This window comes from Photobacterium sp. S4TG1 (genome assembly GCF_036040035.1).
Classification (GTDB): domain Bacteria; phylum Pseudomonadota; class Gammaproteobacteria; order Enterobacterales; family Vibrionaceae; genus Photobacterium.
In genome coordinates this window covers 57,672-114,350 of the sequence record NZ_JAYXUH010000012.1, presented here as the reverse complement: position 1 = coordinate 114,350, position 56,679 = coordinate 57,672, and the positions used below count along the sequence as shown (strand labels likewise).

Sequence of the window (56,679 nt, the reverse complement as noted above, 5' to 3'; positions counted from 1 at the left end):
AGCGGTAAAGGTCATCCAGGTATTAACGGTGGCCCTCAGGGTGATGTTTATATTCAGATGAATATTCGCCCTCACCCACGCTACACTCGCGAAGGTAATAACCTACTTTGTAAAGCAACCACTGATTTTGTTACCGCAGCCTTAGGCGGTAAAGTGGAAGTCAATACATTAGGTGGTGCAATCAGTTTGAAAATACCTGAAGGTACGCAAACTGGTCGTAAATTCCGTCTAAAAGGTAAAGGTGTTACCGATCGTAAAGGCAACACAGGTGATTTAATCGTTCAACTTATCATTGAAACACCACTCAACCTTAGTGATCGTCAAAAAGAATTACTGAATGAGTTTGCAGCAGCTTAACCTAAATTAGGTGACGCTCTGTCTATAATAAAGCCAATATCAACGAATATATTTATTCCTTGCTATTGGCTTTTTTGCATTCAATTTAGATTAAAAGTAGGAAGACTCTATGCTGAAAAAAATCATTACTACTGGCTTATTAGTGATTACGGGCATCAGCTTTACCACTTCTTGTGTATTTGCCGCTAACATCACCGACATTAATAACGCGGTGGAGAATAGTCGTCATTTACTTGAAGGCGAAACATTTACGCTTGATCAACCTTGCCGATTCTTTAATGATTACAGCTATAAACTTTACCATTGCCAAACGATGATTGCCCCGCTGGCACTGGTCAATGACAAAACATTAGCGGCAACGAAAGAAACAGATAACCTATTACACCGTCAAATTTCATTTGTACGCAAAGAAGGTGGATTTGCGATATTTAGATTACTGCCAGTTTCACCACAATCTGAAGTAGAAGAAAGTAACGACAATAGCAGCAATACTCCACCAGCTGCGGCAAAAAAACAGTTATCTATTTTAGGTTTTAAGAGTAGCCATAAAGAACAAAAATGAGTGAATAATCGCTCTTTTAAAATACGCAGCCTATTATTTGCTGCGTATTTATGGTGATCTAAAATATGGAATCAGAAGAGTGTTTAATCTTTATTTTGCATTTGTTTTTTAAGGCGTGCTAAGTTGATTGGGTTTGAGCGAACAGTAAAAGTAATATGCTCATACTCATACTCTTCTTTGGTCACACTCATGCTTGAGCGAATTTCACCAATAATTCCGTTGGCAGTGTATGGCACGATGATTTCATCTTCAATCATCTCATTCTGTGCAATATTAACGATATATTGATGTAATTTAGTTATATCAGCGGGATTACGGGTTGATGTCATCACAGCATCAGGGAACTCAACCATCAATGCCTGTTGTTGTTCCTCACTCAATTGGTCTGATTTATTTAACACCAATTGCTTCGGAATATCATCCACACCTACTTCGTGTAGCACTTCATGTACAACATCAAGCTGTGAACGGAAAGAAGGATCTGATGCATCAACCACATATAACAATAATGAAGCATCATGCGCTTCTGCCAATGTTGAATGAAATGACGCGACTAAATCATGTGGAAGCTTTTTAATAAAACCAACCGTGTCAGAGACTAAAATACGTGGTTGAGTTATCGGTTGTAATGCACGCACAGTAGTATCAAGGGTGGCAAACAATTTGTTTTCAACTAGTACTTCACTGCCTGTTAGTGCACGCATCATTGATGACTTACCAGCATTGGTATAACCCACTAATGCGACACAGAACAATTCTGAACGTTGAGCACGACGACCTTTAAGCTCATCTTGAACACTCGCGAGCTCACGTCGTAGTTCTGCTAATTGGTCACGAATTTTACGACGATCAAGTTCAAGTGTGGTTTCACCTGCCCCCTTACCCATTTGACGTTCTTTATTACCACTGGTTGATTCACGTAAACGCGGCGCTAAATAGTTAAGGCGTGCAATTTCAACTTGTAGTCGTGCAGTACGAGTACGCGCATGACGACTAAAGATTTCAATAATAATACCGGTACGATCAAATACCTCGACACCCAGTTGATTTTCAACATTGCGCAATTGTGATGGACTTAAATCACAATCAAATACCACCACATCAGCACTACCAAAAGGTAAATCTTCAGACGGTAGTTCGCTAAAAAGCATCTCATCGACAATGTCATCATCATCGTCAAAATCATCCACAAAACCTTGGTTACCTGTAAGATGTGCTATTTCGGCCATCTTGCCAGAACCCAATACATTCATACGTTGAGTTGAACTGAGTTTTTGTGATTGAGTTCCAACGACTTTAAAACCAAGCGTAGTAACAAGACGAGCTAATTCAGCCAGTGATGCTTTGGCTTCATCACCTTTAAACTGCGGTGTTTGGATTAAAATAAGTAAAGCACGATTTTGTGAGGCTTTTGCTGTTAATTGCATAATTTTCTATACGTGCACATACGTACACCCTATTTTTATATTTGTTTCATCCTACGCTGTTATCAATCAGCTTTATATAAAAATAGACTGTCGTTTAGGTTATCACTTAACCATCTACACCTTTTTTCCCTCTTTTCGAAGATAACGCTGAGTATTAGCGGTTAATATTGCTGTTAATTGTGCTATCGACATTTGGTGATGCTTAGCCAAAGCCGCGATCACAGCAACCACCATACTCGGTTCACCAACCTCTCCGTTATATTTACATGGCGCATCAGATTCAACTAACATCATCGATAGCGGTATATTCTGCACAAATTGCCAATAATGATCATCGACAAAAATCCACGGACTCACTGAAATAAAATGTCCTTGTTGCTGTAACAGGGCTAATTGTATCGTAGTACCTTCGTACCAATGAAATAAAGCCCCTATTACACTGTATTGTTGTAATATAGGTAATGCTAACTCGATATCATCTTCCACCACATGTAAATTAACAGGCAGGTCATAGTCCGCTGCTATAGCAACAAACCGAGCCATTAGTTGTGCACCTTGCTGTTTTATATGTAGCTTTTCGGTTGCTGTTTTATCATCAAGATAAAAGAACGGTATACCAATCTCACCAATACCACTCAACAAAGTATGATGCTGATGGATCAACGCAATCACCGCTTCTATCATTGTTTTATCAGTAGTAACTTCAGGGTGTATACCTAAAAACAATTCAATCGAATTAGGATATTGTTGCTTTAATTTCAATAGTTGCTGAGCGCTATTAAGCGTCATTGATACCGCGCCTATTTTATTACCCGCAGCAATAAAAGAAGCTATATTTTCAGGTGCAACCGATTCTAAATGGCAATGAATATCTGTGATCATAATAATTAATAATATCCTAGCGTTATTCAAAAAAATGAAAGTTTTAGTCATTATAGATTACTAAAATTATTCTAATAACCATTAATATGCAAGATAACTCTTTGAATAGTGATTTTTCTTTAAACCTGCAGCGTTAATATCAAAATTAGCCCTCTTACTTTAAGGATTGTATTCATATTGCTAAAATTTAGGCTTTTAATATAAATCCCTTTAATTATATTATTTTTAACCAAAAAATTTATTTACTATAAATAGACAGTCAAATAATCAATAATCCATTATTCCCTCATAAATATTCATATAGATTATTATTCTAAATCATCTAATAACTAAAAATAGTCATGTTGTTAATATAAAGAAAGATAATGAGAGTAAAATAAAACTCTTACGTCAATATATTGACATATAATAGTTATCAGTATCGATGCTCATTAAATGACTATCACACTTTATTTTTAACAGCCTATAAGAATGTATATAATAATGAAGAAAAAAAACAAACAAATACTTATAAACCTCATAAATATTAGCTTAGCAAGCTTTTCACTTCATGCATTAAGTGCAGAAAATAGTAATTACTATCAAGACCATAATAGCCATTTTATTGGCTATACATCAGATGTTGATGCCTTTCCATATATGGATGATAATGGTAGCTATGCCAATATTAATCGAGATAATTGGGAAGGATTTATTAATGATAAAGGAGAAATCGTTCCAATAATAGGTGATGTCACGGCCATTACTAACACATTTTATTATAAAACACCTGATTGTAGTGGCACTCAATATGTGAAATTATCCCCTTCGCGAAGATATAATGAAGGTGTAAAAGGTTATATATTTGAACAATCGCCAAAGACAGAAAAGATACGCCAATATACAATAGAACGCGATCTATTTGATTTGGATTGTATGAACGATCTTTTTGGTGATGAGGCCGTATCTCAATCAGTAATTAATGCTGATGGAAATTTGATCTGTACCGAATCAGAGCAACAAGTATTACGTACAGAGTGGGATAAAGCCATTAATGCAACAGCAGAAGAACGCAACAAGTACGGTGAACAAATTAGTGCGACATTAGATAGAATTACGGATCTCGTAAGAGATCAACCTTTAGTCCTTGCAAAGGTTAATGGTGAAGGTATAGATATAACCCATCGTTACCCTTGGATGGGATTTAAAATTGACGAAAAGCATAATGTAACAGCTTATATAAAAGGTGCTGATTTTAGTCAACCGATCGAGCTCGTTAATGTTGAACATTTACCACAACCACTACAAACCGTATATCCTCGAACTTCACATGAAGTGACCGTCCATATTAGATATAATAATGATCTGAGTTATGTAAATGTTTCTCAAGGTCTCGATATAACGGAAGGCCAAATAACAGTAAATAAACCATCAAAAGGTATATACGATATTAGCTTTCCCGAAGCTTTTGTTCCTAAACAAAGTAATATTAATGTATTGCAATTATTATGCTCTATAAATAGTGGTGCTGATATTTACGCAGCAAACACAACTATTGGCTATCATAAACTTGACCATAAAAATATTATTCGCGTAACAACAAGTTTAAAAGGAAAGCCATTTGATAGTGATTTTTCTTTAAATATTCAGCATTAAAGAAAAAAAAGCCGCTTATTTTTCCCTATTACCTAGGAAGAAATAAGAAGCTTTTTATTACCATTAATTCGATACTATTATTTAGCTGGTGCTACTGAGGGTGTCGTATCTGATGTTACAACAGCAGCTTTAGTTACCGCCTGTGTATTTAATTTTGGTTCCGTGGGTGCGGTAATTCCTGCTTGCTGAAATTGCTGCTGCATAGCTAACATTTGCTGTTGTTGCTGATGCATTAACTTCGCCATATTCGCTTGCATTGTATTAAAATCACTTGGACTGCCCATTGTATTCCAAGAATTTGCAAAAGCTTGATTCATTTCAAGTTGCTGTTTCTGCATCGCATCAAAAAAGTGTTTATCTACTTTTTGATTATGGTTATTACCCTGAAATTGCACAATTTCATAATGGAATGGACCTTGTGGGGTTTGTAATACACCTTTAGTTATACTCTTCTCACCATCTTTGGTTTTAATTGTATTGGTGGTTTGATCAGGTAAAACCTTTGTATTAGCTTTTGCTATCATTTGACGATCAACACTTTGAATCCAACCTGTATTACCATTGGTTGTATCGCCTACTTTTTCCCAACCTTTATTTTGATAAATGGTAATTAACGGCACATCTGATTTAATTTTTTCAACCACAGGAGAAGTAATGCTTGGGTTTTCATACACTTTAATGGTTTGAATACTACTATCAGCCCATGCAGCAGTACTTAGACAAGTAACAGCTACAATACCTGTAATTGCCATCGCTAAACGTTTCATATCAACCTCTCATGCATATTTACTTAATTTAAAAATAGATTAAAAACGGTGACTATAAATAAGCAAATTTTTCTATTATATTAAGCTCTGAAAATGAATTTAAAATGAATAACACCACCTTTATATTGTTAATAATCATACAGAAATGAAATATAACTAATTAAAAATAGAATTATTTATAAAAATAAATTTCTGCCGTTAATAATAACGACAGAATTGACGATCAATCTTGCTTAATAATAATTTCACGAGGATAATGCTTTTCTTGCTCATTAATCTCATATTCAGATGTACCTTGGCCTAAATCACCAATTGGTGCTTCGGTAGCAACATCAATACTCACGCCAAATTCATGCTCACGCGCTTTAAATGCATCAAAGATCTTTTTTTCTGCAACAGTTAATCGTGTAAGATCTTTTCCTTCAAGAGTAAGCACTTGATCTAATAGTTTTTTATCTTCAGGTGACATAATAACCAGCCTTTCTTATATAAGTATTACATTATATTTATATACGATACGCCATTAAGGTTAATATACTAGTAACTTATATTGTATGAACTTGAGCAATTAATTTTCATTTGTGATCCTTTATTTTTGCAAGCTCGTGTTAACGCCATTAGTAATAAGTTTACGCAACCATTGGTGGCTAGGATCTAAATCAAAATGTTTATTCCATAATAATAAATAACCACCAGGCTCTAATTCAATCGGAATAGGACGAATAACTAAATCAGTATTTTCAATCATTGCAAGTGCAGGGCCTGAGGGATAACACATAAATAAATCACTCTGCTCACATAACTTCGCTGCAGCATAAAAATCCGTCATATTAACGGCATTATCAAGTTGCTTATTCTCAAGCGCTAATATTTCATCAAGCAACCATCGCTTTAACCCGCCAATACTGACTTGTAAATGGCGGTATCTTAAAAATGCATCTAAATTCCAAGGCTTAGTCAAAGCTGGATGCCCTTTACGCATTAAACATACAGGATAGTCACGGGCTAGTTCAATATAATTCAACGAGGAAGGTACATTACGATAATGGCTAGCTGAACGCTCATCCCACTCAAAAATACCAATTCCAAAATCAATTTCACAACGCAGTAAACGCTGTAAGCTATCATCATTCCATGTTTGACTGGTTAAACTAATATCCGGTGCTTGCTGAAGCATCTGCGGCATAAAGCGAGGATAAGTTAATGAGTATGCCGTTTCGACTAGATCAATATGAAATTGACGCTGACTAAGTGCAGGATCAAACAGTTCAGCACGTGTTAACTGGTTAATTTGTTGTAAAATATCTGATACAGAATCAGACAGAGATAACGCTTTAGGTGTTGGACGTAAACCATAAGGTGTCCGCTCAAATAAAGGATCGGCAAATGTTTGACGTAATTTAGCAAGCTGCTTACTTACTGCTGATTGACTAAGGTGGAGTCGTGCTGCTGTCGCCGTAACACTTTTTTCCTCCAACAATACATTCAATATTCGCAATAAATTGATGTCAAAGTTTTTCATTTACAACTCCCTTATCATCATTCTAAATCAGACACATATATCACAGTGTTAACACGCGACTACGCAGATGTTGATGTGCTGAATCGGAAATATCATTACCCCACGCTTGGCGCTGTAATTGTTGTGCAGCAACCAAAGTCGAACCAGAGCCAAAAAAAGGATCTGCAACGATATCGCCAACAGTTGAACTCTGCTCAATTAATGTTGTTATCAATGGCACTGGCTTTTCTGTAGGATAACCACGATAAACGCGCTTACATTCAAGTACATCAGGAATAGATAAGTTCGCTAATTTACGCTTACCTTTTTCAAAGAAAAGAATAAATTCATAACGAGCTCGATAATGATATCCCATTCCTATTGCGACTTTATCCCACACGATTGGTTTCCAAAACTTAAACCCAACTTGCTCCGCAATGGGTTTGATATAAAACATGGTTTCTTGATCACAAAAAAGATAGAAATGGCTGTTAGGCTTTAAAACACGATAGGCTTGTTCTAATAGCATTTGAAATCGTTGATTAGGGAAGATATCAAACCACTGGTTACTTGAAGACTTGCTATTTTTTAGCCGCGTGGTTGTACCAATTTTACGATGCTTTTCTAACGACTCATACGGAGGATCAGTGATCAAAAGATCGATACTATTATCGGCTAATGAAGACAGCCACTCGACGGCATCTTGTTGATATAATTGCATTGAAAAACCCACACTAAACATTAAAAAACCATAACGCCTACTCATTAATGAATAGGCATTACTTACGCTAAGTGTTGTAGCAAAAAAAGATCAATATAGATAGCAACAAGCATCTAAACACCGGTAATTTTACTCAACTGTATTATTTACCATCATTGTGAGTTTTCTTGCTTCACGTTGGCAAAGTGGCGTTAAACGGGCCATATTATTTGTTATAAAATTATCAACGAAAGCCGCATCAACATCTCGATAAGTATTTAGTACTTGTCCCATCGCTTGTTGTACTAACTGTGATTTATCCGCTGCTAGAAATAAAATCGTCTCACAAAGAAGCGTAATATTTGTCTGTTGTTTATGGTGTAGGTGCGCTAATACTGACGCCCTTTTTAACCAAACACTGTCAGATTCACGCCATTGAATAAGATAACGTTCTAAATCTGGCTCTTGAAGTATCACCTTACCAATAAGGTTCGTCACAAGACGATCTAATGTATCAACATTGTCCGCCGTTTCTAACATTTCAAGATATACATCAAAAGAAGCGAGTGTTTGATATTCAGGGTAATACTCACCAGCATCTAATGCCAAATAGCGTTCTTCTCGATAAACTCCCGACCATAACCACAATAATAAGCGATGGTAGTTTTCAATATTATCAATACTGGTATGCGCAATCGCTAATTGAAATATTTTATGCCGTTTTTCAGGACTAACACCATAAAAGAGTTGTTGACTATTAAGATCATACTGCATTTTTTTTGCAACAAGTGTACTGCCTTCAGCCACTAAATGTTGCTGCATAAAGATAACCATTGGTATAACTAATGACATAGCCGTTCCTCTTTGTTATCTCTCATTACTGCTGAACATTAAGGCATGTAATGGTTAATAACTTTATTATAATCAATATTGTTATGTTTTTTGATTGATAAAAACAAGTATTCCGACTTTTTCATATTGCGACCTAAATCTCAAATCATTTATGCTATTTTCATGCAATTTACACCACTAATATTCAAATGGGAATGATACTCGTTTATATTTGCATTGTAAGTTTGCATTTATCACAGTTCAAAATAATAACCATTCTCATTAGTATTCACAAAAATCATTCTTTATGGGTATCATTGTGAAAACTAAGCTTAAATTCCTTACACTTTGTGCTGCTACTCTTTGGTCACTAAACTCTTTTGCAGCCACTTATCCCATTACCGTAACCGATGTGGCAGGACGTACTATTACATTTGACCACCAACCACAAAATATAGCCCTCTCAACTAGTCGTATTTTTCCTTTACTTGAAATTATTTATCAACAAAATGCAGCTAAGCACCTTGTTGCTGCTCGCGATGATATGCAGTTCTCTGCACCAAGTATGTATGCCAATTACATCAAACACTACCCTTCACTCAAGCATGTTCCTAAAATTGGGCTTATAAAATCAGGGGAATTTGATGCGGAACGATTCATTAATTTAAAACCAAAACCTGATTTATTTATCGTTGATCTCTCCAATATTAAATTGGCACAAGATAACGGTTTATTAAAAAAATTAGCCGATGCTGAAATTAAAGTTATCGCGGTTGATTTTCGTGAAAACCCAGTCGAAAATACAATTAAATCAGTTGAGAGTGTTGCCAAAGCTGTTGGCCGAGAAAAGCAAGGACAAGCCTTTGCCCATTACTATCAGGATCATGTTGACTATTTGAAGCAAACGCTTGCTCAATACCCTAATCTTACTCCCAAACGTGTCTTTATTGAACGTGCAGCAGGTTACAGTGACTCATGTTGTCGCACATTTGCAGGTGGTAATATGGGGGCTTATATTCCATATTTAAAAGCGATTAATATTGCAGATAAACCTTTAAAAGGTGCAGTGACCGGTCAAATGTCACCAGAAACAGTGATCACAGCTCGCCCAGATGTTTATATTATGCAAACCACTGGTTGGATTAACGATAAAGGCCAGCCAACGCATGGTATTCCATTAGGTTATACACCTAACCCTGCTGCGATAAAAACAGCCACATCAGCATTAATGGGGCGCAATTGGTTACAGGCTGTCAGTGCTTATCAAACCAAAAATATCTATTCGATTTACATGCCTTTTTACAACTCACCGTATAACTTAGTCGCGATGGAATATTTTGCTAAGTGGATCCATCCCAATGTCTTTAAAAATTTAAATCCCGAGAAAACCTTTGAAGAAATGAATAAGCAGTTTGGTCATCGAACTATCAGTGGTGATTTTGGCCAAAATAACTTTAAGGCTATGCAATAATGACCTCAATTCGACTTGAGTTAAAGACACACAACATTCGTAATCGTAACAAGAAAATGGCCTTAGCTATTTTCTTGGTACTGAGTATTCTTTGTGTTATTGCCGATATTTTCATTGGCTCACAAGGACTGACTTTTACTCAAGTGATCCACGCTCTCATTCACCCTCAAACGAGTGATATTGCCAGTAAAATTATTGTCTGGGATATTCGCATGCCAATGGCACTGATGGCACCATTAGTTGGTGGTGCTTTAGCTTTAGCTGGTGCGCAAATGCAAACAACATTAAACAATCCTCTCGCCGATCCTTATACATTTGGTGTTTCAGCTGCGGCAGGATTTGGCGCATCATTAGTGATCACCAATGTTGTTGCCATACCCTTTATTCCTGCACAATATCAAATCGCATTAATGGCATTTCTAATGTGCTTATTAACAACCTTTTTAATTGCGGCGATTTCATCAGTAAAACGAATTTCAATTGAAGGAGTAATGCTATTTGGTATTGCAGTCATGTTTGCGTATGACAGTTTACTTACTATGATGCAATATGTTGCCAGTGAGACACAGCTACAAACATTGGTATTTTGGCAAATGGGATCACTTGATCGCGGTAGTTGGGCTAAAATCACGGTGTTGGCGATTGTATTGCCAATTGTATTATTGATCATGATGAAAGATGCATGGCAATTATCAACCCTCAAAATTGGCCATGAGCGCGCTCAAGCGATGGGAGTCAATGTTAAGCGCTTACGGATTAAAACCTTATTATTGGTATCCGTCATTACATCTTTAGCAGTTTCATTCGTCGGGGCTGTTGGCTTTGTCGGGCTGGTTGCTCCTCATATTGCACGTATGGTCTTAGGTGAAGATCAGCGTTACTTCTTACCAGCTTCATTCCTTGTTGGTGCAGTACTGCTTGAGCTTGCCTCTATTGCAAGTAAGAGCATTATGCCTGGTATTATTTTACCGTTAACCGTTGTGATGTCGATCATCGGTATTCCTTTCTTTATCTATCTGATCATTAAAAAAGGTGGACGTTTTTAATGGCACTTACAATTAATGATATTTCAGTCGCATTTGACAATAAAACAATCTTAGATAACTTATCACTGCCAGCCATTGCGTTGGGCGAAATGGTGGCGATTATTGGTAAAAATGGTGCTGGTAAATCAACTTTACTGCGACATATTACGCAGAATCTACGTCAACATTCACATCAAATTTTATTGCATAGTAAGCCATTAACCTTAGAAAGTATTGGCTACTTACCTCAAGATCATCGTATTTCAGCCACCATTACAGTAGTTGAATTATTGATCACGACCTTAAATATGGGATCACACTCTTTATTTGCTAAAGCGAACAGTACCGAAAAAAGCTTACAACTATTAAAGCAAATGGGAATTTTACACTTAGCCAATAAAGTTTGTACTGAATTATCTGGCGGTGAAAGCCAAATGGTAGGACTTGCACAGGCTGTTATTAACCAACCTCAAGTACTGATACTTGATGAGCCAACTTCTGCTCTTGATATGCATAACCAAATGAAGCTTCTTGATTTTGTGAGAAAATATAGTCAAGAAAGCCAAGCCTGTGTATTAATGGTTATTCATGATCTTAATTTAGCCATTCAATATTCAACCAAAGTTGCCGCCTTACACCAAGGTAAACTCTTTGCTTATGGCGATCCAATAACCACAATTACACCACCTTTAATTTGGTCGGTATTTGATGTTGATTCACACGTTGCTATTATCGATGATCGGCCAATTGTCATAGCAAAATCAACCCATCGACCACATTAGATCAACATTAAATAAACACACTATATTAATTACGCCTCAGCAGCCTGAGGCGTAACAATGTATCTACCCGTTGGTTGCCATCACAATTTTTTTAGCCAAAGACATCGCTAAATTATTATCATAATAAGCGGCTTCATTAATAAAATGAGGATATGCTTCATAATCACCTTGCCAATACACTTGTGTGCCATCAAACAAAGTAAAGATCGGATCACCATTACGTAGTGGTTTAAAATCATTATCTTGTACAGATCGGTGTACCATGCCAATGCGCTGTCCTTGCTCATCCACTGGTAATGACAGAGTTTCATGGTAACGGAATGCTTCATAACTTGGAATTAATGGAATAATCTCGTTGGTATTATGCAAATGAACAAAATCAAGAATATGTGTTGTCATTTCATTCATCCAATCAAGGATATCTTGTCGAATCACCGATTGTGGCTGCGGTCCGACTTCAACAATCACACCTTGTGATGCGATGGTACTAAGGAAATGATTTTGTTCAACTGGAGTATGATCTTCAAATACCACGACAGCATCGGGCATCTGCATTTTAATATAGGCTCCCATCTGACGATTAAAGCTATCCGATTGCAGTAAAATTAAAGATGGTCCCATATTACTGGTGGTATTATGTAGATCGATAATAAAATCAACACGTGCATTACCTTTTGGACCGAGCTGTTGATTGATTGCTTTAGCGCGGCTCTGTTCATAGCTTGCCAGATTATTATTGGCTAAATCAGCTAAAGTAAACTGACGGTTTAAATCATGGTCAACATAACGTTTATTATCATCATGTGCTTTAGGGTTCGCAAATACAGTTTCAACGCTAAAACTATCGCGTTCTAATACGGTTGATTGTTGCCATTTGCGTAACAAGTAAATGCCACTAAATTCATTGCCGTGTGTACCACCAACAATCGCTACCTTTTTTATTTTACTCATCCTTGTGTCCTAATATATTCACTGATAAACCTCAGTGTACTGACTTTAATTTCTTTTGGAAGTCTATTTATTAGACAAAAAAGTGATTATATATCACTAAATTGGGCGAGTTTGAGCCAATTTTAAATAGGAATGAAGTTGACCATTTTTATATTCGATAGCCGAATGAATATTAACATAGCGATTAGCATATACAGCACAACGATAGCAATTATCCCCCTTGATAATTTCAATCTCGATAACACCATCGACTAATTGCCACTGCCCTTGAGTATGCAGCCGATTAAATAGCGTATATTCATCTAAAGTTCCATCAGCATGTAAACGCAGTTCAGTGATATACCCTGCACTGCAAGTTTTAATCCAATACTGTTGATAGATTTCTTCAGGTTGAAAATTACGCTTCGTCTCTAACCAGAGATTCATCACGGGCTGTTGCTCAGCCCCTAATACGGGTAATTGATCGATCTCAAGTAAGCGTACGCGTTCAGTTTCACGATAAAATAATTGTAACAGTTGCAACGTCTTTTTTTCAAACATCCTTGTTCACCAAATAAGCAGCGCATGTGTTGATCAGTAATCTATTCATTTACTGACCTAGAATAATATTTTATTTTAATCGATAGCGACAATGGCGCCTAAAAGCTCGTATGATAATGCAGTCAATATCACATTAAATTTGCCACAAAACAAACACTCATCACCTCATGTCTTTTTTGTTATTACATTTGCACTTTACCACGTAATTGCTTGGTCTTACCCCGTTGATTTTTCTTGTCCATTCTTCGCACCTGAGAACCTTTAGTTGGTTTTGTAGCGCGACGAGCTTTTTGCACCGTCATTACACTCTGAATCAACTGTGTTAAGCGTGATAAAGCTTCTTCTCTATTCATTTCTTGAGTGCGGTGTTGTTGGCTCTTTAAAACAATCACGCCATCTTTAGTAATACGGCTGTCTGAGAGTTTTAGTAACCGTTCTTTGTAAAACTCAGGTAAAGATGACCGCTTGATATCAAACCGCAAATGAATAGCACTCGATACTTTATTAACGTTCTGCCCACCAGCACCTTGAGCGCGAATTGCCGTTAATTCAATCTCCCAATCACCTAAACTGACAGCATTAGAAATCACTAGCATCAATATTTACCTCTTTTTAACGCTGCTATTATACTAGCCAATACTACCACACTCATTACGCGAATAAGTATCAACCAACATCACCAACGAATAAGAGTTATTTGGTAAATATAAAAAAGCCTGATCTATTACAATAGATCAGGCTTTTATTAAGATAATAAAACGCAAATATGATGCTTATTAAGCCGTAATTAATATTGTGAATTAACTACAACTTCCTCACCATAGATGCCATTCTTAGCAATCGGACGGTTAGTTGAGTTAGCTGGACGCATAACACGAATACCCACAGCACCCGCATCACGAGCTGCGGTAATATCACCATCAGAATCACCATAATATACTTTAATATTTTCAGCTTTTATGTACGGTGTTTTAGTATTTGTCGTTTTACTAGAACCTGCAAAAATAACTTTATTCATATGCTTAATACCAAACACGTCTTTTAAATATTGCGTGGTAATTTCACATTTTGATGGATCGCGACCAGTAATAAAGTAAATATCATCACCACGCTTTTGGTGCATAGCTATTAATTCTTTACCTATTTGTTTGGGAATACTGAATTTCTCCCATTCACAATTCATTTTATCCCAGAATTTCTGATCTTTTAAATAGCTAAAATTGTTTGGAGAAAAGACTTGTTTGCCACGATAAAAACCTGGAGAGCTAAATAATACAGTATCATCAACATCAAAACCTACCGCCATTGGTGGTTTGCCTTTTAATTGCTGAGCAATTTGATCCACAGTTACCCAATGAACACTTTTAGGCTGTCCCATTTGTGTTAATTGAATAGTGCTGTATCCTGTTTCAGTCGCAGGCACTTTTGGCTCTGCCATTACAGAACTAGAAACAAGACTCAAAGCAAGCAAAGAAGAAATAGTAATCGCAGTAAATGTCTTTTTCATTTTAGAATCAATAATCAAAAAATTGAATTGATAATCTAACGATTCATATTTATATATAAAGTGATAGTTATCACATTAAACCGTTATTTTATCTGGAATATAAGATTCATAAAAAATAAACGCAAAAAATAACACGTAATTGATTTGGTGAAATTTAACCAAACATATTAATATTTACTACTTTTCATTGCTAATAATTGACATTTTATTGAAATAACTTGAACTAAGTTACTTTATTATTACTCTTACTAATATTCTAACCAATAAATATTTATAGTGATTGATAATACGATGAAAAAATTACTTCTACCTATTATGCTAGGTGCATTACTTACCGGTTGTAATGAAACAACTGCAAATAACAGTGACAACTTTACTGTTCAACAAAAAGCACAAATTGAGCAAATTGCGAGTCAATATATTATTAATCATCCCGATGTATTAGTAAAAGCATCTCAAACATTGCAGCAACAGCAGATGCAAGCTCAACAAGTTGAAGCTAAAAAAGTCGTGATTGCAAATGCTAATCAACTTATAAATGACAAAGCAACCCCATTCATCGGTCCAAAAGACGCAAAAGTAAATGTCATTGAGTTCTTTGATTATCAATGCATGTACTGTTCTAAGATTGCTGATACCGTCAAGCAATTAGAAGAAAAAAAACCAGATGTGAAGTTCATATTTAAAGAAACACCTATCTTTGCATCGCGTTGGGAGGCTTCAAAATATGCCGCAGATATGGGTAATTGGATCTACCAACAAAAAGGTGGAGCAACATACGCTAAATACCATAATGCCGTATTTGCAACAGGTAAAGATGAAGGTAAATTAACCAAGAAAGATATTAATACTATCGCAACAAGTGTTGGTGTTGATGTATCTAAATTTGATGCAAATAATACCTTTATGAATAACTTTGAGTTATTTAGTAAATTAGGTTTCCAAGGCACTCCTGCATTAATTGTGATGCCAACAACTAATATCACTACTGATAATATTACTATTATTAACGGTTATAATCCTGATGCGCTTAAAAAAGCCATCAGTGATCTGCAAACAAGCACTAAATAATAGCCAAATTGAAACAACAAGATAGAACACAACAAGACTTAATATTATGTCTTGTTGTGTTATTACTTAAATATTAAGCTTAGTAATACTGAAACATCTTTTGTACGTCTTTATAATTCTTTGTTTGTGTTAGTGATAGCATTAATAAAATACGTGCTTTTTGTGGATTGAGTGTTCCAGCTGCAACAAAACCATATTTCGCATCATCAATTTCAGCAGCTAGTGTCGTAGAACCTGTAGGAACTCGTGAACTACGTACAACCATTGTCCCCTCTTTACTTGCTTTGGCTAATTCATCAAAAATAGCTTTATACATATTACCGTTACCCACACCAGCACTGACAATACCATCAAATTTAGCATTCACTAACGCAGTTACAGGTAATGCTGACGCATTGGAGTAATTATAAACGATGCCTACTTTTGGTAAGGTGGTCAGCTTCGATACATCAAAATGTGTTGCTGTTGTATGATGACGCTCAGGCGCACGTTGATAAATAACATCACTATTATGGATATAACCTAATGAACCAAAATTAGGCGATCGGAAAGTATCAACCGCTGTCGTGTTTGTTTTTGTAACATCACGTGCATCTAACACGGTATCGTTCATTGCAACTAATACGCCGCGTCCTTTTGAATCTTTATCTACCGCCGTTACAACAGCGTTATATAAATTAGCCGGACCATCTGCACTCACTGCAGTTGAAGGTCGCATAGCACCAACAAGCACAACGGGCTTATCACTTTTAATTGTAAGATCAAGAAAATAAGCAGTTTCTTCCATAGTATCAGTACCATGAGTAACAACAACGCCATCAACATCATCTTGCGCTAAGAATGCATTAATACGTTTTGATAGAGTCAACCATACTTGATCATTCATATCTTGCGAGCCAATATTTACAACCTGCTCGCCGCTGATATCCGCTATTTTTGTCATTGAAGGTACAGCGTTAATTAATGATTCAATGCCAACTTGACCCGAGGTATAAGCTGATTCCGTTACCGATTGCCCAGCACCGGCAATGGTTCCACCCGTTGCTAAAATTTTGATATTAGGTAAATCAGCAGCAACAGACATTGAACTAACACATAAACCAGCAACAAGCATAGCAATACAGACAGGATTTTTATTCATCACTCACACCATAAGTTATATTGTTAATATTTATTTACGGTATGGATAATATTATTAATAGAATATTTTTTTGCGCTTAATGTCACTATTTATGCAGAATGAGAGTGACCATAATCACACAAAAGACACCAACGCTATTATTGGAATTAAAAGACCATCATGAACCAAACACAAACAAAACATTTTTATAACAACCATTCAAAAACTATGTAATTGCCATTATAGGATCAATGCTATAACAATCCGTTTGGCATTCATCACCAATGGTTGTATTAATATATTGTAATAATATTTCGGTATTCTCTGCTTCCCAAACACATTGAAAATAGCCTTCTTCCACATAAATAAAAGTAGAATGCAATAGCATTTTATTAGGTAATTCGCGCTCAAAAAAAGCAATCTCATTAATATTTTGTTGTTGATTAAGAAGATGATGCTGACTGACAAAAAACATTACCTACACCTTGTAAAAATAATCATGGGTTAAGTGTAGACATAAAATAATCAAACTTTTCCATTTATATCAAATATAGCGTTTACAAAAATATTCCTGTTGGCGCTAAATTTAGGCATATAGTTATATATTCAGTTAATTTTGCGTAATTAAATTAATGACTATAATGACTTATGTGTTAGAAATTATTAATGATGGTTTTTATATTTACATTTTTGGATTGTTATTTAAACAATGACACCAATAATGCACAAATTACCTCCACTAGATATTTAGCTACCAGATTTTATAAGGGGTTAACAATCATTTTACTGTATCCTAGACATCTTTTATGTGCTCGCCGCTATAATGCGACCAGCTGAACAAATGCTCCTTACTTAGACATTTTTATGCATTTCAACCAAAATATACCAGTACGCTTCCCTAAGGGGATTTTCGCAATGTGGAGTGTTTATAGCTTCACAGGTGCCGCTATTCTTGCTTCAATCGTGTTTTCACTGTTGTTGTTTTTATCTATTGATGACGATCCCTTAATGAAATTCCTTTTTGGCGGCTTGGCTGTCATTTTTGAATTGGGGAAATTTTTTGCATGGTACGAAGTTGGAGAACGCAAAGCGCGACGCAACTACAGTGGCACTTTCACCGCCTTTACCTTTTATGCCGTACTAGCTGCAATTTCTATTGGTGGCTCGGTGGGAGGGATAAACAGTGCCACGAATAAAGCCCACAGCGAAGCTAATGTGCAACAAAGTAAGATCAATGCATTTAATATGCAAATTCAAGCCATTGAAAAACAAATTGACCTTAACAATATTGCTGCTGAAAAATACATTCAAATGGAGCGTATTGCTTCTGGTGTTACTCGTATCCAAAAAGAAAACGAAGCATTACGTAAGCAACAACAACAAATCGCAATTGAACGTGATACTACACCCATTGTTGGGCAAGGTTCTGTTCTTGGTTTAATTGATAGTCTTGCGACAACTTTTAATGTAAGTAACCAAGCAGCACAACTGGGATTAGTTATTTTCCTATCAGTATTGCTTGATTTCTTTGCTGCTTTTTTTGTTGGGTTGATTGGTGAAGAAAATCGCTTCCGCTATCAATTTAAACGTCAACAGCTTATGTCAGTTAATGGCTATAATCTTCAAGATCAGCCGCAATTATTGAATCATTTTGACCCATCAATGGTGGGAACATCATCCATTACAGATATTGATGATGCTGACGAAATTATTGTAGAAGAATTGGAGCCAGAGTTACCAAAAACGCCATATGAACAAGCGGTGGAAGCGCTGAGTAAAAACCAAGTTAATTGCAGTAAACGTGCTGTTAGCCAATTACTCAAGCTTACCGCAGATGAAGTCGATGCTATTTTTCATCAGCTACTTGATCAAGGTATTGTAAGTAAAAAGCCAAACAATCATTATCAATGGCACGGTATACAACAGCTCGCAAACTAAGCTCTCTTGATCGTATCATAAATACAGAAGTCCAAAACAGATAGGTATGTTTTGGACTTTTTTATACCCCAAAAGTGCCAATACCGACATATAATTTACGCATAATTAAGAATCGTTATTTTTAATTTGGAAAAATTTACAAATTTTCATTTATCTAAAGCACTTCATCATAATTACAGGTAAAATTGCGAAACTTTATTTCAGAAACATGCTTTCTAATGATCACTTTTCATCGTTTCAAGCAATTTTGTACTCATTCATTTATTGCTGTCAGCACTTTGACCCTATTTGGCTGTGCACAACCATTATCAATGACAAAAACAGCTACCTACAGTAACGTTGATAACTACAACACTATTTTATTAAAAAAAACATTACCTTATATTCAAGCGAATCCTAACAAGACAGCATTTTATCCTCTTGGTGATGGACAAGCCGCTTTGCTTGCTCGATTAGCTATTATTGAAAGCGCTCAAAAATCGGTAGATGTTCAATATTATATCTATCGCGATGACGCAACCAGTAACTTACTTACATGGTATTTATATCAAGCAGCAGAACGCGGTGTACGTGTACGTCTTCTATTAGATGATATGCAAAATCGTGACGACCAAGCATTAGCTAATTTATCTGCGCACCCTAATGTCGAAGTCCGTTTATTTAATACTTTTGGTAATCGTAGTTTTAAGCCATTAAGTTTTTTAACTGATTTTGATCGTTTAAATAGACGTATGCATAATAAAGCAATCATTGCCGATGGTGTCTTTGCCATTACAGGTGGACGTAATATTGGTGATGAATATTTTTCTGCTAATAATAGCGTTGAATTTGGTGACTTTGATTTATTGATGATGGGTAAAATTATTCCTCAAGTCGCACGACAATTTGATGAATATTGGAACAGTAGACCCGCAACACCGATAGAAATGTTAGTCACTGAGGCGAATTTACCTACCACAGATCAACTGCAGCAATGGAAAAAAGCACAAAAGCAGTATTTGAGCTCTGATTATGCACGCTCACTAAAACAGCATCCTATGGCGAAAAAATTATCTAATCAAACCTTGCCATTCTATTGGGCTGATGCTGAACTTGTTTATGACACACCTTACAAAATAAAACACAGCCAAGATAATTTATTATTGCATCATTTATCAACAATGATTAGCCAAGCTAAAACGGATTTTTTGCTTATTTCGCCGTATTTTGTACCGACTGAAGCGGGAGTAAAAGCCCTTGTAAAAGCCGCTAAACGTGGCTTAAACATTACAATAGTTACCAATTCATTAGCGTCAAATGATGTGTTTGCCGTGCATGGCTGGTATGCAAAATACCGTAAAGACATGCTTGAAAGCGGCATTAAGCTTTATGAAATAAAAACCGATCCTAAAATAAAGAAAAAACACTCATGGTTAGGCAATTCTCGTTCAAGCTTGCATGCTAAAACATTTATTATTGATCGTAAAAAAGTCTTCGTTGGCTCATTTAATTTTGATCCAAGATCTGCTTATTTAAACACAGAGTTAGGTGTCATTGTCGATTCTCAACCCTTCTCTGATATTTTTTATGCTGATTTAGATCGCCTTTTAGAAAAAAGTGCTTATCGCTTATCTCTAGATAACAATAATGACATTATCTGGACGGATGATACTAATGGAAAGCAATTTGACTCAGAGCCAGATAGTGGCGCAATGCTTAAAATAGGAGCATGGCTGGCTGGTGCGTTACCAATAGAAAAACACCTATAAAAAAGCCCTTCATGAATAACACCATGAAGGGCCAATAATATAAAAACAGTACTGACTTAGCCTTTGCTACGTAGTGCTGTTTTTTTAGATGCATGCTTTTCAATATATTCGATAATCATACCGGCAATATCTTTACCTGTTGCTTTCTCGATACCTTCAAGGCCTGGTGATGAGTTAACTTCCATCACTAGTGGGCCACGTTCTGAACGTAGTAAGTCAACACCAGCAACACTTAATCCCATGATTTTTGCAGCAGCAACTGCCGTCTTACGCTCTTCAGGAGTAATTTTAACTAATGCAGCACTGCCGCCACGGTGCAAGTTAGAACGGAATTCACCTTCAGCACCTTGGCGTTTCATGGCAGCGATCACTTTATCACCGATAACGAAACAACGGATATCAGCACCGCCCGCTTCTTTAATGTATTCCTGCACCATGATATTTGCTTTTAAGCCCATAAATGCTTCAATGACACTTTCAGCTGCTTTGCGTGTTTCAGCTAATACAACACCAATGCCTTGCGTACCTTCAAGTAGCTTAATCACTACCGGTGCACCACCGACCATATCAAGTAGGTCTTTAACATCATCAGGCTTACTTGCAAAACCTGTCACAGGCATACCAATACATTTACGTGATAATAACTGCATTGAACGCAATTTATCGCGAGAACGACTAATCGCAACAGATTCGTTAACTGTATAAACACCCATCATTTCAAATTGGCGTAATACTGCTGTACCGTAAAACGTCACTGATGCACCGATACGTGGAATAACGGCATCAAAATCCACTAAATCTTCACCTTTAAAGTGAATAGAGGGTTTTTGAGAATTAATGTTCATATAGCAACGAAGTGCATCAATCACCTTGATTTCATGGCCACGCAGCTCTGCCGCTTCAATAAGGCGAGACGTTGAATACAATGACTGATTACGAGATAAGATACCGATTTTCATTACTATTACTTTTCCTTGCTTTGAATAAGGTAAGAGGCTTCTGGATCAACAATAATACGGCCATGCATAGCTGTTCGTCCGAGTAACATACGAAATGCCATATTGTCACGGCTTGTTAGCGATATTTCGATTGGCCATTGCTGACCATTAAAATCAATCGTTGAAACGATAAAGTAGCGTAATTGTTCATCGCCACCTGAGTTTCTTACAACACGTTTGTCAGCCACTTTTGCCATACAAACCTGTTCGATGTCTGTGTTATTGTGAATAGGATGTAACCAAAATTTCACCCATAATTCATCATCTTGAGTAAATTCTTCAATTTTGAAGGTATGAAGACAAGAGCTACGAGCCCCAGTATCAATTTTTACATGAATATCATCGACACCAAGATCAGGCAAAGCGGCGATTTCACGCCAACCAACAATAAATTTATTATTTTTATTCACAATTGTTTCTTTATTCATCATTACAATAACCCAACTTCCTAACCAGTTAATTTAAATGCTCAAAAAGACAATAAACATAACTGATATCTATAAGATCTAATTATAAATAATGGTAAGTATATTATTTAGCCAATTATCTATAAACAAGGAAATCATTAACTAACTGAGCACTAAGTTGACCTGAATCAGTGCCAATAACGGTGGTAAAATCACCGTAAGATGATTGTTTTTTAGTATCATCGTGTTTTATATTACCACATATTGGCCATATAAGATTTTTTATTAATGTCATTAAGCAATAAGTTTCAACGTAATAGATTTAGTTAATCCCTTTTTTATTCTTGTCGATACCACTAACACATCACTATTAGTCTACTTTTGTATTCTCTTGTACAGTAACAACAAAAAACCGACACACAACAAACCAAATTTGATTATTTTATTTCCAATAAAGCCAACTCATTACCTGCCTTATTTAATTCTTCAGCCACTAACTCTGAACATGCTATTCTTTCGTCATTCCTTAATAAGAACTTATGAGCATGTCAGCATTAGAACAGCAATTATTATTACTTGGCATGGCGGATTTGCCTGTTGATGCCACAATAAAAAGACAATTTGATCAATTCATTAGTACTGCATCGCTCCACTTTGATCATGTTTGCCAACAACGACCTAATAATACAACTATCGATTTATTGCTTGGCTTTATGACATTACACCAACGGCAAGCTCAACAGCAGTGGCTTCAACAATGCACCGCGGCGGCAAAAATGAAAACGGTTTTTAATGACACTCTTGGTTGCGATAACGCAGCCTATTTTAATCACCAAGATCAATCCTATCTTCTCGCACTCACACATTTATGGCTGATGGTACAAGGAGCAACAGGCATTGATTATAGTTACAGTAATGAACAAGCTGAAGCTCAAACTCACCTTCTTTTACACAATACAGAAACTACCGTCTCAACGGTGATTGATACTAAACACGATGCATTTCGATGCCAATTGATGCAATCATATTATTTAGGGAAAAACCACAATAAAGTAAAATTAAGTACCCGTATAAAGCGACTGTTCAGAAAAGTATAACAACGTTATATGTTATAACTTCGCTGCTGGTTCTGAAGGCATTCCATCATACGATACACGCCTTGAAAATATTGAAAACATATTCAAATAATCGCTATTAACCGTAATGCCTGAATTCCAAGACAAACACGGCTACGGCAACGATAAACTAGGCGATGCGAACCTAACAGAGACATTAAACTGGGTAGACAAACAATTCAACCGATTGTCTCACACTGTTAGAAATCAATTTTAATATCATAATAAACAATAACATATGTTATATTACCGATTACCACAGCATAGTATTGGCTTTGGTCATGAGACGCTAACTGCAGTACTAACTGTTACTGATTATTTTTGTGTATAATATTAACGGCTTCCTTTTTAGGTAGTCGTTAATATTCATAAAAACGAATAAAAAAACAAAACTATTAAATGAGTATATTAAAACGTATTAGAGTAATAATCTAACAAATGGCGACAAAGTGGCGACAGCAAAATATTCATATGATTAATCCTATTTACTTCACCTGTCTTCTATCCCCGTAGTGCATCTACACGTCGTGCAACTTCATATAAATCATCAAACTTTCCTGATTCAATAATTTCTAGCGGTGAACGACCTGCAAAATAATCATTATTATTTTTCATCCCCATAAAATTACTGATATTGACAGAATTACTAAATACAAGCCGTAATACTTGATGCACCTTTTTGCAAAAACAAATCACACTAGAAAAGGGGCTAGCCCTTGTTCTACAAGGATTATTATTTTACGACCTGATCCTTATTCGTGATCAACGTGATCATTAAATCTCACGTAAAATAGAATTAATCATTAAAAATCAATTCGTTATATTTTTACGTGATCATTGATGTGATCATTATTTTTGCAATTCTTTGCATTTTTTTTCATTCTTCGCAATTTTGATTTTCCCCTTAAAGCCAGTAATGACGCGGGTTTAAGGGCTATTTTTACTGAAATAAAATTGAAAAAATCCCAAAAAAACACACATAACGCGGAGGTGGGATGAGTGCGGATTCCGTGGGCTAGGCGCTATTTTTCGTGACAAAAAAAAACCACTCAATATTGAGTGGCTTGAATAATACTCTAGTCCGAAGGTGGTATGTCATCAGGGAGCGTTTGAATATGTCCACAAATACAAATAATAGTATGTTCCCCTTCAAGGTATTCTGACTGTCCACAAACTTCACAGACATATAGTTCATTTATCTCTGACATAGGCGGCCTCCTTTGCATTTACATTTTATTAACCTTTAATTTAATGTAGTAACATTTCAGAAGGTAATTGCTACAAAAGTCACAATGTATCGTGTTGAGAATCAGCATTGTTACACTCAAAACGATAAGCCAACCCTATACTTTAATCATTGGTATTAATGTTTCAGTAAGATCTTTTACTTGATTTGATTGTGATACAAATTGACTCGACTGATCAGGTGGCTTGCTATTATGAGTATGATTAGCACTCGTTGTGGCTATCGCTTCCGTCACGGCCATTAAACGCTGCAATAATTGCAAGATGTTAGTCTCACTATTACCAAGCCATGTTTGCGGCGCTTGGTAATGTTGTGTTTCTCCCGCCACACTACGACGTAAGCCCCCTATAATATCAACCAATTCTCCTGCAGTGGCAGTGTGTAAATTACCTAACGTTCCTAACTCAATATTATCCCCGGCCATAATTTCAACGTTACCCAACGATTCAATGACTTTACGACCAATATCTTCATAACTAAGTCCATCAACCTGTACCGTTTGTTGCCCAAATCTTCCTATATAACGATCTGCAATATCCTGCTTAATCATTGCATCATCAGTTTGATAGCCATCTGTTGCTCGATGTTGATGTCCGTTAGGGGTGGTTCTTTGAAAGACTTCAGCTCGCTGTTGTAATAGTTGTTCATCTGGCGCAATGTCAGGCAGTGACCAACCATAACCTAATACGGTACGAATAAAGGCTTTATCTGTACGACCATAAGCAAAAGCTAATTCAACCATCGTACCTTCTGTTGGCGTTGCCATATTGCCTTGTTCATTACCTCCAGCACCAACAGGTAGCGGTAAGGCTTTGTACACCGGTACCGTTTTATCTGGCTGGCCGTTTTCATCAAGAACTTGTACATCAGCGGCGTAACGAGGGCGAAAAGAATCATTGAGTTGCCCTGCTGTCGCTTTATCTGCAACCGCCACAACGACACCAAATTTTGGTAAATGATAACCTGCTGCTAACTCAGGAAAAGCCTGACGAATTTGACGTTGTTCTGGGGTTGTTTGCCCTGTCGATGTTCGCCATGTCAGTGTCATCTCATCCCCAACCACGACGACTTTCTGTATCGCTTTACCATTTACTTTGGCATGTGGTCGAATCGGCGGAAATAACATACATTGCATGACATTGCCGCCAGCACTGGCTGTGGTTAAGTCTGAGGGAATGATAACCGGTCGTTGAGACCATACAGTATCGTGATAACTACCTAACCAGATAAAACCATCCGGCTGTTGATACCATGTAAAATCAGTTATCTCAAAGGCTCGGCCAATATTATTCAATAATTGATAACCGCTGCCCTGGTGAGAAAAATTAGCAATGATTTTATCTTGGTAATGACTATCACTATTTTGTGGTAACACAAATTGTAAGCCGGTGTTATCAGTGATAGCAGCCAATATCTCCGGAATAGTCGTATGTTGAAAGCTGACTGATTGCTGGCTATCAAGTAAAAAACATAGCTCACGAATAATAATTCTATAATAGCCGTTTTCATTCGGGGTCACTTGTGTCACGAATCCTGAAAACCACTGTGCAATAGTAGAACCGGCGATCCCTAAATCAATGCGCACACGTTGACCTTTTTCAACATATCCCTTCACCGTTAGTGCGCCACGCCCTCCAGCATTCGCTTCTAATACTAAGGTATGATCATTTGTGTCCCGCAATTGGCCGTCAATAAAAACGGAATGAATAAACTTCATTTCAACGTTTCCCATATTTGATTTTGCAGTAAAGAGGCTAAATCACCTTGGCTTTTTCCCGTTACTGATTCGATGAGTCCCTGTGGTAACGTCGGTATGTTATCGCCTAATTGCTGCTGTGCCGTATTAACACTGTCCATGAGGCCATCAGGCAATACATCTGCCATTCCATCTTTGACTTGCCCCATCATAGATTCCAATAATTGCTGTTCCATCACCTCACTAGGTGATTCAACCTCAACAAGCCTAAATGTAACTTGCCATGCTCGAATATTTTCTTGTTCTGTTGCAGAAATACGGCCAGAAAAACGGACTTTTCGAATATTAAGTACTCGTGCTATATCACACCCAATGGTGTATGTTTTTCGCACCACACGGGTATGTATTTCTTTCTTAACGACAATGGGTGCCATCTCTTTTACTTTATGGCGGGTACTTTCTACCCACTCTTTTTCACCACTGCTATTCGTTGTCCAATGCCCATAAGAACCTACATATTTTTCAGTTATCCCACCGCCTTTTTTAACCGTAACAGTCTCTGTTTTTGTTTGCTTGGCCATCGCTAATGTAAACAACATTTCAAGTTGATCACGTTCATTAAAAGGAACAAGCCCTGTCACCGCTAATACCTTGCTTTTATCCCCTTGCTCTGCGTAGCTGGACGAGGAAGATTGCGCCGATAAATCTTTATCTTTAAGTTCAAAGCTCGGTGAAATACGAATGGCTTTTAAGGCAATAGACTTTCCTCCAAGGGTAAACGTCGGCACATTGGCACGACTCCATGGAGTAGCCGGTATGGTATCTAAAACACTATCAAGAAAATCCGTCGCATTATCTGTAAAATCGAAATCAAACATTCAGTACTTCCCTTAGAAAATCCATTTTTGTAGGGGCTAAGAACATCACCGCAACACTGAACTTATCCGTTGTATTGGGTACTATCTGTGCTTCGAGCTCTGCCGCTATGGTTTCAACACTACCTTGTGTCGCAAATACCCATGTTTTAGCCGCATTCTTTTTGAGGTGATTAATATCATCCGTTAATTGCTGTAACACTTTTTTTCGTTTGGCTGCCAATTGCTTGAGTTTAGTGATCGGAGTTTCTCTGTCTGCGGCCAAAGATTCTAATTGCGTAATTTGAGCACCTTGCCATTGCAATGCTTGTCGTAAAGGAGAGTTATTTAATGCACTACTAGGTTTGAATCGAGGAACAGCATCAACAGCGGGTGTTAACATCCGTTCTTGTTTGATGATGAGCTCTGCGGCTAATCGACGTTGTAATGCCAATACATCAGGTAACGGTAATACTTTACAAAAAGCCACTATTTTAGCGTGATAATCTGCCAGTGTTTCGGCGGTGATTAACACCATCAAGGCATATTGGGAGGTTAACGGTCGATTATCATCCGCTTTATCTTTCAGCTTAATAGATAACGTATTAATCGCATTTGAAGCTGATAAAAAATGTCCATTAGATTCAACTAACCCCACCCCGTATTGATAAGGCGTCACGGTTAATACTTGCCCTGATTCTAATAACGCATCCAGTTTTTGCCTGAGTGACAATATGCCTTCTGCTTTAGCCGATAACGTATTACGTTGATAAGCAGCATTGCTCGATATTGCCGATAGCTGATTGAGTCCTTGCTGTGACTGCGCATTAATTTGGTTAAGAACAGCTTCCGCATCAGATTGAATAGTGGCCGCACTCGGCGACCACTGTAGTTGTTTTTCATTCCATGCCATAGGCTGACTCTTGTGGTAATAATGGCCATGGATTTTCATCTTGAATTTTTTGACGTAACGCTAATGCTTGCTGGACATATAACGCTGATTCTTCTTTTAAATCTTGTGTTTTTTTGATGGATGCCTCAGCCAACAATGGATCAACATATTGGGTAAATAAAGCACGACGTACATCATCTACTTGGTTGTAATCATACTGATATTGTTTTTCTAAATTCGTAATCCATTGCCCATTAATCCATTCATCAAATGCCGTCGTGGGTTTCTGCTCAGTATAGATTTCTGGTAGAGGACCAAGTTCAGTGATCTCAATGGCGTGACCATCTCTTTGACTAAAAACAGTTACCCCGCGATAATCTTCAACATATTCAGTCTTATTACCTTGATTACTCAATAAAACGGCATATCCCATTTTTTGAGGCAATGGCTCAAACGTAATGCTATGTTGTGGAAGGTGATATATTCCACCACGAAAAATGGCGATAAGCGGAGATAAATTCACTTCTTTTGTTGTTGGTTCATATTGCCAATATTTCATTATTCATCCTTAAATAAAAATAGCCATGGCGCGTGAAATATTTCGAGAGACGTTATCCCACGTAAGAATTGTCATACTTTGTTGCATTGATAAATATTCTAAATACCCTCGACTACCACTTGTCACATTATGGTATTGTAGATTCTGCTTAATACCTGTTGTTGAGCCACCTAACTCATCCGCCCATGCTGCGCCATATGATCCCGCACTTCCGGCTCTTGCTGTATGAAAATTCTGTGCCGCCGGTTGTGATGTATTGATCCCTCGATATTGATCTACACCTCTCCCACCATCCCATACGCGTAAAAACTCACCACGCACATCACCTGTATTAATCACGCCATTACGTACTAAATGCGGATAGGTTTGTGCCAATCGCCAATATACCGCAGCAGGTAAATTAGCTCCGATTTCCATCACAGCTTCTTCTGGAGCTATCTCGCTCAACCAATAAAACGGCATCCCAACACGTCCACCGGTTTTAGGGATCCAATAGAACGGCTTGGTTTTATCAGTCCATCCATCATGCCGATTAGCTGGATTATCGGGGCTTTGTCCTTTAATAGGTTGATTGTGATAACACTCCCATACCTTTCGTTGCCCATTAACCATCGTTGTACAGGTATCGAAAGGGAAATAAATACGGTGAACGTTATAAGGTAATCCCTGCGCAAGTCCTGATAATGGCATCTGACGTGCATCGATAATGCTACCATCAACCGAGATATCCGCTATTTTTGCCACATAATGATCAACACCATCCATCACATTATCCGTTAATGCTGTCGCGCTGACCTTTAATTCAATAGCATTAGACCAGGCACCAAGAACAGTGCCTTGACGTGAAACCGACACCCAAATTGACGTGGGTTTTGTACTAATAGTCAGTGTTTGATTTTGTGCTAATACAGCACGTAATCCACCAATATACCCAACACCAGCCCCCACAAAATACTGTTCGGTATTGGTCGCTTTAGTAACAACAAAACCATCATCAATAAAAGCATCATGTCCATAGACATCGAGTGCTTGTAAACGTACATCTCCATCAATACCGATTAAACGGGCTGAATAATCAATCTGCCATGTTGCGGCGGTGACTGTTATTGCTGCAGCTGTTGCGGCACCGTCGTATTCCATCAGCATGGATTTCACTAAAGAATTACCTGTGGTGCCGGTAAGGTCATCAGTTGCCGTTTTTGTTTCCGGTAATTTCCATACAATCATACCAATACTGTTACGATCATCTTTATCAATTAAGTACATCGCATTAAAGGTGAAATCGCCCATCGTTGTATCCATGACGATGGAATACGCCAACGCATTGGTATTAATCTTACCTACTTGGTCAATAACTTGTTCATGAACAATCTGATCATGAGTGGGTAAGCCAGTATCACGTGGAATAGGTTGCGTTAAGTCCAAATCAGGAATGTTCGCTAAAACAATTTTATTAAGCGTGACAGGGTCACCACTGGCAAGTTTCCGTTGTAAGTAAGTTTCAAAAGAAAAGGGGATCACTGTTTGTGCCATGTTAGTTCCTTAAACGTGCACTAAATATCGATTGTTCACACTCAATCGCTGTTCTTGTTGGAGTAATAACGGTGCTGATAACATCAGTAGCAATATAGGTTTGGGTTGAACATCCCCATTCTCCACCTCGCCAATTACCAACAACCGGATAGGTCACCTGAAACCGGTAACGTCGGCAGGTTCTGCCATAATGATGGATAATCGCCATCATCAAATCTGCATTGTTCGCTAAATCGCTATCACTTAGCTCAATATCAATCACATCCCATGCGATCGCATCTTGGCGCTCGTGAATTTGAACCCAACCAATGCCTAGTCGAGTGAAAATACCTTTAAACCCCGCCACCTCGCCGGCATCTTTTGCATTAATAAAAGCAAACGCTACCCGCTTGCGGTATAAATCCAACGGCTCATGTTCAAACCGAACAATGTCACGCTGCCATGCAATGAGCCCCAACACGCGTTCACTACAGGTCAATGGGTCAAGTTGCTGCAAAGGCAGTTGTAACCCGTTTTTAATATATTGAAAAAAAGCCGTGATACCGCGAGTAATAAAATAAGGTTCAATCACTGTCGTCACTAACGTCTTGCCATCTTCCCAAAAAGGCACCTTCGCTGCAGGCAAATCAGGCATGGCTTTCATCGCATCATGCCCCGATTTCATTTTTCACCTCGATAGACAAGGTTGATATCATCGGTATTGATAACCCACTTTGGATCATTGTTTTATTCATGGTGATTTGTTTAACCGTGGGCATCGCGTTATGAATTTCACGTACCATTTCAGAAAACGAGAACAACGATTGTGCATAAGTGCGTGTCATATCCGGAAAAGCATCGTTTTCACGAAAAGCAGCGCGAATACGAAATTCAACTTCCGCCTGTATTGCAGTACGTGCATCTATCTCAAGATTGTTAGTTACATACACCACAACGGTTAATACTTGTGGAATACGAGGTAATGCCTTGCATGTGAGTAAATCACCATGGCCGTGATAGCCTTGGTGATTGATATAATCATTAAGCTGATCCAATACATGTTGAGGCGTTTCCCCCACTTCCATTAAAATCAACGCCTCTGCTGAGCCGGGTACCGTATCCCCTGTATTTTTAAACCAAATCAAATCGGGTCGAATACCCGCCACGCGAGAAATAATGGCGCGGTAAGCAGCATCAATGTGATAACGGCCAACGGTTGAAAAGGCATTACGACTGCGCAAACACAATTCATCATCACCTTCAATATCGGCGCCTAACTGTACAATCCAATCGGTAGGATTTGTCACACTCTCAATACCGGCGACAGCGTCTGGTAAAATATTAAAATACCCTGCAGCCAAATTATAATTTTTGCCTGCTACTGATGCTTTACAGGGTATCAATCCTGTCAATTTACCCATCGGGATCAGCACATCATGTTGAACATGTAACCGATAGACGTGATCATCAATACGCTCTGTCGTTACTTCTGTACCCGCTTTGATCACGACCGCTTGTTGCGCATCTTTTTTAGTAAACGCAATATTCCCCACAGTGAATTGAGCGGCTTTACGGGTGGTATTCGTTTCCCATGCTTTTAAATCAGCAAAAGCGCCGGTGGCCGTGGCCGTAAACATCGCAGGTAATACATTTTTAGCCAGTAATTCGTTCACTAACCATAATACGGGGGTCACAACTACAGCACGAACCCAGCGCCAAAACGGTGACATACGCGAATCGTTGGACAGCGTACTACCGGCATCCGCCACCGCTTTTGCCAGCATCGTGGCTAATGCGGTTTCATCAGTAGGAATACCGGCTTCTACCAATAATGGATTAAAGTCAACATCAGGTCGTATACTCAAAATTGCATCCTTGCATTAATGACACCAAAATCTTTCGTCTCAGCCGTCAATAGATAACGCCGCTGAGTTTCTTCTATACACCGCGCAGTACCTGCTTTAATTCGATTATCTTGTTCAGTCAGCAATTCGATACGCGTCATCACATCACACCGATAAGCCACTGACCGTTCACCCTGCAGTTCTCGTGCTAAACCACTTTCCATAATGGCATGTTTGATATCTTGCCCAATTGACCAGCGATTATTCGTTAATTGGGGTTGATGCCCCGCATCAATCACCCATCCCCCTGCCATCACTAAGATATCAATCTGTTGTTTATCCATGCTGCAACTCTGCTTGCTCGGTGATCTCAGCAATAGTCATATGAGGTTTCTGCTGAATAACCGTAATATCACCGGTATGGGTGACGTTCCCACCTTGATTACCTTGAGAAGCCATCGCTTGAGAGAGTCCACCACTTGGCACTGCAGTCACTGACGTTTTTTGTTTCAGGTATTGGCTTGCAGTACGCTTAGTCTCGCTATCATCGTCACCTGAAAACGGCCATGAGAACGACGGCATTTTAAAAGATGGCATATTGAGAGAGGGCATTTTGATAGTCGTTAAGGCTTTTATCTTTTTTAAAAGTTTATCTATCATGCTCAATGCAAACGTAGCTGGCGCGGTAATAACGTTAAATATTTTGCCTATGGTTTCCCCGACATTACCCCCCAATTGAATAATCTCAGCCATATCCCCTTTGGCACTATTAAGAACAGGAAACCATTCCATTAATTTTTTCACAACAAAACTAATAGCTTCACCGATAGTGATAAAAATGCCTTTAATAGGAGCAATAACAGCTGTCAATCCCGATGTTTTCATAAACCCCTGATAAAAACCGTCAAAAAAGGCTTTGATATAATCCCATCCCCAAATAACAACCGCGACTAACGCTGCAATCGCCGCTACCGTTAAGGTAATTGGACTCGTCAATACTGCCATCGCAACCCCTAATGCCCCGGTCATAAACGAAGCGACACCACACGCGACACCAAATCCCACTACCGCCATCGCGGCATACCCTAATAAAGCCGTCAACTCTGGGTATTTATCCATATAGGCCATCAGTAAAGTAGCGCCGTTAGCCATCATTCCCGCGATACGCGCAAAAGCTGGCATAATCAATCCACCGGCGGCGGCACGAATAGCAAACCATGCATTCTCTAGCCGTTCCCATTGGTCCGTTTGTTTCTTTGCCATTTTCGTCGCAATATCCATCCCCTTAACCTGACCTAACGTATTAATATTGGCACTCAGTTCTTGGGTTTTATCGGCTAATGCTTGAATAAATTCCACCGCCTGTTTATTACCAAACGCTTTTTGTAAGGTGGTAAAATCTTTGGTACCCATATGGCTTAAATCCCCAAACTTACGTTTAAGAAGATCAAGAATTTTCACCGTGGGTAATAACTTGCCTCGGCTATCAGAAAAAGACAGACCCAAGGCTTTTTGAGCTTTCGTTGCACCTGCAATGAAGTTTTGGTATTTCGTCGCCGCTTCGCTGCCTCCCATCGAAGCACCCAACATACCTAACACCCCCATTTGCTCTTGCATTGATGCCCCCATAGCCGTGGCACTGGAGCCTAAACGTTCAAACGCTTGCGACATTTTGTCACCGTCCATTTTAAACATCTTCACCGCTTGCGCCGTCATGCCTGCAACACGGTTAACCCACGTACTTTTCCCTATCTCATTAGCTTGGTTTTGAAAAATGCCGTACATCGTCCCCATATAACTGGTAATGGTTTTGGTATCCGATTTCGTCGCTGCAGCAAGAACGGCTGACGCTTTGGTAAAATTAGCCAGTTCATCACCTTTCAGCCCACCAATAGCAGATTGAATATCATAAGAGGCTTCAACAAATTCGGTCGCTGATTTGCCATATTCCACCGCAAAACCTAATGCAGTTTTCTTGAGCTTTGCCATGGCCGTTTCCGTCGTGCCTAGACTGGATAATTCTCCCATCCTACGATCCATTTCAATCGCTGGCATTAACGCTGATTGAACAGCAAGACCTGCACCGGCAATGCTTAACGCCCCGCCCGCCATTTTTTGAAACCCAGCTTTTGTCGATTCGCCCAATTTTTCCACAGAGCCTTTAATGCCTTTTAGCGGTTTAGTGACTTTGTCTATCAAGCCAACTTGCAGCATTAATTTATCTAAACCACTGCTCATTCGTCTGCCCCCATGAATGCTTTACCGATACCATTAGCAATGGCAATACTTTGACCTTCAAGTTGATGATGATAGAGCCATAATGCCTTGCCAATAGTCTCTGTATCATCGGGGCTATGCGGTAACATCATGTCTTTAATTGCTAACATTTGTCCCAATGCATTGGTTTCTAATGCAGCGGCAGACGCCATTATTTTTTTACAGTGATCTCTAAGTCAGGAGCAAATTCATCATTGATGACAGCGACTAATGACAATGCTGCACCAGGTAATAAAATCAGCGTGTCTAAATCCACTTTCGATTCAGGTACCACAATACGTTTAAGGTAATTAATCGTAGGAGCAACCTTATCGTTCATCCCCAATTTATTGATGTAGTCGTTATATGCCTTTAACGTTGGGGCAAAGGTGATTGACGTATTTTGAACATCCAATGTTACGTGTGTCATAAAATTATCCATTAAGGTGTTAAGGTCATCGCTTGGTCAGCGCGCCATGTTAAATAATCATCCACTTGGCGTGCACAATCGGCTAACGCCACTTTTAATCTAGGTACATCATCCGCCGCCGTTTCTGCTGGCGTCTTTCCGATCACTTGCGGTTTATGGCAACGAGAAATCAAGCCTAAAGGCGGTAAGAGAGTGATCACGCTTACTTGTGTATTTTCAATAGGACTGCTGCAGCCGCTTAATAACATCATCAGGCCAAGGACGTTGATAACACGCCTCTTTTTCCAGTGCATGACGCAGTGCTGTGGTCGTTTCACGGAGTGTGGCCTCTTGGTGTAATTGCTTTTCTCGACGCTGAGTTAACATTGTATCGAGCTGGGTATTGCGTTGAGTTAACGCCTTTATCTGTGCCTGATTCACTTGATTAGCGATATGTGCATGACTAGCGGCAGATTTTGCAGTCACTAATTCTGTTTTTGTCTCGGATAAAACCACGCCAAACACCACCACTAAAGCAACTAATCCCAGTCCCATTAATGTTTTAATCCACTGCCATACAACGATCATATTCATGCCCTCGACGGGTGATCAGCCCCCGTAATTTCTTGCCACCGCCATACACCCACCGAGGTAATTCACGACACGCTGCAGCATAATTCCCTTGCTTCACTAATTTACCGATAGTCGTACTGGTACCATCACGATTACGTTGGAACCGCGTACAACCGGTATTAAAAACAAAACTCACAAAAGCATCATATTGCCCTTGGCTTGGTGTCGTTGGTGCAAGTTGATTGATGCACTGTTCAGCCGCTTGAACATTCCGTACAAAGTCTTTCGCAACCTGTTGTTGGGTGATTGTTTTCCCTGTAACTTTTACCGTATTACCAATACCATTAGTTAATAAATCCGCAGGACAACGGTAAGGATCTTGGCGACACCCTTCAGCATTGGCTATCAGTAAAAGCCCTTCCTGACTCACCGATAAAACACCTAATGATTGCCCATCAATCACAACGTCCCCTACAGCATCATTACCTTGAGTGACAACGCCCCCCGTCACTAAAGCGACAATGACGGAGACAGCACACACGACCTTTTTGATATGTTTCATTTCTTAAAAAAAATCCCTTTCTCTTTTGCAATCTGCTGCATCACGCGCTTGTGCCAAATATTGGCAATCAATGCCACGACAGCCACTAAGATAGAGGTAAAAAAATACCAATCTTCTAATTTCATTGAACTGGACATGACCCCTAATACCGACATCACATAGACGACGACATTGGTGACACGGTCAAAAAGTTCGTGCATTGCGCTTATTCCTTTTCGCTCTGGCACGATGCGCAATATTGGCAACCCTGCACAGCATCCTGCCGCGCTTTGGGAATAGGGTCGCCACACTCTTGGCATTCCATTGCACTGGGTTTGTTTGTGTTCTTTTTAATCTGCAAATTAGCGAGCAGCCGTTCTCTTTCTTGCTGCTCAATCACAGCACCATAATCGGCAAAGTCCATGATTAGGCCACCATATTACGGGTATCGTCTTGGCTCAGATAAGGCACCCCATCAATATGAATAAAGTCAGAACTGGTTACTGCCCCTTTTAATTTATGGGTTAACACGTCACTGCCTTTTGATTCAAAATCCAATAAGTCTTCAACATTGAACTTCACCCCAAAGGCTTCAATATTCAATTCTTCTGCGCCGGTGTTAGCATAGAAACTGACATCATCGACAGGTAGTTCACGAAAACTGCCCGCTTTACGCGCGGCATCAATCACTTGCTTAATGTATTTGGTTGAGATCTCTAGCTCTACCGTGGCTGATACATCACCCGCCACCCAACCATCAGGAATACCGCGTGTACTCACCGCTTGGCTATTATCGGTAATACTGACCGTGCCTTTTTCTACGTGAATGAATTCACCTAAAATCTCAGTATCAAAACTGCTCCCTGTTATGCGTTTTCCGCCCATTTATGCATCCTCTGCTAACTGCAAATCCAACATTAAGTTGATTTCAATTTGTTTAGGGCAATCAATGGGAGTAACCACGCCATAAATACGGACTTTCGTTTTTGTTACCCATTGAATGTTCATATCATCGTTAACCGGTGGCGCAATTTCCCCAACAAATAACACACCGGCTATCGTGGTCGATTTCGCCATCACACGCATATCACGTAAAAAATACCGCTTAGTGCTAGCAATACTGGCAGGGGTAGAATTCAACGAACGATCACCAATACGAGCAATGGCACGCACCCGTAATTTACGTGCGACTTTATCCATGATGCGGCAGTATTCCACTACTTGATAATCGCCACCTTCCACATCGAGCATGCGCCCATCTGCCCAGTAAACCCCATCAAAATCAGGCCACCACATCGGAACACTAATCCGGTTTTTTTCAAGGTTTTGTAAACTGGCAATAGGTAACACTTCTGCAGCACTATCTACGGGTAACGTCATATCACCCAGTAACGCCCCTGTTTTTACTCGGCAAGGGGTATCGGCAATCGTCACGGCGCGGTTACACAATCGCCCAGCTAATTTACCTACCGTGCCATCTGTGAAAATTTGAGGGACAACCATCACGCCATCGGCCGCTAAGGTGGATTGTAATGACACCACCGCCGCTTCATATTGCGCCCACGTTTGCGTTTTCTTATCGATACCTTTAACTGACAACATCACTCGAACAAAACGTCCCCACTTTGAAATCAAGGTTGAGCGTAATGCTTGTGCTTTTGTGATCGCTGCCTTTGCATCAATGCCAATCGGATCACACAACACAATCATTTCAAATGAATCGGTCAGCTGCGCTTGTTGTGCAGCAACAGTCCAATCATCATCGGCCTGTATTTCCATCACGGCTGCAGTCCAGTTTTGACCTGCATTTAATAATGCCGCCTTCACTTCTTGTTTTAATGGGGTGTCTGCTTTCCCCAAAACGGCATCAATATCCGTTTGACTCGTGACTTGTTGCAACACATTAGGTTGTTGCGTACCGGTGCCAATAAATAAAAAGTGGCGTTCTACTTCCTTGAGCTCACCACCCATCATATTGAGCTGGTTAACTTGTACTGTCGGCCATGTCATCGTTGACGATTCCTTTTCAACTCTTGTTTAATTATTAAGTTCACTTGCCGGTCATCAATCGCAACCAATTGCCGTACAGGTAAACGAATATCCCATTCCTGTTTGGTTGGTTTATCGGCCAATAAACGTATAATCAACCCGGCTTTACCTTGATTAAGATGACTAATAATCCACTTGAGGCTGGGGCGGCGACCTTTCTTACTTTTCCCTTTAATGCGATAGCCCAACGCGATTAATTTTTTAGCCTGTGCGCGTGTCGCTGGCGCTTTGTAATCAGGTTTACCATGGATTTTTACTGCTAGCTTTGCCGTAAAATGTTGTTCTATACCATGTTGATGCTGAAAAGCGGCATTCGACGCTAAATTGTTTTTCCATGTCATGATCACCTTGTCGGTATCAGGTATCGCAGTAAACTTGGCGGCTAATTTACGCATCATCCGTTTTTTCTTACCGCTTTTACGCCCGACCCATTTTCGTCCTTGAGGATCATGCTGCGCTCGCATCGATGCTTTATTTGTTTTCACCACTTCACGACCAATACGGCGTAATATTTTTCGTCGGGTCGCTGGCTGAAGGTTCAATAACTGTAATTGTTCCAACACATTGAGTAAGCTTTTACTCGGTATTGTTACCCTCAGCATTTAATGGCTTCCTACTGCAATATCACCATGCTCAGCCGCCCATTCTTTATGGGGGGCTAACGTCCATTTTTGCCCCATATAATCAATCACTCCCTGTGGGTCGAGGACAATATCAACTGGCTCAATAAACTCAATTTCAATTGATACGGTACTCGTGCGATCTGTTTCTGCTTCATTATCAAACGTCGGTGCGTCAAGCCCATGATCATCACGATAAAGATCATGGTCATAAAGCCATGCCATCACATTGGCAAACAACACTTGAGGGTCAAACTCTGTAAACGGAAACCGCTCAAAATCAAACACCGCCGTGTATTTCATCCAATAGAGTGTCATTCCCCCTGAGCCATAACTTTTCGCCCCTGTTACTGGGGTGATTTCTGTCATCCACGCATCCATGTGGTCATGCAATTTTTTAGGCAACACCTGATATAACCGTTGAGTCACACCTTGTAGGTAATAACCTTTCTTTGATTGAGGCTCGATACTCATAGCAACATCGCCGAAGCGCGACGCTTACCAAAAATAGTGCGTATATGAACTTGGCTTTCAGCCAATAAACTCTCTCGTGTTTCCGGCTCTCGTTCAGCAACGGTGTCCCCTGCTTTACGCATTTGTCCCGTTGCGTATTCAGGGAGTAAATCAGCTTTCGCTCTCGCAAAAACAGCCGTTTGGTATAAGTGGCAAAGGCGGTTAATTCCTTGCATTGTGGCGCCTCCTTGCACCGCCTCTGCGCTGTTATAGCCTTGTTCAATTTGTCGTTGTTGATACGGTGCTAATTCAATATTTACCTGTTCAACAGCGGCAAAAAGTAAGGCAGCAATTTTCTCTGGTGCCATATCAGCAGGCACACCGCGACGGGCTTCAAAATCACCAACATGAATCGTTGGCCACCATTCTTGATGAATTTCCGTCTCTTGGTAATCAATACCTTTTCCAGAAAACATGGCTGCATTACCTCTTGAGTTGCGCCCTGCCTTGCTTTGTCACGCATTTAGCAATATCTGCTATTAATGAAAAACAAGCGGGCGCAATGGTTGGGAGTGGTTACATTTTCTCTAATGCCCGTAGGCGCATCGCTATCTTATCTATTTGAGTTTTCGCCCCGCATTTAGGGTGAATGTCCATGGCTGTTTCTAATAATGTTTTTGCCTGGTGTAGTTGTTCTATGTCACCAATACCGGTGGCAACTGCTTTGCCGCTTTCATCCCGCAATAACTGTAACCCTGCGAACTTGTAATACTTTGCGGTTAACGCTTCATTTAAGCGCCATACATTCATGACTTTTTCAAATACAGCCGAAAAATACGGTTCAACACTGTTGCCTTTTTCCGCTTCTCGTTCAGACCATATCAATACCTCATCGGCAATAAAGGCAGGCCAAGTCCGTTTGGCGATGGGCAACCCTTGCCCCTGCGTAATCGCTATTAATGCCCATTCAATGGCGGTATCAAATTGCTCAGTATCAAATAGCCACACCACAACATATTGAAAAATCACATCTTGGTTCACTTGCTTTGAGGCAAGGTATTGCTCTGCCATCGGTCTATATTTAGGCAGTAACACCGTTTTTTTAAACTCAATTTTGTCACTAATACGACCGAGTATTTTTAGCTGCGCTAAATCTTGCTCAAGGGCAATGTCATGTAATTGCTGCTTATCAGCGAAAGAATAATGTCCGTTATCAACCGTTATATGCTGAGCATCAATCCGTTGGTGATATTGCTGAATCGGTGATAACCCCATCTGTTAACCTTCTGCTGGTTTAGGACCAATCGTTACATGCGCTTCATCAAACGAGGCATATGCTTTAGGCTCAGCAACGGCATACCCTTCCATGCGCCAATACGTACTTTCAAACGCTTCACGATCTTCAACATCTTGAGCTTTACGTTTACGGGTTCCTTTTTGAGTATTGATAATCAAATTTTTAGGAATAGTGACCGTCATTCGTTTACTCGGGAAAAATGGCGGTGTTAATGCACGTCGACCGGCAATCGTGTTTGCCAATTGTTGCGCGGCATTTTTCTCTGTTGGGGTGGTTGCTGCGTTCAATAGACGCTGTTGCTCTGCGGCCACTAAATCAGAACCGACATACACCACTAAACGCGGGTCATTTTGGAAACTCGGATCAATACACGAGTGAATCAAATCAGACGCCATCGCATCGAGTGATTTATACGTGCCATTGGTGGGGTCTAAATACACATCGACTTCAATGACTTGCTTAGGGTGTTTCTCTTTCACAAGCTGTTGCCAGCCTTTATTGACATCTTCACCCAGAGGATGGGCTTTAGGGTCTGTATCTTCAGACACACTGACACCATTAAAGCCAATACGGATCATATCAAGCGCAAAAGATTGATTAGAGGTTTCATTAATCAAACGCATGAACTCACCCGCACTGCCCGCATTCGCCCACACACATAACAATGACCACGGTAACGCTGCACACGAATCTGTTTTAATCAGCTCGTACTCATTACCATCAACGCCAACGGTACTTTTAAAACGCCCTGACGATTTACGACCAGTACGTAATGTGTTGATACCCACATCGACCACTTGACCTTTAATCTGATCAACATCTTGTGTCGTAATGGCTTTAAGAAAATCCACAGATTCCAATAACGCTTTACGTAGCTGGGTTTCTTTAGGACCGGTTATCGCAAACTGTTTAGAGGGATCACTGATGCCATATTGCTTTGCCAGTTCTGTGGCAAATTCTTCAACATATTTTGTCGCTAATACATTCAAACCCATTTAATTAAGCTCCACTTGTTCTGTACCATGATCGCCGTGGGGCTCTTGACCTTGAGGTTCTTGGCGTTTAAATGCTTCAAACTCTGTTTTCAGACCTTGCAACGTTTCATCTAATTGGTTGTATTGCGCCAATGTCACCATTTCAGGTGCTTCTTCACCCTGTTTATCTTCTGGTGCTAACGGAGCTAATGCACTGAACATTGGTTGTAATTGTTCAGCTAATGCTGTGGCTGTTTCTGCTGCAAATGCTGCCCGCTCTTCTGGGGTCATGTCTGCTTCCTTGCTTTCTGGTTTATCAGAAGAAAACAAACGATGAAATAAACCCGCTTTTTCTTCTGTTATCTTGTCAATCTCAAGCCGTAACGGTGTAGAAAAAATCACACCCTGTTGCTGTTGGTTAAAACTCAGCTTATCCGTGCCGGTTGACGCTGGGCTATCTGTTACCGCTAAACCAATCAAATAGGCTTTTCCTGTTTTTTGAAAATCAGGATGCACCTCAATACTGGTATAAAGCATCTGCCCTTGTTCATTGGCGAAAACTAATCGACTATTCGGTGATAAACGTGCAAATAACGTAGTTTCGCCTTCAACCTCTTCTGCTTTAACCTCCAGTACTTCACCATAATTACCCCCCCATCGAGTATGCTCAGGCCAAATCAAGGCGGCATATTTTTTGGAGTTGTACGTTTCAGCCATGTCAGTGATCCAACTTGCTTCTATGGTGCGGCCATCGACGGTTTCACCTGCAGTAGCAATTCGCACCCAGTCCGTTGTTATCTTCCCTGCCATTACATACTGTGCCTTACTTAATTAATGATGTTTCTTTTCCCTGCAACACAAATATACGCAACCAAAACCATTAGATCACTCAATTGCGTTCAGGCGCATTCGGATATGCAACAAAATAGAAAAACACCGAACACAAACCCGTCAAAAGCGTTACTGTTACAGGTAATATTGCGTCATGGCTTATTCAATTGAAATAAAAGAGGCAGCGAAACGACTTTATTTGAAGTTGTTAACGCCCAAAGAAATTGCTGCAGAATTGCGGCTTAATTCGTCACGCATTATTTATCACTGGGCTGATAAACATGGGTGGCGCGATATGTTACGGGAAGAGCAAGCCGACGAAGCGATAGCCCGTCGTTATGCTTTGTTAGTCGGTTTACCTGAAAAAAATGACATGCAGCTCAAAGAAATGAGCTTATTAATGGATCACCAACTCAAGCTCAAAAAGCTCCGTGGGCAATCCCTTTATTCAGACAATGAACAAGATAACAATCATCCTCCCGTTTCATCCCCTCGACCCAATAAAGAGAAGAAGAAAAAAACAAAGCCCACCCAAAATGATGTTAGCCAATTAACAGCCGCTGACTTCACTGAATGGAATGACTCCTTATTTGCTTATCAACAAGTGATGCGGGCGAACCTTGGGGAGCGTATTCGTAACATCCTCAAATCACGCCAGATTGGTGCGACCTATTACTTCGCAGGGGAAGCGTTTGAAAATGCAGTATTAACCGGTGATAACCAGATATTTCTAAGTGCATCAAAAGCACAAGCCGAAGTATTCCGCCGTTACATCATATCGATGGCAAAAACCTTTTTCGATATTGAACTTAGCGGTAACCCTATGGTGCTAAAAACAGCCCATGGAAATGCAGAATTACACTTTTTATCGACAAACAGTAACACCGCGCAGTCATATCACGGGCATGTTTACATCGATGAATACTTTTGGATCCCGCAATTTAAGAAGCTCAACAAATTAGCCTCTGCAATGGCCACCCATACCAAGTGGCGCAAAACGTATTTTTCAACCCCATCAACAAAAGCTCACCCTGCTTATGGTTTTTGGACTGGTGATGAATGGCGACAAGGTCGTAAAGCACGAGAAACCATTGAGTTCCCTAGCTTTGAAGCCATGCAAAAAGGAATTCGATGCCCAGATAGGCAATGGCGCTACATTGTTACCATTGAAGATGCAGTCAATGGTGGCTGTACTCTTTTTGATATTGACGAACTACGAGACGAATACAATAAATCAGATTTTCAAAACCTGTTCATGTGTATATTCGTCGATGACAGCCATAGCGTCTTTAGTTTCAGTAAACTTGAACAAGCCATGGTGGATGCCAGTCATTGGAAGGATTTTAAACCGACAGCAGCACGGCCATTTGGTAACCGTGAAGTATGGCTAGGATATGATCCAAGTCGAACCCGAGACAATGCCAGTTTAGTGGCAATCGCTCCCCCTATTCTTGCCCCTGAAAAGTTCAGGCTATTAGAGAAATTCTCATGGCGTGGACTGAATTTCAAATACCAAGTCAATGAAATAAAGAAGCTCTTTCAACGTTATAACGTCACTCATATTGGGGTCGATATCACAGGTATTGGTGCCGGCGTGTATGAATTACTTCAAGAAGCTTTTCCGCGCGAAACCATGCCGATTCATTACAGTGTTGAGGCAAAAAACAGATTAGTCATGAAGATGATTGATGTAATCGAAGATAACCGTTTGGCTTTTGATGCAGAGCATAAAGATGTCTTGATGTCATTTATGGCCATCACGCGTACCGCCACGGGCAGTGGAAATGCAATGACCTTTAAAGCCTCACGCGATGCAGCTACCGGTCACGCTGATGTATTTTTTGCTATCGCGCATGCTATCGCCAAAGAGCCCCTAAACCAAAAACAACGTAAATCAACATGGACAGTAACTCAATGACGGAAACAACCAAGAATAAACCACTACATTTTAGCTTTGGTGGTGTTGAAAACACACTAGGCAACAGCATGGCCGACTACATGGGGGTCTTTTATGATGCTTTTAGTGAGTTCTATACGCCACCAATTTCACGGATTGGCCTTGCTAAACTACTTTCAACCAATGGTTATCACTCTGCAGTCGTGCATTCACGTGCCAATATGATTTCACGCCGCTTTATTAGTGGCGGTGGATTACGTAAACGCCAAATGAAAGCTATCTGCCAAAACTATATCCAATTTGGTGATTGTCACATACTTAAAATACGTGATCGTGTCGGTCGTATTACACGCTTGTATCCATTGCCATCAATGTTTATGCGTCGAAAGAAAAATGGTGATTGGTTGCTATTACAACAAGACGGTAAACATATCCTTTATCCCGCGAACGACATCATTTTTATTGCTCAGTATGACCCTTATCAAGATAAATATGGGGTACCTGATTATTTAGGCGGCGTGCAATCAGCGCTACTTAATAATGATGCCACCATGTTTCGCCGTAAGTATTTTCTTAACGGGGCGCATATGGGATTTATCTTCTATGCCACGGATCCCAACTTATCTGCAGAAGATGAAGAGGAAATGAAAAAAACCATCGCAAGCTCCAAAGGCGTCGGCAATTTTCGTTCTATGTTTGTTAATATTCCGAATGGCACAGAAAAAGGCATTCAACTCATTCCCGTAGGTGATATTGCGACTAAAGATGAATTTAAAGCGATCAAAGAAATAACAGCACAAGACGTGTTGGCCGCACACCGATTCCCCCCTGGTCTTGCAGGTATAATTCCAGCCAATACAGCAGGATTAGGCGACCCTTTAAAATATGATGTTGTTTATCAACAAAACGAGGTGATACCTGTTTGTGACATCATTACAGATGAAATTAACAATGATAAAGAAATAGTATCAAACACTAAAATACAGTGTCATTTCGAGACTAAAAATAACACTCTAGACGGTTAATTTATTAATAAAATCATATTAATAGCACTCATTTTAATTTAAAATTAGAGTGATATAACAGTGAGGATTATTCATATGGCTATGCGCATTAAATGTAATCAATGTGGTAAAAATGCTCGAATCAGTAAGACCAATTGGTTCTCAACAGATTCTGCCGATTTATATTGCTCATGTTCAGATCCTGAATGTGGACACTCTTTTGTTATGTCGCTTGGTTTTAGTCACACACTTAGCCCTTCAGCAAAAAATACGGATGAATTAATTGTTTCATTAATCAAAGTACTATCACCTGAAAAAATAAAACAATTACAAAATCAATTATCAATGTTCTAGGTAATAATTAGTATTACCTCATTGCTTTTATTTCATCCGCTTTTTTTAGCAACACCATTAAGCGCTTTTTCTTGCGCGCACTAAATTCTTGTTGGTGATCCATAATTACCAGATTTGCTAAGTAATAGCCTATCTCTGCTTTACTATTTTCATCAGTACTCTGAGCAATAGCCTCAATAATAAAATCCATGGCTTCTGTTAATTGTTCGTTTTTATCCATAGGAATACCCTCACAAACTACTGTATTAATATACAGTAGTACTGGTGCCTATGTATAGTTTTCAGGTATATATACATTAAAAAACAGGCATCCTATTATTTTTACTTATGCATCCTAAGTCGTTTTCATGCACAATAGTCATACAAGTATCCCAGTCGTCACAATCAGTTTCCAACTCATACCTATTTAAAAATGACGTCCAATAATCCAAACTTGAACGCTTTTCAGATAACGTTGAAGAATAATGGCGCCAATAGCTACGCTGTTGTTTTAATGTATTTGCCATACGTAATCTTGATAAGCGAGCATAGTTAATATCTTTATGTACATTATCTAAACGATTATCGAGATAAGCTAAACGCTCTAACTGCTGATCTGTAATATCCAAATTATCTTGTAATGCAGCATGCTCTTCCTTCATCACTTCAACTAGCGCTGCTTTGTTCTGTTCTAATTCAACTTTAATAGCTTCATTTCGTGTATTGGCTTGCCATTGGCGATTATTAAATGCCCATCCTAAAAAATCATCAAACTTTTGTGTGGCGTTATCACCCGTAAATGTAATTTGATAATGGCCTACAGCAATGACACCGCGTTGACGTTTAGCATCTTTTGCTTCTGTAATTGCCTTATCACATTCAAGCATTCTAGCTGTTAGCTTTTCAGCCCGTTGCGCTTTAATTTCTGCCGTTAATTTCTTATTATTCTTATTAATTTGGTAATATTTTTTGGCTTTATTAAGTTTAATTTGAGAATGCATAACCACCGCATTGTAATGTGCATTACTACGTGCCAGTTTCTCTTCACATTCAGCAATAATTGCGGCCATATTATCAGCAATAAAACTCCCCATATCTTCCCAGTCTTTTGCTCTTGAAACGGCACCAATACCGTAACGGTTCCCCCGAATCAAACCTTGATTACCATCACTTCCCTTAGCTGTATAACCTACGGCTTTCACTAAATATGATGCACCCGCTTTAGCATGTTTAATACGTTCTATTTTGGCAAAACCATTACCCCAAATACGCTCTAACCGTCCGACCCATGCAAAGAAGTGGGTTTTAGGTACTTGCCAACGTAATAAAATATGAACATGAGGGTTTGGCTCACCATCTTCATTAGCTGGCATTTCAGCTACCCAACAATAATCCAGAGGGACTGCACCAATTTTAAACACGTCTTTCTTTATTTGTTTACAACGAGGGTGCTGAATTATCTTATCTTTACAATCACCACGACGAATAGGCGTAAAAGGACCATCAGCAATAACATTACCGCATTTTGTACCTGCAGGTTTTACTCGTTCCTGTCCTCGCTTTACTCGAACAGGCATATAATCAGGTGTCCAACCACGTTGATACATCTTCTGTGCTAAATCAATAAAGCGACTGACTTCAGTACCAATACTTGAATCAGGGTGATAAGCACGAATTTTTGTCCATGGTCCACTTGCTCTGATACTGGGATCACCAATATCAAATATCTTACGACCAAAATCATCAACCTCACCAGTTGGCTTAATCGCTTCTTGGTTAATGGCGGCCAGCTCACCTTCTTTTCCCATATCATCTAACCATGAAAATAAACCCGAAGCTTTAATACGATACGGCTCTCGGGAATGAGGACTCATAACAACAATAGTTCCCCGTACTCCTGGTTTAATTCTATTTTTAGATTGGGGTTTACTGGTAAGAATTTTCTCCCGCTGTTCTTCAGTAAACGTTAACGTACCAAAGGTAGTGTAACCACCACGTAATGCTTGAACATACGCACCCGATTCAAACACTTTACGCACGGCACCATCTGTTAACTTATCCGTAAACCTATCACCAGATTGAGCGGGTGGCATAGTTGATGGCCGAGATTGGGCTTGTAATCGAATACGCCATTCATTTGACCAATCACGATGAAATAACCGAGCCATAACCGGCGCATTTTGAACGAATCCATGCGCATTGAGGCATCCCATTGGATCGTGTTGCCAATTGAGGTTAATCGGCTCAAACGGTAATGGTTTAGGTGCGAGTTCATACCTGACATTCTCACCACGATGAGCTTTCACTTTTTTAAACAAATGCCCCCATTGCTTAAGACGTTGCTTCTTAGCTCTTGTTGTCGCCTTAGCCCCTTTTTGCGCTAATTCCTCCCTTGTCGGACTTTTGCGCCGCTGGACAAGGCTATTACCCCCAGCCGCTTCGCGACTGCCCTGCGGGGCAAAGTTTCGTGGAAATCTTGGATCAAAATAATGTAATGCTTGTTTTAAAACTTTATCATTTGAGTGATCTTGTAAAAAGAATTCAGCTTCATTGATTAAGTTCGGTGATGCACCAGTACATAATCTAATTTCTTGAGTTGAAAAAAATCCGGACATAAGCCCGGATAATTTATTTTCTGAAAATTTCATCATAACTGAGCAAACTCCTGTGTATCACACACCAAAAATCCACCTTGGTTATTCCCTTTAACAAGTACACCATTGATTTCAAATTCGCATTGCAATGATATTTTGGCAGATTCAATCGCTAAAACGCGACGTTCAAATTCACCCAAAGACAAATTCATTACCTCTGCTGTTTCATTATCACGAACAAAATCACCGTCTTTATTAATAAACGCCGCTAAATAGTTCATGCATATTGCTCGCTTTGTAATAAAACTTGCTGCTGTGCCAACTCAATATTGATCAGAACTTGATCTCTATATGACAGTAATTCATCAACTAAAGTGGGTGATTGCAATGAAACTCTAATATCCACACTATTTTCTTTTATATATTCATGAATATTAAAATCAATAACACCACTTTGTGATGAAATATTAAATGAATCAATATTTAATGAGAGGAGTAGCTTGTGGTTTTCTCTATGCTCAAAGACTAACTGTGATAATTCAGTAATTAAACTTGCTGCAGGAGATACTTCTTTACCCTCATGTTTAATTAAACGGTTTAATTTATTTGCATCTATTGCAATTTGTTGTGCTTGTTCTAATAACTTATTCATACAGCCCCCTAAACAACCTAAAATATTTATCTAAAATCTTTCAACGAACGATTAGCTAATGGCTTTAATGCATCCGCTAATGTATTGATGGCACGATGTAACTTTGCCCGCGATACTTCATCCATATCAGCAAGGGGCATATTTATATGCGCTTTAGTTAAACGAGCGGCTGAACAAATAGCCCGTCTAAAGTCTTCTTGTAAATTGTCATACACTAAACCTACATGTGACTGGCTACCGAACAAGGCATGTATATTAGCTAATGATTGTTCCACTGTCGGGATTCGTTGAGTTTGTGCCATGATTATCTATTCCTTTATGCCCAACCGGGAATGGGTAAACCGTTCATCACCGCGTCGGTACACATCGAAATAAATGGCGTAGTACCCTGACAACGGTTTTCAACATCGTTCATCAATAAAGCTAATTCACGCATAGCAGCTTGAGCTTTAGTGACAATTTGATTTTTCCTATGTCGCGTTAAGCGTTTAGTACTTTCAGCTTCAGCAAGATGGCGGCTTATATCACCGGTGTGACTACTGATCGCCATTGCTGCCATAACAGGTGATTTACCCTCACCTTTCGACGGTAAACGTACTGCCGTTAAATCCAAATCCAACAACACGCTATTGACGAGATCACAATTCTCACTTTGTTTAGTAATAAGCATCAACTCACGCACGGTTAATTGATGCGGTTGATTAGGGTTCAGTTTGTTCCGAAGGATCTGTGGTCTTATTGCGCATTCCATTGCGATTTGCTCTAGGTTCTCTTTCTCAGCAAACCGTATAGCTGCGCTTTCAAAAGCATCGTGTTTAACGGGATCAGCGGCATACATTGTTATCGACCTTGAATATGCAACAATTCAAATGAGCAAAGCAGACATGATTTATCAGTCAAATCCGCCTTACCTCCTTAATCCATGACTCATAATTAGTTGGCCTATGGTTTCTAATAAGGCATTTGCGTACACACGCTACCCCACTTGAAGCTCTGCTTCCTTTAAAGCAAGTTGATGCATGGCAACCATATTAATGAGGGGCTTTTCACGTGGTAGCTCTTTCTTCTTAATGAAGATTCGGCCTTTACGGATGTAATCAATAACAGTGCCCTTTGCCATCCCTGTAAGGATGCAATATTGGTCAACCGTAACAAATGGAGTGGTTATTGCTATTTGATATTGCAGCATAGTGGTATCCTAAGAAGTTATGAACGTTTCATTCGTTACTTATCGCCTTCACTCGATACAAAAGTAACTCACCGGAAAGATTATAGGACTCAAATGACTAACAATCAAGATAAATTGAAGCGCTTTAATTATTCAGGCGGTAAAGACTACATTATTAAATTGAAGTCAATACTTGGTGAGACTACTGACACAGGACTCGCAAGAAGACTTGGAATTCCAAAAGGTACTATTTCGACGTGGTTGCAGCGTGATACGACGCCATTTGAAATATCTATTATTGTTCATTTGGCTACAGGATTATCATTAAGATGGTTACTTCTAGATGAAGGTGAACCTTTCCAAGTAAATTCAGCTGAAAACACTCAATCAAAAACGTTTATTCGAACCAAATTACAGAATGGTGTATTAGTTGAAGATAGTGGTGATGTTAGCTTTGATGTGACATTACTAAATCATTACGACATCGATATTCAAAATACCAAAGTCATTGAAAATGGTTTTGAATTACTTTTTGTTAATACCCAAGAAGTAAACCCAGCGTCTGGTCGATACTTAATTGACATTGACGGGTCTATTTCAGTTAATCATTTACAGCGTTTACCGGGTAAGAAGTTAGCGATGAGTTTTGGGGATTCTTCAATTGAAGTTGCACAAGAAGATATTAAAGTGATTGGCCGTGTTACGATGGTAATAGATAAAGAATAACGATCAATAAATGAGTTAGCCAATAATAGCTAACTCATAAATGGACAAAAACTGCTTAGATTATTTGCTCTATCTCGACTAGAAAGTATTAGGAAAAGTAAGGGTAACTACTATAAATTATGGCTCCACAATATATTTTTGTCATATAAAGATCAGAGCAAAAAAATAATCGCAGCCTAAGATAAAATATAAAAAGGCCGTATCCCTATTGAGGATACGTCTTACTTATTACTAAATGGATCAGGTAAGTTTCAATAAACTACTTATTCTTTTCAAGTCGCTGCATTAACCTTTCACTATTTTCAGTGTAATAAACCTTTGCGTCATCAAATTTTCTTATATCACGAGCAAGAAATCCTGAAACTTGGGTGTTATAACGAACAGCATCTGACTCTGCTTTAGATATATACACATCTGCTTTATTCAACTTTTGGCTAAGATCATCAACATTCTTAATCAAACTATCCAATTTAAGCATAGTTAAAGCACTCTCTTTCTCCTCTCCTGATAAAGAGCTTGTAGGTACTTTTGCTGGCGTAGTTAATTCAAGTAATCGAATAAGTGAATTAACTTCATCTTTATCATTTCGTTTTTTATAAGTGTCAAAGAGCATGGTAGTTAATCTTTCAATTGCATCTTTTACATCCCGATGCTTCATTGAACTACTGTAATCACAATATCTCAAACCACCAATATCAAAAGGAGCTTCTGTCTTGTCATCTTTTAATAAAACAGTTGGTAAATCGAAAGCTTGTCTTAACCCCAATTCATAGAATACATTAGGGTTTTTTGCGCTCATATCACAAATGGCCATAGGTGATTTAATAACGTTTTTTAATATATCTAAATGAATCAGGTTTGTATTTTTTGTTTCATCAGCTCGAAGAGGCTCCATGCCAGCAGCTTTTACAGCTGGTATAATTATATCTTCATAAACATATTGAAAATGCTTATCTTCATAACCTACTTGATTAGATATAGGCATAATCACAAAACAAATAGTTTTCGATTCATCTTTCATACGAAACTCAACAATTAATATATATCCTTATATATTACAATTACAATGTTAGTATTTCTATATATTAATATATGACTTTATTACCACTGCAAGATGCCCGTCTGAATATTAGGGACAGAAATGAGTTGGGGCCAAGTTACATTAGATAAAGCTAAATTACGGAAGGGCTCTATAGATAAAAAACAAAATCATCCCCTCTACTCCCCGCCTAAAAAGGTTAGTGAACTACATAAAACTCTATCTATTGCAGGGAAAGCTGGGGATATCCCCAGCTACTGTTAATACTCTTAAAAAAACTAGTATTGATCCGCTCCACCACCTAGCTCAGTTAGTACAGCCATGAACTCATGGTTGTTCTTTAGGTAGTCCGCCGATGGGTAATCCATAAACTGCATACAGATCATTACAAGTCTTAGTTGAGAGAACTCGGTAAAGCTGATCAGAGTTTGAAACTGGTCAATTCTAATTGTCTTATCAAACTGGTTTGTATCACTGAGTCTTTCGGTAATCATTTTCACGATATTATAGAAAACTCGAATCGTGTTATAGATGTGCTCGTCTTGGTCAAGTTTATCTAACATTTCCTCTATTTCAGTATCTTGTGCGGCACGCTCCCGAAAAGCTTCAATCCGATCTTCAAGCTCTCGTATAGCGCAGACTCCTCTCAGTATTTTAATACCTTCCTCTTCCTTGAACTTCAATTCGAAATTAGCAAACGAAGCCCTCTGCGCTTCTATTAGCCCGAAGAAATAAGTTTCAAATGATCTCAACTGTTCGTTTTTATGATTCAGTTGTACCTCAGCCCTAAGCTCTGTATTGGCTTGATTCTGTAGATTCAAGGACTGAATCAATAATACCAAAGACACAAAGCTAAGCAATGGACTAACAAGTCCATTAAAGAAATCACCAAAATCAACCCAATCAGAGGGCTGATCTGAGATCTCATATCCCAGATTGAAATAGAACTGGAATACATAAGAAGCAACGACTATAACCATCAAACTGATAGCTACAATTGAATACTTATTAGGCATCAATAATATCCTCAACAATATATTTGATTATTCGCCCAGTGCTTGTAGTTTGCGTATGGACAATAAGTTGTAGGGTTTCCCATTCTTCTCTTGGTTTACTGTTATTTGTATGCAAGTTTTCAGAAAATGGCGTTTTGGATGTTACTTTAAGCTCTAGATACTTCTTCGTTGCAGGGAATCCAAATGCAACAGTTTCATCTGCATCTTGTATTTGAAGCCGACCATTACCAGTATTAATATTAAGACGAGTAATACTTGCAGTGATGTTTCGCTTAACTCTGTCTGTCCGTGGTTGTAAAGTTGCATGTGTTGCGCGGTTAACTTTAGCTAAGATCGTTTGTTTTTCTCTACTCTGTCTATACCTAAGTTTTACATCTTGATTAAAGTTATTAGATACAGTGTGTAAGTGATCAAGAGAGCTTCTTTGCAGTTGCTTAATTAAATTCTCTTCGAGTTCAATCCCAAGATCTTTTAGAATTTTTTTAGCATTTGGGGAAAGCTCAAGACTTTCTTGATAAAGAGCTTCATTTATAAAATAAGATATCAGCTCCACAAATGCCGTCTTACCAATATTATTGAATCTCTTCTGCACATCCACATCATAGATATCAATAGAGAACTGCTGACCAAAAGAGCCTTTAAAGCTCTTTTTTAAATTTGTTCGAACTTTACTTTCACTCGATAGTCTCTCTGGCACGCGTTTTTCAAGAATTGTAGTTGCGATCTGTCTGGTAGCCTCAGATGCCCCTTTAAGCGTATCGAGTCCAGAATTCATATCTACAGAGTAATCATCACTTGCGATAACAACATCAAAGTTGACGCTCATACACATTCCTAGAGCAGTTAAATTTTTATGCAACCAGTATATATTAAAAATTATTAATATGTAGATATTACAGAGAGTTATTGAACTTTTTTTGATCTAATCAATTATTGGTAGAGGTAATTTGAAAAACAGCTTTATTTGCAAATTTTATATCCAGCTTCTAAGAGAATTAGGATACCTATGCTTATCACAGTGCAGATACATTTTAAAACATTTTGGGACAGAAATTAGTTACATACTTCAAATTGTCATTGAAGTATACCCAAACAAAACAAAACCAGCCCTCCTCCACTTTGCTTACACTCTAGGAACTTTAGAAACCACCTATAAAAAACCAATTAAAGAAACTAACTTAAGTTGAACTAACAAGTTTTGCTTAAATTTAGAAATGTAGCGCTTTAACCCTAATTATGAAGCGTAATGGCCATTGAAATACCCAGTAACAAAATTAACAAGCATTTAACTACGATTTATTGTTAATATCAATGCAACAAGTATCTTAAAACAAAACTTATAACCTTTATTTTAGTTGAAGTGTGATCACACACGAAGTGCGGATTAGATAACATATGTTAAATGCGACTGTTTTTAGGGGCGATTTTACGGGTATTTGGGTCGCATCAGATTGATGAGCGATTTATGGCAAGGTGGATTGACAAAAAGTATAAGATTTAAAATAAATCTATTTCGAGGTGTATAAAAGGTCGCTAATGGTAGCCTTTGCGGTATCGGACCGTTACAGCATCGCGGATTACATAACGTTAATATGTTAAAAAAACTTATTATTAGGAATATTCGAACATCCGCAAGTGGAGAAATTTTACTCTGATAGGGTGAAGATTGTACTTTAATATGCTATTGTTTGCACTTGTCTGGCGGTCACTATCTAGTGATTGAAATATGTAGATAAGGATGATGGTTTTAACATGGATAATGACGCAAGAGAAATGGCTTTTTTTAAAGCACGATATGAATATTCTCAATCTTTGTTTGAAAAGGTAGTCGTAGCAAAAAATGCCAACGAAAAAAAAGTAGTTTTTATTAGCGGATTCATGACTGCGGTAGTTATCGCTACAATATTCAAGATTTCTGATATTGTAAAGTACAGTGATGTTAAATTAATGCCTTGGCCTGTTTATATACTCGCAGCTATCTGTCTGATATTTATTGTTTTATGTTATTTATCATTAATAATGTCAATGATAGTTAGAAAGTGGGATCCTGCAATATCTAATGATGCAACCTCATTACTTTTCTTACCAAGTAGCAAAATACTGTCTTCTACTTCACAAGAAAAGGCGTTTTATGAAGAGGTAGCTCTATTATATACACTTGCATATGAGAATAACCTAGTTACTAATAAGGAAATGTCACAAAAAGTTAGTGGTTCTTATTGTTTTTTATTCTTATCTGTTTTCTCAATACTGCTATTAATTGTAGTTTATAGTTATTATCTTCTTTAATAAAAGGACGTTTAATATGTTTAATATGTTTAATATGTTTAATATGTCTATAGAGCCTGATAATAGGACAACAGTTGAGATTATTTCTGAAAAGCTTAAAACTATAGAGTCTAATTTCAAATTAAGCTCTAAATATTTATTAGCATTAGACTTAAAAGAAACATTAACTCGTTGCGGTGTAAATGATAATAAATATATAAACAGAGATGATGCTCCGATTGATTACGATGTGGATTTTAAACCTTGTATTGTTGAAATATTAAATAGAGAATTAACTACTAATGAGATAGTAATTATCGATATTTTATCAAAAGAGTTATGTCGTCACGATTACAGCTCATCTATAAATTCTTAATGTTAAATGCAGTCCATTGAGGCGGTGTTTTGGAAATAAATTTATATATGGTCGTTATTGTCGATTTTTTAATTTGAATACTGAATATATTAACAGATAATCAGGCTAACTGTTGGCTATTAAAATAATTAAATGGTATGGTATTCCATATAGAGAATGAATTAACTAACAAAAGGTGCTAACTATGAATAAAAAAACATTAGCTGAAAATATTGGCATTGATACCACTAATGGTTATGATACTCGATGTTGGGATTTTGAAACAGATAATGCAATTATTTTTCTCATTGCTAAAGATGAATTAGATCTTAAAAATGGCTTTTCAGAACTTATGTATGATGTTAGTGAAAATTCCCTTGGTGGCAGAAAAAAGCGCTGTGAATTACGTCAGAAAAATGTATTGAAAGTCATGCTTGGTAAAAAAAGAGGTTATGTCTTAGTTCGTTCTGAAAAACTATTAGAAGGTGATAGAGATAATCATAAATGGAATTTAATTAATGGCGCTAAAGTTCATCCTGTTACTGCATTAAATATGATTATGCGTGAAAAATGTGGATGGGTAACAACTGATACAGATATCTTATTAGATATTCATAATATTAAGTAACTGATATTCTATTTTTTTAAAAAAAGCAATTAACTCATTAACTTACAAGCATTATAAAAAATTATTGATAATAATTTAGAACTTCTTGAGTCATCAACTCAAGCGCATAAAGCAGATGAAAGTATAGTTGTTGGAATTGCAAAATATTCTGCTGTGAATAGATATGATAATTTATCAGAAGCACAAAAATATCATTTTGATAATTGTATTAGACACCTAATCGAGAATGTTCAAGCTATAATCACGAATTTGAAGAAATACCTCGTAAGTGCCCTAATGTATTAGATGATGAAGAGCTTATTGATTATTATCAGAATGATGGGAAATATTGTGGTAGTTGTGAAGCTCAAGCCGTGGATGATGCACACTCGAAGGAATCTTTTTTCCGTGATTAAGTCAGCCACTAATAAAATTAGTAATTATATACCATACTGGTGGTTTTTTGTTTGTTAGATTTGAAATAAATTTATTTCGACGGCATCCTAATTTTAGTTAAAATCTGATTATCACATTTCCACACAGCACTAATATTAAAAATACAATTATAATAAATAAGTCACAATATCAGGATTTAATATTATATATAGTACAGAAAGATGGCTTAATAGCTTATGTATTATCTTGATAATACATAAAACAAATAAGCTTTATGCACCAAGGGGATATCAGTTATCGATACCATAGAATATTTGAATGATAGATATAATGAAGAACAAGCAAGATTTAATCATTTCGAAAATAAGTGCTCTAAGTTACTAACGTTTTTAACCGGATTGATTGGAGCACTTTCGATATATGGTAGCTATGCAAAGAAAGAAATTTTTTCTTTTTCCAATCCTATTGAAGTGATTATTTTTGTACTATTTATTTTCTCTGTTTTTTGTATTATTTGTGCTTGGGGACATGCTTTATTAGCAATTAAAATTGGAGATTGTCCAATTTTACCTAAAAATAGAGTTGCCATAAATTATATTAGAGACGCTGATAAAGATACAAGTAATGAATATGTTTTCAACTGTTATATTGACACATTAGAAGCATTAGCATCGGTGATTGAT

Annotated in this window: 68 protein-coding genes (2 of these 68 running past the window's edge); 18 read left to right on the top strand and 50 right to left on the bottom strand. The window is 38.4% G+C overall.

Translation table 11 applies throughout. The annotated features are described in order from the left end of the window. Both VXS03_RS14325 and VXS03_RS14320 read left to right on the top strand, forming a co-directional pair. Positions 1–357: the final stretch of a DnaJ C-terminal domain-containing protein gene (locus VXS03_RS14325; RefSeq protein WP_107276274.1), read on the top strand. The gene continues 555 nt to the left of window position 1, outside the view; 357 of the gene's 912 nt are visible here — the last part of the coding sequence; its start codon lies off the left edge, out of view; the stop codon is at positions 355–357. A 109-nt stretch (positions 358–466) separates the two neighbouring features. Beyond that, positions 467–919, top strand: coding sequence for a hypothetical protein (locus tag VXS03_RS14320; RefSeq protein WP_327764458.1), 453 nt, complete (start codon positions 467–469; stop codon positions 917–919). Positions 920–1,002: 83 nt separating this feature from the next. Here VXS03_RS14320 and hflX read toward each other — a convergent pair whose 3' ends face one another. Then, entirely contained in the window at positions 1,003–2,346 is a 1,344-nt protein-coding gene (hflX, locus tag VXS03_RS14315; RefSeq protein WP_327764457.1) for a GTPase HflX, read from the bottom strand. A 114-nt stretch (positions 2,347–2,460) separates the two neighbouring features. Next, positions 2,461–3,228 carry a TatD family hydrolase gene (locus tag VXS03_RS14310; RefSeq protein WP_327764456.1) on the bottom strand — a complete coding sequence of 256 codons (768 nt, stop codon included), beginning with the start codon at positions 3,226–3,228 and terminating at the stop codon, positions 2,461–2,463. Between the two features lie 483 nt (positions 3,229–3,711). On the opposite strand from VXS03_RS14310, the gene VXS03_RS14305 reads away from it, so the two are divergent. After that, the gene (locus tag VXS03_RS14305) at positions 3,712–4,863 is read left to right on the top strand and encodes a hypothetical protein (RefSeq protein WP_327764455.1); all 1,152 of its coding nucleotides are present in this window, start codon (positions 3,712–3,714) and stop codon (positions 4,861–4,863) included. A 77-nt stretch (positions 4,864–4,940) separates the two neighbouring features. On the opposite strand, the gene VXS03_RS14300 is transcribed toward VXS03_RS14305, so the two are convergent. From VXS03_RS14300 to VXS03_RS14280, 5 genes are all read right to left on the bottom strand, one after another. Further along, the gene (locus VXS03_RS14300; protein ID WP_327764454.1) at positions 4,941–5,630 is read right to left on the bottom strand and encodes an SH3 domain-containing protein; all 690 of its coding nucleotides are present in this window, start codon (positions 5,628–5,630) and stop codon (positions 4,941–4,943) included. A gap of 223 nt (positions 5,631–5,853) precedes the next feature. After that, the gene (locus VXS03_RS14295) at positions 5,854–6,099 is read right to left on the bottom strand and encodes a hypothetical protein (RefSeq protein ID WP_327764453.1); all 246 of its coding nucleotides are present in this window, start codon (positions 6,097–6,099) and stop codon (positions 5,854–5,856) included. Between the two features lie 120 nt (positions 6,100–6,219). Beyond that, positions 6,220–7,152: a LysR substrate-binding domain-containing protein gene (locus tag VXS03_RS14290; protein WP_327764452.1), complete on the bottom strand. Its 933-nt coding sequence runs from the start codon at positions 7,150–7,152 to the stop codon at positions 6,220–6,222. Positions 7,153–7,192: 40 nt separating this feature from the next. Next, on the bottom strand, positions 7,193–7,852 hold the full coding sequence (locus tag VXS03_RS14285; RefSeq protein WP_327764451.1) for a DNA-methyltransferase: 660 nt from the start codon (positions 7,850–7,852) through the stop codon (positions 7,193–7,195). A gap of 129 nt (positions 7,853–7,981) precedes the next feature. Continuing rightward, positions 7,982–8,683 (bottom strand): DNA alkylation repair protein, encoded by a 702-nt coding sequence (locus VXS03_RS14280; protein WP_327764450.1) that lies wholly within the window; start codon positions 8,681–8,683, stop codon positions 7,982–7,984. Positions 8,684–8,981: 298 nt separating this feature from the next. Here VXS03_RS14280 and VXS03_RS14275 point away from each other — a divergent pair, with 298 nt between their 5' ends. From VXS03_RS14275 to VXS03_RS14265, 3 genes are read left to right on the top strand one after another with little or no spacing between them, the layout of a single operon-like run. Further along, complete coding sequence (locus VXS03_RS14275) at positions 8,982–10,133, top strand: ABC transporter substrate-binding protein (protein WP_327764448.1); 1,152 nt, start codon at positions 8,982–8,984, stop codon at positions 10,131–10,133. After that, positions 10,133–11,179, top strand: a complete 1,047-nt coding sequence (locus VXS03_RS14270) for a FecCD family ABC transporter permease (protein ID WP_327764447.1) — start codon at positions 10,133–10,135, stop codon at positions 11,177–11,179. Before VXS03_RS14275 ends, VXS03_RS14270 begins: the two co-directional genes overlap by 1 nt. Then, positions 11,179–11,940 (top strand): ABC transporter ATP-binding protein, encoded by a 762-nt coding sequence (locus tag VXS03_RS14265; protein WP_327764446.1) that lies wholly within the window; start codon positions 11,179–11,181, stop codon positions 11,938–11,940. Before VXS03_RS14270 ends, VXS03_RS14265 begins: the two co-directional genes overlap by 1 nt. Before the next feature lie 63 nt (positions 11,941–12,003). Here VXS03_RS14265 and VXS03_RS14260 read toward each other — a convergent pair whose 3' ends face one another. The 4 genes from VXS03_RS14260 to aphA all read right to left on the bottom strand — a co-directional run bounded on the left by VXS03_RS14260 (position 12,004) and on the right by aphA (position 14,938). Beyond that, positions 12,004–12,891, bottom strand: a complete 888-nt coding sequence (locus VXS03_RS14260; protein WP_327764445.1) for an aspartoacylase — start codon at positions 12,889–12,891, stop codon at positions 12,004–12,006. Positions 12,892–12,987: 96 nt separating this feature from the next. Further along, on the bottom strand, positions 12,988–13,431 hold the full coding sequence (locus tag VXS03_RS14255) for a hypothetical protein (RefSeq protein ID WP_327764443.1): 444 nt from the start codon (positions 13,429–13,431) through the stop codon (positions 12,988–12,990). 182 nt (positions 13,432–13,613) lie between these two features. Beyond that, a complete protein-coding gene (gene arfB, locus VXS03_RS14250; RefSeq protein WP_327764441.1) occupies positions 13,614–14,027 on the bottom strand; it encodes an alternative ribosome rescue aminoacyl-tRNA hydrolase ArfB in 414 nt (137 codons plus the stop codon). Between the two features lie 191 nt (positions 14,028–14,218). Next, positions 14,219–14,938 (bottom strand): acid phosphatase AphA, encoded by a 720-nt coding sequence (gene aphA / locus VXS03_RS14245; protein ID WP_327764440.1) that lies wholly within the window; start codon positions 14,936–14,938, stop codon positions 14,219–14,221. A 291-nt stretch (positions 14,939–15,229) separates the two neighbouring features. Between aphA and VXS03_RS14240 the strand changes: the two genes are divergently transcribed. Continuing rightward, positions 15,230–16,009 (top strand): DsbA family protein, encoded by a 780-nt coding sequence (locus tag VXS03_RS14240; protein WP_327764439.1) that lies wholly within the window; start codon positions 15,230–15,232, stop codon positions 16,007–16,009. Positions 16,010–16,088: 79 nt separating this feature from the next. Here VXS03_RS14240 and ansB read toward each other — a convergent pair whose 3' ends face one another. Together ansB and VXS03_RS14230 are read right to left on the bottom strand one after the other, a co-directional pair. Beyond that, on the bottom strand, positions 16,089–17,150 hold the full coding sequence (gene ansB / locus VXS03_RS14235) for an L-asparaginase 2 (protein WP_327764437.1): 1,062 nt from the start codon (positions 17,148–17,150) through the stop codon (positions 16,089–16,091). Positions 17,151–17,355: 205 nt separating this feature from the next. After that, positions 17,356–17,604 carry a hypothetical protein gene (locus VXS03_RS14230; RefSeq protein WP_327764436.1) on the bottom strand — a complete coding sequence of 83 codons (249 nt, stop codon included), beginning with the start codon at positions 17,602–17,604 and terminating at the stop codon, positions 17,356–17,358. A gap of 389 nt (positions 17,605–17,993) precedes the next feature. Here VXS03_RS14230 and VXS03_RS14225 point away from each other — a divergent pair, with 389 nt between their 5' ends. Together VXS03_RS14225 and VXS03_RS14220 are read left to right on the top strand one after the other, a co-directional pair. After that, a complete protein-coding gene (locus tag VXS03_RS14225; protein ID WP_442957454.1) occupies positions 17,994–19,067 on the top strand; it encodes a Preprotein translocase subunit SecY in 1,074 nt (357 codons plus the stop codon). Positions 19,068–19,285: 218 nt separating this feature from the next. After that, a complete protein-coding gene (locus tag VXS03_RS14220; RefSeq protein WP_327764435.1) occupies positions 19,286–20,815 on the top strand; it encodes a phospholipase D family protein in 1,530 nt (509 codons plus the stop codon). A gap of 56 nt (positions 20,816–20,871) precedes the next feature. Here the strand turns inward: VXS03_RS14220 and rimK are convergent, their stop codons facing one another. Together rimK and VXS03_RS14210 are read right to left on the bottom strand one after the other, a co-directional pair. Then, positions 20,872–21,774, bottom strand: a complete 903-nt coding sequence (rimK, locus tag VXS03_RS14215) for a 30S ribosomal protein S6--L-glutamate ligase (RefSeq protein ID WP_080155719.1) — start codon at positions 21,772–21,774, stop codon at positions 20,872–20,874. Positions 21,775–21,779: 5 nt separating this feature from the next. After that, complete coding sequence (locus VXS03_RS14210; RefSeq protein ID WP_327764434.1) at positions 21,780–22,244, bottom strand: ATP-dependent zinc protease family protein; 465 nt, start codon at positions 22,242–22,244, stop codon at positions 21,780–21,782. Between the two features lie 521 nt (positions 22,245–22,765). Between VXS03_RS14210 and VXS03_RS14205 the strand changes: the two genes are divergently transcribed. Then, positions 22,766–23,317, top strand: a complete 552-nt coding sequence (locus tag VXS03_RS14205) for a hypothetical protein (protein ID WP_327764433.1) — start codon at positions 22,766–22,768, stop codon at positions 23,315–23,317. A 519-nt stretch (positions 23,318–23,836) separates the two neighbouring features. On the opposite strand, the gene VXS03_RS14200 is transcribed toward VXS03_RS14205, so the two are convergent. The 25 genes from VXS03_RS14200 to VXS03_RS14080 all read right to left on the bottom strand — a co-directional run bounded on the left by VXS03_RS14200 (position 23,837) and on the right by VXS03_RS14080 (position 41,920). Further along, on the bottom strand, positions 23,837–24,010 hold the full coding sequence (locus tag VXS03_RS14200) for an antitoxin Xre/MbcA/ParS toxin-binding domain-containing protein (protein WP_327764432.1): 174 nt from the start codon (positions 24,008–24,010) through the stop codon (positions 23,837–23,839). 668 nt (positions 24,011–24,678) lie between these two features. Next, the gene (locus tag VXS03_RS14195) at positions 24,679–26,298 is read right to left on the bottom strand and encodes a hypothetical protein (RefSeq protein WP_327764431.1); all 1,620 of its coding nucleotides are present in this window, start codon (positions 26,296–26,298) and stop codon (positions 24,679–24,681) included. Then, a complete protein-coding gene (locus VXS03_RS14190) occupies positions 26,295–27,155 on the bottom strand; it encodes a baseplate complex protein (protein ID WP_327764430.1) in 861 nt (286 codons plus the stop codon). The genes VXS03_RS14195 and VXS03_RS14190 overlap by 4 nt, the downstream gene beginning before the upstream one ends. Next, entirely contained in the window at positions 27,148–28,044 is an 897-nt protein-coding gene (locus tag VXS03_RS14185) for a hypothetical protein (protein ID WP_327764429.1), read from the bottom strand. The genes VXS03_RS14190 and VXS03_RS14185 overlap by 8 nt, the downstream gene beginning before the upstream one ends. Next, the gene (locus tag VXS03_RS14180; RefSeq protein ID WP_327764428.1) at positions 28,031–28,582 is read right to left on the bottom strand and encodes a hypothetical protein; all 552 of its coding nucleotides are present in this window, start codon (positions 28,580–28,582) and stop codon (positions 28,031–28,033) included. Before VXS03_RS14180 ends, VXS03_RS14185 begins: the two co-directional genes overlap by 14 nt. Positions 28,583–28,591: 9 nt before the next feature. Next, on the bottom strand, positions 28,592–30,115 hold the full coding sequence (locus tag VXS03_RS14175; RefSeq protein ID WP_327764427.1) for a phage tail-collar fiber domain-containing protein: 1,524 nt from the start codon (positions 30,113–30,115) through the stop codon (positions 28,592–28,594). 1 nt (position 30,116) lies between these two features. Further along, positions 30,117–30,779 (bottom strand): phage tail protein, encoded by a 663-nt coding sequence (locus tag VXS03_RS14170; RefSeq protein WP_327764426.1) that lies wholly within the window; start codon positions 30,777–30,779, stop codon positions 30,117–30,119. Further along, positions 30,763–31,959, bottom strand: a complete 1,197-nt coding sequence (locus tag VXS03_RS14165; protein ID WP_327764425.1) for a baseplate J/gp47 family protein — start codon at positions 31,957–31,959, stop codon at positions 30,763–30,765. Before VXS03_RS14165 ends, VXS03_RS14170 begins: the two co-directional genes overlap by 17 nt. Further along, positions 31,956–32,282 carry a DUF2590 family protein gene (locus VXS03_RS14160; protein ID WP_327764424.1) on the bottom strand — a complete coding sequence of 109 codons (327 nt, stop codon included), beginning with the start codon at positions 32,280–32,282 and terminating at the stop codon, positions 31,956–31,958. Before VXS03_RS14160 ends, VXS03_RS14165 begins: the two co-directional genes overlap by 4 nt. Then, positions 32,275–34,176 (bottom strand): phage tail tape measure protein, encoded by a 1,902-nt coding sequence (locus VXS03_RS14155; RefSeq protein ID WP_327764423.1) that lies wholly within the window; start codon positions 34,174–34,176, stop codon positions 32,275–32,277. Before VXS03_RS14155 ends, VXS03_RS14160 begins: the two co-directional genes overlap by 8 nt. Continuing rightward, the gene (locus tag VXS03_RS14150) at positions 34,173–34,367 is read right to left on the bottom strand and encodes a DUF6890 family protein (protein ID WP_080156224.1); all 195 of its coding nucleotides are present in this window, start codon (positions 34,365–34,367) and stop codon (positions 34,173–34,175) included. The genes VXS03_RS14155 and VXS03_RS14150 overlap by 4 nt, the downstream gene beginning before the upstream one ends. Further along, entirely contained in the window at positions 34,367–34,624 is a 258-nt protein-coding gene (locus VXS03_RS14145) for a putative phage tail assembly chaperone (RefSeq protein ID WP_080156570.1), read from the bottom strand. The genes VXS03_RS14150 and VXS03_RS14145 overlap by 1 nt, the downstream gene beginning before the upstream one ends. 11 nt (positions 34,625–34,635) lie before the next feature. Beyond that, a complete protein-coding gene (lysC, locus tag VXS03_RS14140; RefSeq protein WP_235865790.1) occupies positions 34,636–34,824 on the bottom strand; it encodes an Rz1-like lysis system protein LysC in 189 nt (62 codons plus the stop codon). 16 nt (positions 34,825–34,840) lie between these two features. Continuing rightward, entirely contained in the window at positions 34,841–35,191 is a 351-nt protein-coding gene (locus VXS03_RS14135) for a hypothetical protein (RefSeq protein ID WP_327764422.1), read from the bottom strand. Next, positions 35,166–35,738 (bottom strand): lysozyme, encoded by a 573-nt coding sequence (locus VXS03_RS14130; RefSeq protein ID WP_327764421.1) that lies wholly within the window; start codon positions 35,736–35,738, stop codon positions 35,166–35,168. Before VXS03_RS14130 ends, VXS03_RS14135 begins: the two co-directional genes overlap by 26 nt. Beyond that, positions 35,735–35,938, bottom strand: a complete 204-nt coding sequence (locus tag VXS03_RS14125) for a hypothetical protein (RefSeq protein WP_327764420.1) — start codon at positions 35,936–35,938, stop codon at positions 35,735–35,737. Before VXS03_RS14125 ends, VXS03_RS14130 begins: the two co-directional genes overlap by 4 nt. Before the next feature lie 5 nt (positions 35,939–35,943). Continuing rightward, on the bottom strand, positions 35,944–36,141 hold the full coding sequence (locus VXS03_RS14120) for a TraR/DksA C4-type zinc finger protein (RefSeq protein WP_080156229.1): 198 nt from the start codon (positions 36,139–36,141) through the stop codon (positions 35,944–35,946). A gap of 2 nt (positions 36,142–36,143) precedes the next feature. Further along, positions 36,144–36,602: a phage protein gene (locus VXS03_RS14115; protein ID WP_080156230.1), complete on the bottom strand. Its 459-nt coding sequence runs from the start codon at positions 36,600–36,602 to the stop codon at positions 36,144–36,146. After that, complete coding sequence (locus tag VXS03_RS14110; protein ID WP_327764419.1) at positions 36,603–37,727, bottom strand: DUF2586 domain-containing protein; 1,125 nt, start codon at positions 37,725–37,727, stop codon at positions 36,603–36,605. After that, entirely contained in the window at positions 37,724–38,368 is a 645-nt protein-coding gene (locus tag VXS03_RS14105; RefSeq protein WP_327764417.1) for a phage virion morphogenesis protein, read from the bottom strand. The genes VXS03_RS14110 and VXS03_RS14105 overlap by 4 nt, the downstream gene beginning before the upstream one ends. Beyond that, entirely contained in the window at positions 38,369–38,860 is a 492-nt protein-coding gene (locus tag VXS03_RS14100; RefSeq protein ID WP_107303951.1) for a phage tail protein, read from the bottom strand. It abuts the gene before it with no gap. Beyond that, on the bottom strand, positions 38,857–39,315 hold the full coding sequence (locus VXS03_RS14095) for a head completion/stabilization protein (protein ID WP_327764416.1): 459 nt from the start codon (positions 39,313–39,315) through the stop codon (positions 38,857–38,859). Before VXS03_RS14095 ends, VXS03_RS14100 begins: the two co-directional genes overlap by 4 nt. Before the next feature lie 100 nt (positions 39,316–39,415). Beyond that, complete coding sequence (gene gpM, locus VXS03_RS14090; RefSeq protein ID WP_327764415.1) at positions 39,416–40,114, bottom strand: phage terminase small subunit; 699 nt, start codon at positions 40,112–40,114, stop codon at positions 39,416–39,418. Positions 40,115–40,117: 3 nt separating this feature from the next. Beyond that, the gene (locus VXS03_RS14085; protein WP_065167598.1) at positions 40,118–41,131 is read right to left on the bottom strand and encodes a phage major capsid protein, P2 family; all 1,014 of its coding nucleotides are present in this window, start codon (positions 41,129–41,131) and stop codon (positions 40,118–40,120) included. Further along, positions 41,132–41,920: a GPO family capsid scaffolding protein gene (locus tag VXS03_RS14080; RefSeq protein ID WP_327764414.1), complete on the bottom strand. Its 789-nt coding sequence runs from the start codon at positions 41,918–41,920 to the stop codon at positions 41,132–41,134. It abuts the gene before it with no gap. Between the two features lie 175 nt (positions 41,921–42,095). Between VXS03_RS14080 and VXS03_RS14075 the strand changes: the two genes are divergently transcribed. From VXS03_RS14075 to VXS03_RS14065, 3 genes are all read left to right on the top strand, one after another. After that, positions 42,096–43,859 (top strand): terminase large subunit domain-containing protein, encoded by a 1,764-nt coding sequence (locus VXS03_RS14075; RefSeq protein ID WP_327764412.1) that lies wholly within the window; start codon positions 42,096–42,098, stop codon positions 43,857–43,859. Further along, the gene (locus VXS03_RS14070; protein WP_327764411.1) at positions 43,856–44,863 is read left to right on the top strand and encodes a phage portal protein; all 1,008 of its coding nucleotides are present in this window, start codon (positions 43,856–43,858) and stop codon (positions 44,861–44,863) included. The genes VXS03_RS14075 and VXS03_RS14070 overlap by 4 nt, the downstream gene beginning before the upstream one ends. Positions 44,864–44,944: 81 nt before the next feature. After that, a complete protein-coding gene (locus VXS03_RS14065) occupies positions 44,945–45,196 on the top strand; it encodes an ogr/Delta-like zinc finger family protein (RefSeq protein WP_080156571.1) in 252 nt (83 codons plus the stop codon). A 13-nt stretch (positions 45,197–45,209) separates the two neighbouring features. On the opposite strand, the gene VXS03_RS14060 is transcribed toward VXS03_RS14065, so the two are convergent. From VXS03_RS14060 to VXS03_RS14030, 7 genes are all read right to left on the bottom strand, one after another. Continuing rightward, the gene (locus VXS03_RS14060; RefSeq protein WP_080156239.1) at positions 45,210–45,416 is read right to left on the bottom strand and encodes a hypothetical protein; all 207 of its coding nucleotides are present in this window, start codon (positions 45,414–45,416) and stop codon (positions 45,210–45,212) included. Positions 45,417–45,492: 76 nt separating this feature from the next. Continuing rightward, positions 45,493–47,826, bottom strand: a complete 2,334-nt coding sequence (locus VXS03_RS14055) for a hypothetical protein (protein WP_327764410.1) — start codon at positions 47,824–47,826, stop codon at positions 45,493–45,495. Next, positions 47,823–48,050 carry a hypothetical protein gene (locus VXS03_RS14050; RefSeq protein ID WP_065167605.1) on the bottom strand — a complete coding sequence of 76 codons (228 nt, stop codon included), beginning with the start codon at positions 48,048–48,050 and terminating at the stop codon, positions 47,823–47,825. Before VXS03_RS14050 ends, VXS03_RS14055 begins: the two co-directional genes overlap by 4 nt. Then, positions 48,047–48,421, bottom strand: a complete 375-nt coding sequence (locus VXS03_RS14045; RefSeq protein ID WP_327764409.1) for a hypothetical protein — start codon at positions 48,419–48,421, stop codon at positions 48,047–48,049. Before VXS03_RS14045 ends, VXS03_RS14050 begins: the two co-directional genes overlap by 4 nt. A 26-nt stretch (positions 48,422–48,447) precedes the next feature. Then, positions 48,448–48,723: a hypothetical protein gene (locus VXS03_RS14040; RefSeq protein WP_327764408.1), complete on the bottom strand. Its 276-nt coding sequence runs from the start codon at positions 48,721–48,723 to the stop codon at positions 48,448–48,450. A gap of 14 nt (positions 48,724–48,737) precedes the next feature. After that, entirely contained in the window at positions 48,738–49,259 is a 522-nt protein-coding gene (locus tag VXS03_RS14035; RefSeq protein WP_045029657.1) for a phage regulatory CII family protein, read from the bottom strand. Positions 49,260–49,397: 138 nt separating this feature from the next. Further along, positions 49,398–49,610 carry a hypothetical protein gene (locus VXS03_RS14030; RefSeq protein WP_045029659.1) on the bottom strand — a complete coding sequence of 71 codons (213 nt, stop codon included), beginning with the start codon at positions 49,608–49,610 and terminating at the stop codon, positions 49,398–49,400. Between the two features lie 93 nt (positions 49,611–49,703). On the opposite strand from VXS03_RS14030, the gene VXS03_RS14025 reads away from it, so the two are divergent. Continuing rightward, on the top strand, positions 49,704–50,315 hold the full coding sequence (locus VXS03_RS14025; protein ID WP_327764407.1) for a helix-turn-helix domain-containing protein: 612 nt from the start codon (positions 49,704–49,706) through the stop codon (positions 50,313–50,315). Between the two features lie 259 nt (positions 50,316–50,574). Here VXS03_RS14025 and VXS03_RS14020 read toward each other — a convergent pair whose 3' ends face one another. The 3 genes from VXS03_RS14020 to VXS03_RS14010 form a co-directional block, all read right to left on the bottom strand. Next, the gene (locus tag VXS03_RS14020) at positions 50,575–51,336 is read right to left on the bottom strand and encodes a hypothetical protein (RefSeq protein ID WP_327764406.1); all 762 of its coding nucleotides are present in this window, start codon (positions 51,334–51,336) and stop codon (positions 50,575–50,577) included. Positions 51,337–51,632: 296 nt separating this feature from the next. Beyond that, on the bottom strand, positions 51,633–52,370 hold the full coding sequence (locus VXS03_RS14015; protein ID WP_327764405.1) for a hypothetical protein: 738 nt from the start codon (positions 52,368–52,370) through the stop codon (positions 51,633–51,635). Then, positions 52,363–53,196 (bottom strand): hypothetical protein, encoded by an 834-nt coding sequence (locus tag VXS03_RS14010; protein WP_327764404.1) that lies wholly within the window; start codon positions 53,194–53,196, stop codon positions 52,363–52,365. The genes VXS03_RS14015 and VXS03_RS14010 overlap by 8 nt, the downstream gene beginning before the upstream one ends. Positions 53,197–54,122: 926 nt before the next feature. Here VXS03_RS14010 and VXS03_RS14005 point away from each other — a divergent pair. From VXS03_RS14005 to VXS03_RS13990, 4 genes are all read left to right on the top strand, one after another. Beyond that, on the top strand, positions 54,123–54,659 hold the full coding sequence (locus VXS03_RS14005) for a hypothetical protein (protein WP_327764403.1): 537 nt from the start codon (positions 54,123–54,125) through the stop codon (positions 54,657–54,659). A 16-nt stretch (positions 54,660–54,675) separates the two neighbouring features. Then, on the top strand, positions 54,676–55,014 hold the full coding sequence (locus VXS03_RS14000) for a hypothetical protein (protein WP_327764402.1): 339 nt from the start codon (positions 54,676–54,678) through the stop codon (positions 55,012–55,014). A 184-nt stretch (positions 55,015–55,198) separates the two neighbouring features. Beyond that, a complete protein-coding gene (locus VXS03_RS13995) occupies positions 55,199–55,621 on the top strand; it encodes a hypothetical protein (protein WP_327764401.1) in 423 nt (140 codons plus the stop codon). Between the two features lie 689 nt (positions 55,622–56,310). Then, positions 56,311–56,679, top strand: the 5' portion of a protein-coding gene (locus VXS03_RS13990; protein WP_327764400.1) for a hypothetical protein. 105 nt of this gene lie beyond the right edge of the window; the window shows 369 of its 474 coding nt (coding positions 1–369); it begins with the start codon at positions 56,311–56,313; its stop codon lies off the right edge, out of view.

Coding starts and splice junctions, on each gene's coding strand:
- VXS03_RS14060 (WP_080156239.1), bottom strand. CDS start 45,416: ATGGATAAAAACGAACAATTAACAGAAGCCATGGATTTTATTATTGAG.
- VXS03_RS14195 (WP_327764431.1), bottom strand. CDS start 26,298: ATGAAGTTTATTCATTCCGTTTTTATTGACGGCCAATTGCGGGACACA.
- VXS03_RS14050 (WP_065167605.1), bottom strand. CDS start 48,050: ATGAACTATTTAGCGGCGTTTATTAATAAAGACGGTGATTTTGTTCGT.
- VXS03_RS14115 (WP_080156230.1), bottom strand. CDS start 36,602: ATGGGCGGAAAACGCATAACAGGGAGCAGTTTTGATACTGAGATTTTA.
- VXS03_RS14065 (WP_080156571.1), top strand. CDS start 44,945: ATGCGCATTAAATGTAATCAATGTGGTAAAAATGCTCGAATCAGTAAG.
- VXS03_RS14105 (WP_327764417.1), bottom strand. CDS start 38,368: ATGCTGAGGGTAACAATACCGAGTAAAAGCTTACTCAATGTGTTGGAA.
- VXS03_RS14270 (WP_327764447.1), top strand. CDS start 10,133: ATGACCTCAATTCGACTTGAGTTAAAGACACACAACATTCGTAATCGT.
- VXS03_RS13995 (WP_327764401.1), top strand. CDS start 55,199: ATGAATAAAAAAACATTAGCTGAAAATATTGGCATTGATACCACTAAT.
- VXS03_RS14120 (WP_080156229.1), bottom strand. CDS start 36,141: ATGGACTTTGCCGATTATGGTGCTGTGATTGAGCAGCAAGAAAGAGAA.
- VXS03_RS14045 (WP_327764409.1), bottom strand. CDS start 48,421: ATGAATAAGTTATTAGAACAAGCACAACAAATTGCAATAGATGCAAAT.
- gpM (WP_327764415.1), bottom strand. CDS start 40,114: ATGGGGTTATCACCGATTCAGCAATATCACCAACGGATTGATGCTCAG.
- VXS03_RS14035 (WP_045029657.1), bottom strand. CDS start 49,259: ATGTATGCCGCTGATCCCGTTAAACACGATGCTTTTGAAAGCGCAGCT.
- VXS03_RS14025 (WP_327764407.1), top strand. CDS start 49,704: ATGACTAACAATCAAGATAAATTGAAGCGCTTTAATTATTCAGGCGGT.
- VXS03_RS14320 (WP_327764458.1), top strand. CDS start 467: ATGCTGAAAAAAATCATTACTACTGGCTTATTAGTGATTACGGGCATC.
- VXS03_RS14070 (WP_327764411.1), top strand. CDS start 43,856: ATGACGGAAACAACCAAGAATAAACCACTACATTTTAGCTTTGGTGGT.
- VXS03_RS14255 (WP_327764443.1), bottom strand. CDS start 13,431: ATGTTTGAAAAAAAGACGTTGCAACTGTTACAATTATTTTATCGTGAA.
- VXS03_RS14005 (WP_327764403.1), top strand. CDS start 54,123: ATGGATAATGACGCAAGAGAAATGGCTTTTTTTAAAGCACGATATGAA.
- VXS03_RS14205 (WP_327764433.1), top strand. CDS start 22,766: ATGTCAGCATTAGAACAGCAATTATTATTACTTGGCATGGCGGATTTG.
- VXS03_RS14310 (WP_327764456.1), bottom strand. CDS start 3,228: ATGATCACAGATATTCATTGCCATTTAGAATCGGTTGCACCTGAAAAT.
- VXS03_RS14095 (WP_327764416.1), bottom strand. CDS start 39,315: ATGTTTTCTGGAAAAGGTATTGATTACCAAGAGACGGAAATTCATCAA.
- arfB (WP_327764441.1), bottom strand. CDS start 14,027: ATGCTAGTGATTTCTAATGCTGTCAGTTTAGGTGATTGGGAGATTGAA.
- VXS03_RS14170 (WP_327764426.1), bottom strand. CDS start 30,779: ATGAAATCGGGGCATGATGCGATGAAAGCCATGCCTGATTTGCCTGCA.
- VXS03_RS14190 (WP_327764430.1), bottom strand. CDS start 27,155: ATGTTTGATTTCGATTTTACAGATAATGCGACGGATTTTCTTGATAGT.
- VXS03_RS14220 (WP_327764435.1), top strand. CDS start 19,286: ATGATCACTTTTCATCGTTTCAAGCAATTTTGTACTCATTCATTTATT.
- VXS03_RS14300 (WP_327764454.1), bottom strand. CDS start 5,630: ATGAAACGTTTAGCGATGGCAATTACAGGTATTGTAGCTGTTACTTGT.
- VXS03_RS14175 (WP_327764427.1), bottom strand. CDS start 30,115: ATGGCACAAACAGTGATCCCCTTTTCTTTTGAAACTTACTTACAACGG.
- VXS03_RS14160 (WP_327764424.1), bottom strand. CDS start 32,282: ATGGATAAACAACAGATTGATATCTTAGTGATGGCAGGGGGATGGGTG.
- VXS03_RS14075 (WP_327764412.1), top strand. CDS start 42,096: ATGGCTTATTCAATTGAAATAAAAGAGGCAGCGAAACGACTTTATTTG.
- VXS03_RS14240 (WP_327764439.1), top strand. CDS start 15,230: ATGAAAAAATTACTTCTACCTATTATGCTAGGTGCATTACTTACCGGT.
- VXS03_RS14100 (WP_107303951.1), bottom strand. CDS start 38,860: ATGAGTATCGAGCCTCAATCAAAGAAAGGTTATTACCTACAAGGTGTG.
- VXS03_RS14265 (WP_327764446.1), top strand. CDS start 11,179: ATGGCACTTACAATTAATGATATTTCAGTCGCATTTGACAATAAAACA.
- VXS03_RS14030 (WP_045029659.1), bottom strand. CDS start 49,610: ATGCTGCAATATCAAATAGCAATAACCACTCCATTTGTTACGGTTGAC.
- VXS03_RS14010 (WP_327764404.1), bottom strand. CDS start 53,196: ATGAGCGTCAACTTTGATGTTGTTATCGCAAGTGATGATTACTCTGTA.
- VXS03_RS14230 (WP_327764436.1), bottom strand. CDS start 17,604: ATGTTTTTTGTCAGTCAGCATCATCTTCTTAATCAACAACAAAATATT.
- VXS03_RS14290 (WP_327764452.1), bottom strand. CDS start 7,152: ATGAAAAACTTTGACATCAATTTATTGCGAATATTGAATGTATTGTTG.
- VXS03_RS14125 (WP_327764420.1), bottom strand. CDS start 35,938: ATGCACGAACTTTTTGACCGTGTCACCAATGTCGTCGTCTATGTGATG.
- VXS03_RS14305 (WP_327764455.1), top strand. CDS start 3,712: ATGAAGAAAAAAAACAAACAAATACTTATAAACCTCATAAATATTAGC.
- VXS03_RS14260 (WP_327764445.1), bottom strand. CDS start 12,891: ATGAGTAAAATAAAAAAGGTAGCGATTGTTGGTGGTACACACGGCAAT.
- VXS03_RS14135 (WP_327764422.1), bottom strand. CDS start 35,191: ATGATCGTTGTATGGCAGTGGATTAAAACATTAATGGGACTGGGATTA.
- VXS03_RS14155 (WP_327764423.1), bottom strand. CDS start 34,176: ATGAGCAGTGGTTTAGATAAATTAATGCTGCAAGTTGGCTTGATAGAC.
- aphA (WP_327764440.1), bottom strand. CDS start 14,938: ATGAAAAAGACATTTACTGCGATTACTATTTCTTCTTTGCTTGCTTTG.
- hflX (WP_327764457.1), bottom strand. CDS start 2,346: ATGCAATTAACAGCAAAAGCCTCACAAAATCGTGCTTTACTTATTTTA.
- VXS03_RS14285 (WP_327764451.1), bottom strand. CDS start 7,852: ATGCAATTATATCAACAAGATGCCGTCGAGTGGCTGTCTTCATTAGCC.
- VXS03_RS14210 (WP_327764434.1), bottom strand. CDS start 22,244: ATGATGAATAAAGAAACAATTGTGAATAAAAATAATAAATTTATTGTT.
- VXS03_RS14055 (WP_327764410.1), bottom strand. CDS start 47,826: ATGATGAAATTTTCAGAAAATAAATTATCCGGGCTTATGTCCGGATTT.
- VXS03_RS14085 (WP_065167598.1), bottom strand. CDS start 41,131: ATGGGTTTGAATGTATTAGCGACAAAATATGTTGAAGAATTTGCCACA.
- ansB (WP_327764437.1), bottom strand. CDS start 17,150: ATGAATAAAAATCCTGTCTGTATTGCTATGCTTGTTGCTGGTTTATGT.
- VXS03_RS14020 (WP_327764406.1), bottom strand. CDS start 51,336: ATGAAAGATGAATCGAAAACTATTTGTTTTGTGATTATGCCTATATCT.
- VXS03_RS14080 (WP_327764414.1), bottom strand. CDS start 41,920: ATGGCAGGGAAGATAACAACGGACTGGGTGCGAATTGCTACTGCAGGT.
- VXS03_RS14015 (WP_327764405.1), bottom strand. CDS start 52,370: ATGCCTAATAAGTATTCAATTGTAGCTATCAGTTTGATGGTTATAGTC.
- VXS03_RS14130 (WP_327764421.1), bottom strand. CDS start 35,738: ATGAAACATATCAAAAAGGTCGTGTGTGCTGTCTCCGTCATTGTCGCT.
- VXS03_RS14180 (WP_327764428.1), bottom strand. CDS start 28,582: ATGAAATATTGGCAATATGAACCAACAACAAAAGAAGTGAATTTATCT.
- VXS03_RS14110 (WP_327764419.1), bottom strand. CDS start 37,727: ATGACATGGCCGACAGTACAAGTTAACCAGCTCAATATGATGGGTGGT.
- VXS03_RS14145 (WP_080156570.1), bottom strand. CDS start 34,624: ATGACACACGTAACATTGGATGTTCAAAATACGTCAATCACCTTTGCC.
- rimK (WP_080155719.1), bottom strand. CDS start 21,774: ATGAAAATCGGTATCTTATCTCGTAATCAGTCATTGTATTCAACGTCT.
- VXS03_RS14280 (WP_327764450.1), bottom strand. CDS start 8,683: ATGTCATTAGTTATACCAATGGTTATCTTTATGCAGCAACATTTAGTG.
- VXS03_RS14040 (WP_327764408.1), bottom strand. CDS start 48,723: ATGGCACAAACTCAACGAATCCCGACAGTGGAACAATCATTAGCTAAT.
- VXS03_RS14295 (WP_327764453.1), bottom strand. CDS start 6,099: ATGTCACCTGAAGATAAAAAACTATTAGATCAAGTGCTTACTCTTGAA.
- VXS03_RS14000 (WP_327764402.1), top strand. CDS start 54,676: ATGTTTAATATGTTTAATATGTTTAATATGTCTATAGAGCCTGATAAT.
- VXS03_RS14225 (WP_442957454.1), top strand. CDS start 17,994: ATGCATTTCAACCAAAATATACCAGTACGCTTCCCTAAGGGGATTTTC.
- VXS03_RS14150 (WP_080156224.1), bottom strand. CDS start 34,367: ATGGCGTCTGCCGCTGCATTAGAAACCAATGCATTGGGACAAATGTTA.
- VXS03_RS14185 (WP_327764429.1), bottom strand. CDS start 28,044: ATGGCATGGAATGAAAAACAACTACAGTGGTCGCCGAGTGCGGCCACT.